Source organism: Stenotrophomonas sp. TWI1151 (genome assembly GCF_039673135.1).
Taxonomy (GTDB): Bacteria; Pseudomonadota; Gammaproteobacteria; order Xanthomonadales; family Xanthomonadaceae; genus Stenotrophomonas.
On sequence record NZ_JBDJLA010000007.1, the window covers coordinates 112,855 to 170,525 of the forward strand.

Annotated in this window: 43 protein-coding genes (1 of these 43 running past the window's edge); 21 read left to right on the plus strand and 22 right to left on the minus strand. The window is 67.1% G+C overall.

Translation table 11 applies throughout. The features are described from left to right. Position 1 precedes the first annotated feature (1 nt). The 6 genes from prmA (at position 2) to purD (ending at position 6,282) form a co-directional block, all read left to right on the plus strand. Complete coding sequence (prmA, locus tag ABE422_RS10565) at positions 2–922, plus strand: 50S ribosomal protein L11 methyltransferase (protein WP_346462972.1); 921 nt, start codon at positions 2–4, stop codon at positions 920–922. Positions 923–952: 30 nt separating this feature from the next. Next, positions 953–1,834 carry a DUF3426 domain-containing protein gene (locus tag ABE422_RS10570; protein WP_313211325.1) on the plus strand — a complete coding sequence of 294 codons (882 nt, stop codon included), beginning with the start codon at positions 953–955 and terminating at the stop codon, positions 1,832–1,834. 114 nt (positions 1,835–1,948) lie between these two features. Further along, the gene (fis, locus tag ABE422_RS10575; protein WP_123730002.1) at positions 1,949–2,224 is read left to right on the plus strand and encodes a DNA-binding transcriptional regulator Fis; all 276 of its coding nucleotides are present in this window, start codon (positions 1,949–1,951) and stop codon (positions 2,222–2,224) included. A 141-nt stretch (positions 2,225–2,365) separates the two neighbouring features. Then, a complete protein-coding gene (gene purH, locus ABE422_RS10580) occupies positions 2,366–3,949 on the plus strand; it encodes a bifunctional phosphoribosylaminoimidazolecarboxamide formyltransferase/IMP cyclohydrolase (protein WP_313211326.1) in 1,584 nt (527 codons plus the stop codon). Positions 3,950–3,966: 17 nt separating this feature from the next. After that, positions 3,967–4,902 (plus strand): hypothetical protein, encoded by a 936-nt coding sequence (locus ABE422_RS10585; RefSeq protein WP_313211327.1) that lies wholly within the window; start codon positions 3,967–3,969, stop codon positions 4,900–4,902. Between the two features lie 93 nt (positions 4,903–4,995). After that, positions 4,996–6,282: a phosphoribosylamine--glycine ligase gene (gene purD, locus ABE422_RS10590; RefSeq protein WP_313211328.1), complete on the plus strand. Its 1,287-nt coding sequence runs from the start codon at positions 4,996–4,998 to the stop codon at positions 6,280–6,282. Between the two features lie 108 nt (positions 6,283–6,390). Here purD and rpoH read toward each other — a convergent pair whose 3' ends face one another. From rpoH to rhlB, 6 genes are all read right to left on the minus strand, one after another. Beyond that, on the minus strand, positions 6,391–7,266 hold the full coding sequence (gene rpoH, locus ABE422_RS10595; protein ID WP_019183519.1) for an RNA polymerase sigma factor RpoH: 876 nt from the start codon (positions 7,264–7,266) through the stop codon (positions 6,391–6,393). A 412-nt stretch (positions 7,267–7,678) separates the two neighbouring features. Beyond that, positions 7,679–8,398 (minus strand): uracil-DNA glycosylase, encoded by a 720-nt coding sequence (gene ung, locus ABE422_RS10600; RefSeq protein ID WP_284128706.1) that lies wholly within the window; start codon positions 8,396–8,398, stop codon positions 7,679–7,681. Beyond that, positions 8,395–9,237, minus strand: a complete 843-nt coding sequence (locus ABE422_RS10605; RefSeq protein WP_313211329.1) for a response regulator — start codon at positions 9,235–9,237, stop codon at positions 8,395–8,397. The genes ung and ABE422_RS10605 overlap by 4 nt, the downstream gene beginning before the upstream one ends. A 7-nt stretch (positions 9,238–9,244) precedes the next feature. Then, the gene (gene ftsX, locus ABE422_RS10610) at positions 9,245–10,195 is read right to left on the minus strand and encodes a permease-like cell division protein FtsX (RefSeq protein WP_313211330.1); all 951 of its coding nucleotides are present in this window, start codon (positions 10,193–10,195) and stop codon (positions 9,245–9,247) included. Next, positions 10,192–10,878 (minus strand): cell division ATP-binding protein FtsE, encoded by a 687-nt coding sequence (gene ftsE, locus ABE422_RS10615; RefSeq protein ID WP_121040406.1) that lies wholly within the window; start codon positions 10,876–10,878, stop codon positions 10,192–10,194. Before ftsE ends, ftsX begins: the two co-directional genes overlap by 4 nt. 224 nt (positions 10,879–11,102) lie before the next feature. Then, complete coding sequence (gene rhlB / locus ABE422_RS10620; protein WP_346482943.1) at positions 11,103–12,812, minus strand: ATP-dependent RNA helicase RhlB; 1,710 nt, start codon at positions 12,810–12,812, stop codon at positions 11,103–11,105. 560 nt (positions 12,813–13,372) lie between these two features. Between rhlB and trxA the strand changes: the two genes are divergently transcribed. Then, the gene (trxA, locus tag ABE422_RS10625) at positions 13,373–13,702 is read left to right on the plus strand and encodes a thioredoxin TrxA (protein WP_019183509.1); all 330 of its coding nucleotides are present in this window, start codon (positions 13,373–13,375) and stop codon (positions 13,700–13,702) included. Positions 13,703–13,923: 221 nt separating this feature from the next. Continuing rightward, positions 13,924–15,720 carry a transcription termination factor Rho gene (gene rho, locus ABE422_RS10630; protein ID WP_313219452.1) on the plus strand — a complete coding sequence of 599 codons (1,797 nt, stop codon included), beginning with the start codon at positions 13,924–13,926 and terminating at the stop codon, positions 15,718–15,720. Between the two features lie 132 nt (positions 15,721–15,852). Here rho and ABE422_RS10635 read toward each other — a convergent pair whose 3' ends face one another. Next, entirely contained in the window at positions 15,853–18,384 is a 2,532-nt protein-coding gene (locus ABE422_RS10635; protein WP_346482944.1) for a glycoside hydrolase family 3 N-terminal domain-containing protein, read from the minus strand. A gap of 389 nt (positions 18,385–18,773) precedes the next feature. Here ABE422_RS10635 and ABE422_RS10640 point away from each other — a divergent pair, with 389 nt between their 5' ends. Then, positions 18,774–19,781 (plus strand): LacI family DNA-binding transcriptional regulator, encoded by a 1,008-nt coding sequence (locus ABE422_RS10640; RefSeq protein WP_346482945.1) that lies wholly within the window; start codon positions 18,774–18,776, stop codon positions 19,779–19,781. A 9-nt stretch (positions 19,782–19,790) separates the two neighbouring features. Here the strand turns inward: ABE422_RS10640 and ABE422_RS10645 are convergent, their stop codons facing one another. Further along, the gene (locus tag ABE422_RS10645) at positions 19,791–21,068 is read right to left on the minus strand and encodes a sugar MFS transporter (RefSeq protein ID WP_313211335.1); all 1,278 of its coding nucleotides are present in this window, start codon (positions 21,066–21,068) and stop codon (positions 19,791–19,793) included. A 421-nt stretch (positions 21,069–21,489) separates the two neighbouring features. On the opposite strand from ABE422_RS10645, the gene ABE422_RS10650 reads away from it, so the two are divergent. The 3 genes from ABE422_RS10650 (at position 21,490) to ABE422_RS10660 (ending at position 27,390) form a co-directional block, all read left to right on the plus strand. Further along, entirely contained in the window at positions 21,490–24,501 is a 3,012-nt protein-coding gene (locus tag ABE422_RS10650) for a TonB-dependent receptor (RefSeq protein WP_346482946.1), read from the plus strand. Positions 24,502–24,612: 111 nt separating this feature from the next. Continuing rightward, positions 24,613–25,629, plus strand: coding sequence for a cupin-like domain-containing protein (locus ABE422_RS10655; protein ID WP_313211337.1), 1,017 nt, complete (start codon positions 24,613–24,615; stop codon positions 25,627–25,629). A 174-nt stretch (positions 25,630–25,803) separates the two neighbouring features. Then, entirely contained in the window at positions 25,804–27,390 is a 1,587-nt protein-coding gene (locus tag ABE422_RS10660) for a sensor domain-containing diguanylate cyclase (protein WP_313211338.1), read from the plus strand. Positions 27,391–27,432: 42 nt separating this feature from the next. Here the strand turns inward: ABE422_RS10660 and ABE422_RS10665 are convergent, their stop codons facing one another. From ABE422_RS10665 to ABE422_RS10705, 9 genes are all read right to left on the minus strand, one after another. After that, positions 27,433–28,290: a protein tonB gene (locus ABE422_RS10665; RefSeq protein ID WP_313219447.1), complete on the minus strand. Its 858-nt coding sequence runs from the start codon at positions 28,288–28,290 to the stop codon at positions 27,433–27,435. Between the two features lie 72 nt (positions 28,291–28,362). Beyond that, positions 28,363–29,238, minus strand: a complete 876-nt coding sequence (locus ABE422_RS10670) for an energy transducer TonB (protein ID WP_313211340.1) — start codon at positions 29,236–29,238, stop codon at positions 28,363–28,365. A 57-nt stretch (positions 29,239–29,295) separates the two neighbouring features. Then, positions 29,296–31,008: a bifunctional isocitrate dehydrogenase kinase/phosphatase gene (aceK, locus tag ABE422_RS10675; protein WP_346481505.1), complete on the minus strand. Its 1,713-nt coding sequence runs from the start codon at positions 31,006–31,008 to the stop codon at positions 29,296–29,298. A 183-nt stretch (positions 31,009–31,191) separates the two neighbouring features. Beyond that, the gene (locus tag ABE422_RS10680; protein ID WP_346462988.1) at positions 31,192–33,417 is read right to left on the minus strand and encodes an NADP-dependent isocitrate dehydrogenase; all 2,226 of its coding nucleotides are present in this window, start codon (positions 33,415–33,417) and stop codon (positions 31,192–31,194) included. A gap of 266 nt (positions 33,418–33,683) precedes the next feature. Beyond that, positions 33,684–34,253, minus strand: coding sequence for a hypothetical protein (locus tag ABE422_RS10685; protein WP_346482947.1), 570 nt, complete (start codon positions 34,251–34,253; stop codon positions 33,684–33,686). Positions 34,254–34,540: 287 nt separating this feature from the next. Continuing rightward, entirely contained in the window at positions 34,541–35,044 is a 504-nt protein-coding gene (locus ABE422_RS10690) for a hypothetical protein (RefSeq protein WP_121040564.1), read from the minus strand. A gap of 40 nt (positions 35,045–35,084) precedes the next feature. Continuing rightward, positions 35,085–35,378: a LysM peptidoglycan-binding domain-containing protein gene (locus tag ABE422_RS10695; RefSeq protein WP_121040566.1), complete on the minus strand. Its 294-nt coding sequence runs from the start codon at positions 35,376–35,378 to the stop codon at positions 35,085–35,087. 185 nt (positions 35,379–35,563) lie between these two features. Next, entirely contained in the window at positions 35,564–36,382 is an 819-nt protein-coding gene (gene queF, locus ABE422_RS10700) for an NADPH-dependent 7-cyano-7-deazaguanine reductase QueF (RefSeq protein WP_346482948.1), read from the minus strand. Positions 36,383–36,465: 83 nt separating this feature from the next. After that, positions 36,466–37,794 carry a M20 family metallopeptidase gene (locus ABE422_RS10705; RefSeq protein WP_259258863.1) on the minus strand — a complete coding sequence of 443 codons (1,329 nt, stop codon included), beginning with the start codon at positions 37,792–37,794 and terminating at the stop codon, positions 36,466–36,468. Between the two features lie 227 nt (positions 37,795–38,021). Here ABE422_RS10705 and ABE422_RS10710 point away from each other — a divergent pair, with 227 nt between their 5' ends. From ABE422_RS10710 to ABE422_RS10745, 8 genes are all read left to right on the plus strand, one after another. After that, positions 38,022–39,260, plus strand: coding sequence for an efflux RND transporter periplasmic adaptor subunit (locus tag ABE422_RS10710; protein WP_346482949.1), 1,239 nt, complete (start codon positions 38,022–38,024; stop codon positions 39,258–39,260). An 88-nt stretch (positions 39,261–39,348) separates the two neighbouring features. Continuing rightward, entirely contained in the window at positions 39,349–42,588 is a 3,240-nt protein-coding gene (locus ABE422_RS10715; protein ID WP_346482950.1) for an efflux RND transporter permease subunit, read from the plus strand. A gap of 34 nt (positions 42,589–42,622) precedes the next feature. Beyond that, positions 42,623–45,748: an efflux RND transporter permease subunit gene (locus ABE422_RS10720; RefSeq protein WP_313211076.1), complete on the plus strand. Its 3,126-nt coding sequence runs from the start codon at positions 42,623–42,625 to the stop codon at positions 45,746–45,748. A gap of 241 nt (positions 45,749–45,989) precedes the next feature. Beyond that, positions 45,990–48,092, plus strand: a complete 2,103-nt coding sequence (locus ABE422_RS10725) for a TonB-dependent receptor (protein WP_346482951.1) — start codon at positions 45,990–45,992, stop codon at positions 48,090–48,092. Positions 48,093–48,250: 158 nt separating this feature from the next. Then, the gene (gene yccS / locus ABE422_RS10730) at positions 48,251–50,428 is read left to right on the plus strand and encodes a YccS family putative transporter (RefSeq protein WP_313211074.1); all 2,178 of its coding nucleotides are present in this window, start codon (positions 48,251–48,253) and stop codon (positions 50,426–50,428) included. A gap of 170 nt (positions 50,429–50,598) precedes the next feature. Then, on the plus strand, positions 50,599–52,488 hold the full coding sequence (locus ABE422_RS10735; protein ID WP_346465885.1) for an MFS transporter: 1,890 nt from the start codon (positions 50,599–50,601) through the stop codon (positions 52,486–52,488). A gap of 115 nt (positions 52,489–52,603) precedes the next feature. Continuing rightward, complete coding sequence (locus ABE422_RS10740) at positions 52,604–52,963, plus strand: CD225/dispanin family protein (RefSeq protein WP_176987977.1); 360 nt, start codon at positions 52,604–52,606, stop codon at positions 52,961–52,963. After that, positions 52,963–53,382, plus strand: a complete 420-nt coding sequence (locus ABE422_RS10745; protein ID WP_313211072.1) for a DUF2752 domain-containing protein — start codon at positions 52,963–52,965, stop codon at positions 53,380–53,382. Before ABE422_RS10740 ends, ABE422_RS10745 begins: the two co-directional genes overlap by 1 nt. Positions 53,383–53,391: 9 nt before the next feature. On the opposite strand, the gene ampE is transcribed toward ABE422_RS10745, so the two are convergent. The 5 genes from ampE to ABE422_RS10770 form a co-directional block, all read right to left on the minus strand. Then, a complete protein-coding gene (gene ampE, locus ABE422_RS10750) occupies positions 53,392–54,285 on the minus strand; it encodes a regulatory signaling modulator protein AmpE (protein ID WP_346465886.1) in 894 nt (297 codons plus the stop codon). Between the two features lie 120 nt (positions 54,286–54,405). Beyond that, a complete protein-coding gene (nudC, locus tag ABE422_RS10755; protein ID WP_152150924.1) occupies positions 54,406–55,311 on the minus strand; it encodes an NAD(+) diphosphatase in 906 nt (301 codons plus the stop codon). Between the two features lie 69 nt (positions 55,312–55,380). Next, positions 55,381–55,770, minus strand: a complete 390-nt coding sequence (erpA, locus tag ABE422_RS10760; RefSeq protein WP_019185327.1) for an iron-sulfur cluster insertion protein ErpA — start codon at positions 55,768–55,770, stop codon at positions 55,381–55,383. A gap of 54 nt (positions 55,771–55,824) precedes the next feature. Beyond that, on the minus strand, positions 55,825–56,286 hold the full coding sequence (locus ABE422_RS10765; protein WP_313211070.1) for a polymer-forming cytoskeletal protein: 462 nt from the start codon (positions 56,284–56,286) through the stop codon (positions 55,825–55,827). Positions 56,287–56,290: 4 nt separating this feature from the next. Next, a complete protein-coding gene (locus tag ABE422_RS10770) occupies positions 56,291–57,040 on the minus strand; it encodes a DUF6776 family protein (RefSeq protein ID WP_121040594.1) in 750 nt (249 codons plus the stop codon). Positions 57,041–57,221: 181 nt separating this feature from the next. Here ABE422_RS10770 and ABE422_RS10775 point away from each other — a divergent pair, with 181 nt between their 5' ends. After that, on the plus strand, positions 57,222–57,671 hold the 5' portion of the coding sequence (locus tag ABE422_RS10775) for a DUF4126 domain-containing protein (RefSeq protein WP_088433585.1). The gene runs 177 nt beyond the window's last position; 450 of the gene's 627 nt are visible here — the first part of the coding sequence; it begins with the start codon at positions 57,222–57,224; its stop codon lies off the right edge, out of view.

Below are 57,671 nucleotides of genomic sequence, written 5' to 3' on the forward strand. Positions count from 1 at the left end.
CATGCCCTTCCTGGAACTCACCCTGCACTGCACCGAAGCCACCCAGCCGCGCTATGAGAATGCGCTGGACGACGTGGGCGCGCTGGCGGTGACCCTGCTCGATGCCGATGCCGACACCAGCAACGAGCGCGCGATCCTGGAACCGGGCGTGGGCGAGACCCCGCTGTGGAACGATCTGGTGCTGACCGCGCTGTTCCCGGGCGATACCAATGCGCTGGCCCTGCTGGCCGCGCTGGATGCCTTCGATCCCGGCCTGGACTGGGCCAATGCCAGCTTCCGCGCCGTGGCCGACGAAGACTGGGAACGCGCCTGGATCGACCAGTTCCAGCCGATGGCCTTCGGTGACCGCACCTGGATCGTGCCGTGGAACCATGAACTTCCAGAAGCCGCGCAGGCCGAGGATGCCGCCGTGGTCCGCCTGGATCCGGGCCTGGCGTTCGGCTCGGGCACCCACCCGACCACGGCCCTGTGCCTGCGTTGGCTGGACGGCCTGGCCGCCGAGGGTGCGCTGCCCGGCAACACCGTGCTCGATTTCGGCTGCGGCTCGGGCATCCTCGCCCTGGCGGCGCTGAAGCTGGGGGCCGCGCGCGCGGTCGGCGTGGACAACGACCCGCAGGCGGTGCTCGCCACCGGTGACAACGCCGAGCGCAATGGGCTGCAGGACCGTGTGCAGGTCTACCTGCCGGACGACGAGCCGCAGGCGACGTATCCGGTCGTGGTGGCGAACATCCTCGCCTCGGCGCTTGATGCACTGGCCGATGTGCTGGCCGCGCGTGTCGCGCCGGGCGGCCGCATCGCGCTGTCGGGCATCCTGCATGGGCAGGAAGGCGAACTGCTGGAGCGCTATGCCCCGGCCTTCGAACAGCTGGCGGTGGCGCAGGACGGTGACTGGATGCGCATCACCGGCGTCCGCCGTGCTTGAATAGCCCGTCTCCTGCCCGGTCCCGTGCCCATGTCCGAGCCTCCGATGCCGCCGCGCCGCCCGATCGCCACGTTCCTGCGTCCGTCGCCGGAGGCGCCGGCCGATCCGGCTGACCGCCCGGCCGCGCCGTCTGACGCAGCACCTGCGCCGTCGGCCACGCCTGTGGACGATCGCATCGCACCGCTGGCGGTCGAACAGGTGATCGATGCACAGCCGGTGCACGCGCCGGAACCCTCCGTCTCGGAATGGGAACGCTCACCCGCGTCCGAGCGGCACCGTGTCGCCGACGATGCGCTGGCGGCCGCGCCACTCGTTGAGACGGCAGCCCCATCGGATGACGTGCGCACCTTCAACGAGGACGCGCGCAGCACGGCCACGGCGGCCCTGCCGCCAGCCGATGCCATCACCACACCGAGCTTCCTCCGCCTGCCCGGTGCGCGCCTGCGAACGCCGCGCTGGCAGTGGGGCATGGTCGCCGGGCTGGCCGCCGTGCTGCTGGTGCAGATCGCCGTGGCCGACCGCGCCCGGCTTGCCGCCGATGCCGGCACCCGCCCGTGGATTGCCGGGCTGTGCGGCGTGCTGCGCTGTTCATTGCCAGCCTGGCGCGAGCCGGCGGCCTTCAGCATGCTCAGCCGCGATGTGCGTCCGGTGCCGGGCCAGGCCGGCGCGCTGCAGGTTCAGGCCAGCATCCGCAACGACGCGCGCTGGGCCCAGGCCTGGCCGTCGCTGCGGCTGTCGCTGTCTGATGCCGATGGCCGCGTGATCGGCACCAATGTGTTCGCGCCGGCGGACTATCTGGACCGCGCCACGGACCCGGCCGCGACGCTGGAACCGGGGCAAAGCGCGCAGATTGCCTTCCGCGTGCGCGAGCCTGCGGCGTCTACCGTCGCATTCACCTTTGAGTTCCTCTGAGGCGTCGCCGGGGCCGCCGCAGCGTGGCAGGCGGCCGACGCACGCGCTAGACTGACCCCATCACCCTTCCGCCGTGGGCTGTTGTCCGCCCCGGCTCTTGCACCGGGAAACTCCTTGAACGCTGTCCTTTCTCGTCCTGACAACAGTCGTGGCGCGCCAAAGCCACCCCTGCGCGAACACGTGGCCCAGTCGGTCAGGCGCTACCTGCGGGACCTGGATGGCTGCGATGCGGACGATGTCTACGAGATCGTGCTGCGCGAGATGGAAATCCCGCTGTTCGTGGAAGTGCTCAACCACTGCGAAGGCAACCAGAGCCGCGCCGCGGCGATGCTGGGCATCCACCGCGCCACCCTGCGCAAGAAGCTGAAGGAATACGGCATCACCACCTGATGCCGGTGGGCAGGCGCTTAGTGCCTGGCGGAAAGCAGGCCGGATCGAGCAGCGCTCGGTGCCGGCCTTCGTCGTTTCTGGGGCCATGCCAGCGCCACTGGCCTACAATATGCCCCCGCTCCGCTTCGATCTCCTGCCCCCATGAGTTCCGATCTGCTGCCCGTGCGCCGGGCCCTGCTGTCTGTTTCCGACAAAACCGGTCTGATCGACCTGGCCCGCGCCCTGGCGGCGCGCAACGTGGAGCTGCTTTCCACCGGCGGTACCGCCAAGGCGATCCGCGAGGCCGGCCTGGCAGTGAAGGACGTCGCCGACGTCACCGGGTTCCCGGAAATGATGGACGGCCGGGTCAAGACCCTGCACCCGATGGTGCACGGCGGCCTGCTCGGCCGCGCCGGGCTGGATGACGCGGTGATGGCCGAACACGGCATCGGCGCGATCGACCTGCTGGTGCTGAACCTGTATCCGTTCGAGTCGGTCACCGCCAAGGCGGACTGCGCGCTTGAAGATGCCGTGGAGAACATCGACATCGGTGGCCCGGCGATGCTGCGTTCGGCGGCCAAGAACTTCGCCCGCGTGGCCGTGGCGACCGACCCGTCGCAGTACGCCGAGCTGCTGGCCGAACTGGACGCCAACGACGGCAAGCTCTCGGCCGCCAAGCGCTTCGCCTTCTCGGTGGCCGCGTTCAACCGCGTGGCCCAGTATGACGCGGCGATCAGCAACTACCTTTCTGCGGTGACCACCACCGACACCGCCGTGCCGGTGCGTGCGGAGTTCCCGGCGCAGATGAATTCGAACTTCGTGAAGGTGATGGATCTGCGCTACGGCGAGAACCCGCACCAGAGCGGCGCGTTCTATCGCGACCTGTACCCGGTGCCGGGCACGCTGGCCACGTTCCAGCAGCTGCAGGGCAAGGAACTGAGCTACAACAACTTGGCCGATGCCGATGCGGCGTGGGAATGCGTGCGTCAGTTCGACGTACCGGCCTGCGTGATCGTCAAGCACGCCAACCCGTGCGGCGTGGCCGTGGGTGCCGGCAACGGCGATGCCTACGAGCTGGCCTACGCGACCGACCCGACCAGCGCCTTCGGCGGCATCATCGCCTTCAACCAGCCGCTGGACCTGGCCACCACGCAGGTGATCCTGGACCGTCAGTTCGTTGAAGTGCTGATCGCCCCGGACTACGCGCCGGCGGCACTGGAGTACGCGACCAAGAAGGCCAACGTGCGCGTGCTGCGCATTCCGCACGGACAGGGCCGCAACAACTACGACACCAAGCGGATCGGCTCGGGCCTGCTGATGCAGAGCGCCGACAACCGCGGCATGAGCCGCGACGAACTGACCGTGGTGAGCAAGCTGGCGCCGACCGACAAGCAGTTCGCCGATCTGCTGTTCGCCTGGAAGGTCGCCAAGTTCGTCAAATCCAACGCCATCGTGTACGCCAAGGACAACCGCACCATCGGTGTCGGCGCCGGCCAGATGAGCCGCGTCTACTCGGCGCGCATCGCGGGCATCAAGGCCGCCGATGCGAACCTGGTGGTGGAAGGCTCGGTGATGGCCTCCGATGCGTTCTTCCCGTTCCGCGATGGCATCGATGCCGCCGCTGCGGCCGGCATCAAGGCGGTGATCCAGCCGGGTGGCTCGATGCGCGACAACGAAGTGATCGCCGCGGCCGACGAACATGGTCTGGCGATGGTCTTCACCGGCGTGCGTCACTTCCGCCACTGATGGGGGGATCGACACGGATGTCGTCCTCGCTCCGCAATCGCCTCGCAGCGGTGGTCATGGCCACTGCTGCGGGGGTGCTGGGCTGCACGCCTGCCAGTGAACCGGGGGCGTCTTCCGAACCGGCCAAACCACACCGCGTGCTCGACACCACGGCGCAGCCGGAAGACACCGTCCGGGTCCGGGGCGATCACACCCAGCGCCTGCTGGCCTTCCTTCGCACGCGCTATGGCGACAAGGCCGTCCTGGATGCGCCGTGGAAGGATGCGTGGGAGGACACCGAGGTCGAGGCACTACGCCCGGTCACCCGCAGCGTGTGCGCGCGTGACACGGTCACGGCCGACGGTCATGAGCAGACCCTGCTGGCGGTGTGCCAGACCCTGGACGACGCAGCCACGGTCGAGCCGGGCCGGGTCGATCTGTATGTGCTGCGCGTGGGCACGGACGACGAAGAGGCCAACCGCGGCGGCATGTTCGCCCCACTGCCTGCCAAGGATCCGCTGCTGGTGATGGCCCAGCGCCTGCAGGGCCCATACGGGCGCCACGGCGCACCCGGTACGGTCCAGATCGCGCAGCTTGGCCCGCAGCGCCATGCCTTCCAGATCACCCACGAAGAACACCGGCGCGGCCATCGGCGCGTCTGGCGCAGTTACATCGCCGAACACAATCATCGTCTGCGCGATGTCGCCCGGTACCGCGATCACCTCGACAATCTTGCCCTGCACCGCTGTGACGGCCATCCGGCCGACTGCGGCGAGGGCGTGTTCTCGGTCGACTTCAGCACGACGGTGGGCGACAGCAACGCCGTGGATGGCTACTGGCCGCTGACGGTGCGTGCCAGCGGCCACGACTGCACGGGCCCGGCGACCGCGTTCTACCACCTCATCTTCGATGCCCGGCAGCGCGCGTATCCGGTGCCGGACGACCTCCAGCGCGACGGCTGCGCCGACAGCTGAGGCCGTGGGTTGCCACGGCCACCGACCGCCCGAATGCACCCGCCGCCCGCACCGCGTAAAATCACGTTCCTGCCCTCTTACGCGAGAACTGCATTGAAGATCCTGGTCATCGGCGCTGGCGGCCGCGAACACGCCCTGGCCTGGAAGCTGGCCCAGTCCGCGAAGGTCCGTGAGGTCATCGTCGCCCCCGGCAATGCAGGCACCGCCACCGAGCCCAAGTGCCGCAACGTGGACGTCAAGGTCACCGATCTGGACGGTCTGTTGGCGCTGGTCGGCACCGAAGGCATCAGCCTGACCGTGGTCGGCCCGGAAGTGCCGCTGGTGGCTGGTGTGGTCGATCGCTTCCGCGCCGCCGGGCACCGCATCTTCGGGCCCACCGCCGCCGCCGCGCAGTTGGAAGGCAGCAAGGCGTACGCGAAGGATTTCCTGGCCCGCCACGGGATCCCGACCGCGTTCTATGCCGTGCATACCGACATCGAACCGGCGCTGGCCTACCTGCGTGAGAAGGGCGCACCGATCGTGGTCAAGGCCGATGGTCTGGCCGCCGGCAAGGGCGTGATCGTGGCGATGACCCTGGCCGAGGCCGAGGACGCGGTGCGCGACATGCTCTCCGGCAATGCCTTCGGCGATGCTGGCGCACGCGTGGTGATCGAAGAATTCCTGGACGGCGAAGAAGCCAGCTTCATCTCGATGGTGGACGGTAAGACCGCGCTGCCGATGGCGACCTCGCAGGACCACAAGCGCGTGGGCGACGGTGACACCGGCCCGAACACCGGCGGCATGGGCGCGTACTCGCCGGCCCCGGTGGTGACCGATGAAGTGCATGCGCGCGTGATGCGCGAGGTGGTCAACCCGACCGTGCAGGGCATGATCGCCGACGGCATTCCGTTCACCGGCTTCCTCTATGCCGGTCTGATGATCGATGCCAGCGGCGCGCCGAAGGTGATCGAGTTCAACGTGCGCTTTGGCGACCCGGAAACCCAGCCGGTGATGCTGCGCCTGCAGTCGGACCTGGTGGATCTGGTCGAAGCGGCGATCGACGAGCGCCTGGACACCGTGGAGGCGCAGTGGGATCCGCGCCCGTCGCTGGGTGTGGTGATGGCGGCCTCGCCCTATCCGGAGACCCCGATCACCGGTGACGTGATCCACGGCCTGGACGCTGTGGCGGCGACGGCCAAGGTATTCCATGCAGGCACCACGCTGGACGCGCAGGGCCAGGTGCTCAGCGCCGGCGGCCGTGTGCTGTGCGTGGCTGCACTGGGCGGCACGGTGGGCGAGGCACAGCGCAACGCCTACGCCGGCGTCGGTGCCATCCATTGGGCCCATGAGTTCCACCGCGGCGATATCGGCTGGCGGGCGATTGCGCGCGAGCAGGGCTGACCTGGCACGGTCGGGGCCACGACCGATCGAAGCACTGCCCTGAACGCCAGAAAGCAAAAAGGCCCGGCATCAGCCGGGCCTTTTTGCGTAACCACGCCAGTCACTGCATCACGCAGTAAACAGCGCCTTCATCTTCTTCAGCGCGTTCGCCTCGACCTGGCGGATGCGTTCGGCCGACACGCCGTACTCATCGGCCAGCTCCTGCAGCGTCACCTTGCTGTCCGCGTCCAACCAGCGACGACGGATGATGTCGCGCGAACGCGCATCCAGTTCGGCCATGCCTTCGCGCAGCAGCTGCAGCTGATTGTCTTCGCTGTCCATCCGCTCGTACGCCATCGAAGGATCTTCTTCGTTGGCGCGCAGGTAGGCAGCCGGCGACGGCGGCGCATGATCGTCATCGTCATCGCTGGAGAGATCGAAACCGATATCGCGACCCGACAGGCGCGACTCCATCTCGAGCACTTCACGCTCGGACACGTTCAGGTCCTTGGCCACCGCGCTGACTTCGGCCGCGTTCATCCAGCCCAGGCGGGTCTTGGACTTGCGCAGGTTGAAGAACAGCTTGCGCTGCGCCTTGGTCGTGGCGACCTTGACGATGCGCCAGTTCTTGAGGATGAACTCGTGCATTTCCGCACGGATCCAGTGCACCGCGAACGACACCAGGCGAACGCCCATGTCCGGGTCGAAGCGCTTCACCGCCTTCATCAGGCCGATGTTGCCTTCCTGGATCAGGTCGCCCAGCGCCAGGCCATAGCCGTTGTAGCCACGGGCGACGTGCACCACGAAGCGCAGGTGGGAATGGACCAGCTCGCGCGCGGCGTCCAGATCCAGCTCGTCGCGGAAGCGGCGGGCCAGATCCTGCTCGTCATCGACCGACAGCACCGGGATCTGGTGCACGGCACCGATGTAGGCGTCCAGCGAACCGAGCGCACTGGGAATCGGGAGATTGTTTGCCACAAGGGCAGTAGAGGTGTTCTGGCTCATAGCACTCATCTTAGCAGTCCCGGAATTGGACTGCTAAAGGGGAAAGAAGTTCCAGCGTTCTGTTCATGGGACGCTGGCACCGAAGACACCTCTAACGTACCGCGAAATGATGACAGTGGCGAGAGGCTGGAAACAAACCATCAAACTCCATGAAATCAACAGGATAGACGGATGAATTGGGCGCTGGCGCGTGTTTTCTGGCTGAACAGGCTGCCGGATGCGCCCATTCAGCCCGCAAAGGTTGTCGGCAGTTCAGCCAGGCATGGCCTGGCTCTACCCCTGCGCCACCGCTACGCGTGGCAGGCCCAAACCCACCGACGCCTGGTAATAGCCCGCCATGTTCAACCCGCAAGCGGCAGGTGGCGCACTCCATCATCGCGATGCTGGCCGTCCAGATGACGACCGCCAGTGATTACGCCGCCGGCTCCAGCGCGGCACGCGGCGGCAGCGACCAGTCGATGCGCGCGTTGCCGCGGCGCTGCAGGTAGTCATTGGCCATCGAAAAATGACGGCAGCCCAGGAAGCCGCGATGCGCCGACAACGGCGAAGGATGCGGCGCCTTGAGCACGCGGTGCCGGCCGGTATCGATGACCTTGCCCTTCTGCTGGGCGTAACTGCCCCACAACAGGAACACCAGGCCCTCGCGCTCGCGGTTGAGCGTGTCCACCACATGGTCGGTGAAGCCCTCCCAGCCACGCCGCTGGTGAGAGCCGGCGTTGCCCGCCTCCACCGTCAACACCGCATTGAGCAGCAGCACCCCACGGTGCGCCCACGGCAGCAGGCAGCCGTGGTCCGGGCGCGGGATGCCCAGATCGGCCTCGATCTCTTTGTAGATGTTCAGCAGCGATGGCGGCACCGGTACGCCCGGCATGACCGAGAAACTCAGGCCGTGGGCCTGGCCATGCCCGTGATACGGATCCTGGCCGAGGATGACCACCTTGACCTGGTCGAAGGGCGTGGCGTCGAACGCGGCGAAGATCTGCGGGCCAGGGGGAAACACCTGGGCACCGGCCGCCTTGCGCTGGCGCAGGAACGCGGAGAGTTCGCGCATGTCCGGGCGCAGCAGGTAATCACCGATACGCGTCTTCCAGCTCGGTTCGAGCTGGATGCTGGGCACTACATCGTCATTCATCGCACTACAGGCTTTTCGTTGAGGCGGGACAGGCGCAGCTGGAACAGCACCTTGGTGATGAGCAGGCGCTCTTCGATCGGCTTCTGGACCAGATCGTTGGCACCGGCCTGGAGCAGGCCGGACTGGTTGTGCGGGTTGCCGTCGCCGGTCATGACCAGCACCGGCAGGCGGCGCTTGCCGTAGCCGAAGTCCACGCGCACGCGCTGCACCACATCACGGCCACTGAGCTCGCCCTTGAGCGTGACATCGGTGAGCACCAGATCGATGCGGTGGCTGCTGCGGCCGAGCGACTCGGCGGTGAGCAGCGCGAAGGCATCTTCGGCAGTGAGCACGTGCAGCACGTTCAGGCCCTGCCGTTCGAGCATGCGCTTGGTCGCCTCGGCGACGACGCGGCTGTCTTCGACATACAGGATCGTGGCGCCCGGAATGGTCTCTGGCTGCACATAGCCACGGATGAAGGTGGCCAGGGCTTCGTGACCGAGCGCCTTGTCGAAATAATCGGTGACGTACTCGGTGAAGCGGCGCTGTTCCAGATGCTGCTGCGCGTCGCCGGAGACCACGATGACCGGCACGTAGGCCTGCCCCGCCGCGTCGCGCACGATGCGCGCCAGGTCCAGCCCGTCGCCATCGCTCAGGGTGAGCGAGGTGGTGACCAGACTGACCGGCCCGGCATCCAGCGCCGCACGCGCCTCGGCGATGCTCGCGCAGCCCACCACCTCCACGGCCGGCAGTTCGCGCTGCAGCACATCGGCAATCAACTTGCGGACCAGCCTGGAGCCGTCGACGACCATCACGCGCGGGGCGTCGTCGGCGAGGTGCTTGAGGGCTTGCGGACGCATGCGGGCCTCAGGTTTCGGTCGGACGGGTCTGGCGCAGGAAATGCCCCGTCACCAGCCAGGCGCCCAGCCAGCCCAGCACCACGGTGCCGAGCAGCACGAACGAGGAATGCAGCAGGTCCAGACCATGCAGCACGAAGGGGCTGCCATAACTCTGCGAGAGCGCCGCCAGCGGCGGACGCAGCGCCAGCCCGGCCGCACCGATCAGCGCGAGGGCGACCGCGCCGGCGCCCAGGCCGTACCACGCGCCCAGATACAGGAACGGGCGGCGGATGAAGCCATCGCTGGCGCCGAGCAGCTGCAGCACGCCGATCTCATCGCGGCGCGCCTGGATGTCCAGGCGTACGGTATTACCGACCACCAGTGCGGCACCGAGGCCGAGCAGCACCGACAGCACCTGCACCAGGCGCGTACCAAAGCCCAGCCAGCCATCCAGGCGTTTGCGCCACAACGCATCGTGCTGGACCAGATCGGCCTGCGGCAGGCCTTCCAGCGACTGCGCCAGGCGCGCGTCGTCGGCGCCCTCGCCCGGGGTCACGATCAGCAGGGTCGGCAGCGGATTGTCATGCAGTGCATCGATGGCCTCACCGAGCCCGGCGCTCTCGCGCAGCTCGGCCAGGCCCTGCTCCGGGGTCTGCACGGTGACGTTGGCCACGTCGGCGCGACCGCGCAGGGTCTCGGCCACCTGGCGGGCCGCATCGGCACCGGCGTCGGTCTTCAGAAAGAGGTTGATGTCGCGCGACTGCTGCACGCTGCCGGCGAAGTGCTTGAGGTTGTCCAGCGCGATCGACAGGCCCAGCGGCAGGGCCAGCGCGAGCGCCATGACCATCACCGTGAGCAGCGTCGCCCACGGCTTGCGCCACGCACGGCCGAGGCTGAAGACCACGCTGTGGCCGTGATGGTGCAGCCACACGCCCAAGCGCGAGGGCGCGGCGGTTTCCTTGGTCACCGGAGTATTCATTCGGCCAGGTCCTGCGGCGAGATGTCATCGACCAGGCGGCCGTGATCCAGGATCAGCACGCGCTTGCGCATGCGTCGCAGCAGGGCCAGATCGTGGCTGACCACGAGCACGCTGGTGCCGCGATCGGGCAACTCGGCAAACAACGCCATGATTTCCGCCGCCAACGTGGGATCGAGATTGCCGGTGGGCTCATCGGCGACCAGCAGCGTGGGCTCGCCGACAATCGCACGGGCGATACCGACGCGCTGCTGTTCACCGGCCGACAGCTGCGAGGGCAGGGCTTTTTCGCGGTGGCCCAGGCCCATGCGTTCGAGTACCGAGCGCACGCGCTTGCCGATCTCGTTGCGGCGGGTGCCGCGCAGGATCAACGGCAGGGCAACGTTCTCGGCGATGCTGCGGTCCATCAGCAGCCGATGGTCCTGGTACACCGCACCGACCTCGCGCCGATGCCGCGGAATACTTCCGCCGCGCACCTTCAGCAGGTTGCGCTCATTGAAGATCACCGCGCCGCGGCTGGGCCGCTCGTCGAGATGGATCAACTTGAGCAGGGTGCTCTTGCCCGCACCGGAATGGCCGGTGACGAACAGCATTTCCCCGGGGGCGACATCGAAGCTGACGTCCACCAGTGCCTGGTGGCCGCCCGCATATTGTTTGCTGACATTGTCAAAACGCAGGACGCTCATCCCCTGATTATGCAGGACGAGGGTGGCGGCGTGGAGGTCGGGCGTCAGACGGTAGGTGCCGACCGTTGGTCGGGGGAAGCGCCATCGCATTCGCGCTGTCGCCCCACGGTTCGCTGCGCAAACCGTGGGCCCCTCTCATCAGCACCCGATCCCCCGTCGCTTCGCGACCGCCCCCTTGCCAAGGGGGCTATACCCCCCAGGCATCGCGGGTCGCGCGTCCGGTCTTACGAACCGGACAGCATCCGGCGGATCTTGCGGCCCAGGCGGGTCAGGAACGAGGCGCCCGGATCGGCGGCAGGCGTGCCGCGCATCGGCTTGGCGGTCACCTGCACCGGGGTCACCGGGCCGGTCGCTGCGGCGCCCTCGGCACCTTCGACCGGACGGCCGTGGCGACGACGACGACGCTTGCGCGGCGCACGCTCACCTTCCACGGCCGGGCTGCCTTCGGCAGACGGCGCGGCGGTCGGGGCCAGCTGCGGGGTGGCAGCGGCATCGGCGGCCACGGCCGGCGGCTCGCCTTCCACGCGCGACTTTCGCTCACGGCGGGGTTTGCCATCGGCACTGCGCTCGCCCGGTGCGCGGCGTTCGCCACGGCCACCGGCCGGCTTGCCGCCACGGCTGCTGCCACCGCCACGACGCTGCTCTTCGGCGGCACGCGCTTCGCGTGCTTCGCGGAAGATCTGGCCGACGCTTTCGTTCTCGTCACCCTCGGCATCACCCTCGCCTTCCGGCGACGGTGCACGCGGCGCGCGCGGGATCGGGGTCAGGATTTCGCTGGTGACCGGCTCGACCGTGATCTTCTGTTCGATGTACGCCTCGATGTCCGGCAGGCCCATCGCGTAGCGCTCGCAGGCGAAGCTGATCGCATCGCCTTCTTCGCCCAGGCGCGCGGTACGGCCGATGCGGTGCACGTAGTCTTCGGCGTCGAACGGCAGGTCGTAGTTGTAGACGTACTTGATGCCGTCGATGTGCAGGCCGCGGGCGGCGACATCGGTGGCCACCAGGATTTCCAGCTGGCCCTTCTGGAAGCGGTTGAGCAGGCTCTCGCGCTTCTTCTGCGGCACGTCGCCGGACAGCACGCCGACGCGGTAGCCGGCCTTTTCCAGCGAACGGGCCACGCGCTCGACGAACACCTTGGTGTTGACGAAGACCATGGTGCGGGCGCCTTCGCTGCGCGAGAGCAGGCCCAGCAGCAGCGGGATCTTTTCTTCGTCGGCCGGGAAGTAGATGCGCTGGCGCACGCGGGCGGCGGTGATCGACTCGCTCTCCACCACCAGCTTCTGCGGCTCGTTCATGTGCTCGTAGGCCAGCTCCAGCACGCGGTGGCTGAGCGTGGCGCTGAACAGCAGCGTCTGGCGCGTGCTGCGCTCGGGCATGCGGCGCAGAAGGAAGCGGATGTCCTTGATGAAGCCCAGGTCGAACATGCGGTCGGCTTCGTCGAGCACGCAGATTTCGCAGGCGTGCAGCGAGACCACCTTGTGCTGCTTGACGTAGTCGATCAGGCGGCCGGGGGTGGCGATGATCACGTCCACGCCCTGCTGCAGGATTTCGCGCTGCTTGTCGTAATCCACACCGCCGTAGACCAGTGCGAAGCGCAGGCCGAGGTCGGAGCCGAACTTCACGGCATCCTTGTGGATCTGGATGGCCAGCTCGCGGGTCGGGGCCAGGATCAGCGCGCGCGGGTCTTCCGGCTTGCGATCGGCCAGTGCCGGGCGGGTCAGCAGGCGGTTCACCACCGCGACCAGGAAGGCCAGGGTCTTGCCGGTGCCGGTCTGGGCCTGGCCGGCGACGTCGCCGCCGGGCAGCGCGACCGGCAGGGTCAGCGCCTGGATGGGCGTGCAACGGGTGAATCCGGCTCCTTCAAGGCCGGCCTGCAGGGCCGGATGCAGCTCGAAGGAGGAGAAGGTCAAATCGGTCAGCGGTTTGTCGCTCATGAGTCCGTCTTGGTAAGGCCAGCCGGCAGAGGTGCGGGTGGCTTGCATCATCTTGGGGGGGCACCGTCGCAAACGGCCCCTGCGCCGGGATTGGCGGGGCCGGACTCGGGTCCAGGGCGCCGCGCAATGCCCCAGTTTAGCGCAATGTCGGCGGCAAACCGGGATCCCCCGTCGCTCGACCCCATGAGAATGCCCGCCCAGCGCGCCATTACAGCGCGTTGGCAGGGCTGGCGTGCGGTGTGCACCTCGTATTCACCCGCCCTGCCGCCGGTTGAACGGCGCGGCGGGCGGGGCTGGAACCGGCCTCCCGGCCCCCGCATATCAACCGGGATCGTCGCGATAACGCAGGTGGGCGATCACGGGACGCTTCTTTCCAACCAGCGTCTGTCCGGTCACGGCGATAGCGGTACACTGCGCCCCGTGAGCGTCCAGGCATCCGCCGAACGCACCGCTGGCCGCCCGCGGCCACGAGGCACCAGACGAGGGTGACGCCCGGTCGGCGTTGCCCAAATTCAACTTCCTCCGGCCCTGCCGGGTGCATTACCAGACGAGAAACCAAGATGAGCGACAAGGTTGTACATGTCGGCGACGCCGACTTTGATAGCGCAGTGCTGAATTCCAAGGAACCGGTGCTGGTCGATTTCTGGGCCGAATGGTGTGGTCCCTGCAAGATGATCGCCCCGGCGCTGGATGAACTGGCCGACGCCTACAACGGTCGCGCCAAGATCGCCAAGGTCAACGTGGATCAGAACCGCGCCCTGGCTGCCAAGTACCACGTGCGCTCGATCCCGATGCTGCTGGTGTTCAAGGACGGCGAAGTCCAGGCCCAGCAGATCGGTGCCGTCGGCAAGGCCCAGCTGGCCGGCATGCTCGACAAGGCCCTGGCCTGATCGCAGCAGGCAGCCGGCCCGTCCGGCTGCCACGCGGGCCCGTCGCCCGCATGAATGACCCTGCCCCACCCGGCTTGCGCGCCGCCGCGAGCCGGTGTTAGTGTCGGCATATCCGGCCGCATTCGCGCGCCGCATCTTCTGGACGCAGTTTCCTTCCAGATCCTTTCCCAACGTTCGCCGCCCTGCCGGGCGCTCGCACCTTCTAGCGAGGAATCCAGCACTTGTCCGATATCACTACTTCCGAACCCGGGAGCGCCGACGCGCCCGCCGAGAAGCGCGTGCGCAAGCCGCGCGTCGCCAAGGCCGCCGCCAACACCGCTGCCGACGCAGGTTCTCCCCCCTCACAACCCGCTCTGCCTCTGGCTGCCGCGTCTGACGCGCCGGCGCCGGCTGCTGCTCCTTCGGCAGCCCCGCAGGCATCGGCACCGGCAGCCCCTGCCGGTGGCGACGCATCGCCCTCGCAGGGCGGTGGTCAGCAGGACACCGGCGACGGTGGCCAGCGCAACCAGAACGGCCGCAACCAGAACCCGCAGGGCGGGCAGAACCCGTACCAGCAGGGTCAGGGTCAGGGTCAGGGCCAGAACCAGGGCCAAGGCCAGGGTCAGGGCCAAGGCAACCGCCGCGACCGTTTCCGCAATCGCCGTGACCGCAACCGCGGTGGCGATCGCTACAACGACGACGGCATGCCGCAGGACAACGGCGAACAGCAGCCGTTCGTGCGCAGCCAGCAGGCCAACGTGCCCGAAGGCTTCCCGGTCTATTCGCTGAGTGACCTCAAGCGCATGCCGGCACAGAAGCTGCTGGAAATCGCCGAACAGCTGCAGATCTCCGAGGGCGTGGCCCGTGCCCGCAAGCAGGACGTGATCTTCGCCCTGCTCAAGGTGCTGACCCGTCATGGCGACGGCGTTGCCGCCGACGGCGTGCTGGAAATCCTGCCGGACGGCTTCGGCTTCCTGCGCGCGGCCGAAGCCAGCTACCTGGCCGGCCCGGACGATACCTACATTTCGCCCAGCCAGATCCGCCGCTTCAACCTGCGCACCGGCGACCACCTGTCCGGCCGCATCCGCTTCCCGAAGGACGGCGAGCGCTACTTCGCGCTGTCGATCGTGGACACCATCAACGGTGAGCCGCTGGAAGCGTCCAAGAACAAGGTGCTGTTCGAGAACCTGACCCCGCTGTTCCCGCGCAAGCGCTTCACCCTGGAACGCGGCAACGGTTCGTCCGAAGACATCACCGGCCGCATCCTCGATCTGATGGCACCGCAGGGCAAGGGTCAGCGTTCGCTGATCGTCTCCCAGCCCAAGGCCGGCAAGACGATGATGATGCAGCAGGTGGCCACGGCGATCACCACCAATCATCCGGACGTGCACCTGATCGTGCTGCTGATCGATGAGCGCCCGGAAGAAGTGACGGAAATGCAGCGCACCGTGCGCGGCGAAGTCATCAGCTCCACCTTCGACGAACCGGCTGCGCGCCACGTGCAGGTCGCCGAAATGGTGATCGAGCGGGCCAAGCGCCTGGTCGAGCACAAGAAGGACGTGGTGATCCTGCTCGACTCGATCACCCGCCTGGCGCGTGCCTACAACAACGTGGTGCCCAGCTCCGGCAAGGTGCTCACCGGTGGTGTGGACGCCAACGCCCTGCACCGTCCGAAGCGCTTCTTCGGCGCGGCGCGTAACGTGGAGGAAGGCGGCAGCCTGACCATCATCGCTACCGCGCTGGTCGATACCGGCAGCAAGATGGACGAGGTGATCTACGAAGAGTTCAAGGGCACCGGCAACAGCGAAGTGCACCTGAGCCGTCGCATCTCCGAAAAGCGCGTGTTCCCGGCGATCGACATCAACCGCTCGGGTACCCGCCGCGAAGATCTGCTGATCGAACCGGAACTGCTGCAGAAGATCTGGATCCTGCGCAAGCTGCTGCATCCGATGGATGAAATGGCCGCAATGGAGTTCCTGCTCGACAAGATGAAGAACACCAAGTCCAACGACGAGTTCTTCGGTTCGATGAAGCGCTGATCGGCGCAGCATCCGGACAGAAAGAGGCCCCGCACTGCGGGGCCTTTTTCGTTGAGAGGGTGCCCGGGTAGTGCCGGCCGCTGGCCGGCTCCACACATCCTCCGCCGAACGCCGGCCGGGCAGAGCCCGGCTCTACGGGCAGCGCACCACGCCCGGCGCCTTGTCTGCATTCACCGACACGCGCACCTGGGTAAACGCCGCCGCAAACGGCGTGTCGGCGCTCACCACGAACGGCGCTTCCACCGCGCCCAGGTCCACGCCGCGTTTGACAAAGCACGCCAGCGGCACGGTCACGGTCTGCTTCTGGCCCGGCGCCAGCGTGGTCAGCAGCGGCGCGATATCCACGCCGCCGTCGCAGCCGGTGCCGCACTGCATGCTCACCGTCACCGGCGATGTCGGGCGCTGCACCAGCTGCAGGTCGAACTGCAGCGCGCCGTGGTTGCGCGCCAGCGCGCCCAGGTTGCGCCGCGAGGTGCTGCGCGCGATCAACTGCGCGGGTGCCAGCCACGTGACTTCCTTCGCGTCCTGCTGGGTGTTGACCTGCACGGTGCGCACCTGCACTACCGGCGCGGCGGCCGGCCAGCGCAGCGTGGCGTTGAGGTCGTTGCCCAGCGGCTGGGTCGCGCCGCCGGCCGCCACGTGCAGCGCGAACGGTGGCGTGTCAGCCCGGTTGAAGATCGGCAGGGTGGTCACCTCGCCGCAGTTGTCCGGATTGGCTTCGGGAAGGCGCGTCAGCGTGCCGGGCGAGCTGTAGGCCAGGCCGTGACCCAGCGCGAACAGCGGCGGACGCTTCGGGTCCGGCCGGTCGATCGGCGCCGGGCAGGGAACGCCCGGCCACGGGAAGCTCAGGCGCCCGCGGAAATCATGCACGGGCTTGCCATCCTTGCCGGCCACCAGCACATCGGTGATGCCCTTGCCCTCGGTGCCCGGCAGCCACGCCGCCACGAAGGCCTGCGATTGGTTGAGCAGGTCGTTGGTGTACATCGGACGCCCGGAGAAGTACACGGTCACCACCGGCTTGCCACTGGCCTGGGCCGCGCGCAGCACCGCCAGATCCTGCGGATAGGCGCGGCTGTGGCTGACCGAATCAGAGGCCAGGATGTCGCCGTTGGTCTCGGCGTACGGCGTCTCGCCAATCACCGCCACCACCACATCGAACCGGGTGGGATCCAGCGCGGTGGCATCAGCGCTGTAGGCAACGTTCTGTGTGCCCAGCTCGGCACGCAACGCCCCCAGCACCGAATCAGCGTGGGGGAAATCGGCATTGCGGTTCTCGGTGCCCTGCCAGGTCAGCGACCAGCCGCCGGACTGATCGGACAGGTTGTCGGCACTCTTGCCGACCACCATGACGCGTGCATCGCGGCGCAGCGGCAGAACCTTCGCATCGTTCTTGAGCAGCACCAGCGACTCGCGCACCGCCTGGCGCGCCAGCTCACGGTGCTGCACGGCAGCGACATCACCGGCGTAGCGGCTGTCCGACGGCTTGTGATCGAACAGGCCTGCACGCAGCTTCACGCGCAGGATGCGGGTGACCGCATCATCGATGCGCGCCATCGGGATCTCCCCGCGCTCCACCTGGGCCATGGTGTTGGCGATGAAGGCCTTCCAGTCGTCGGGCACCATCACCATGTCGATGCCGGCGTTGATCGCCTGCGCGCAGCTGTCGTTGCGGCAGCCCGGCACCTGGGCGATGCCGTTCCAGTCGGACACGACGAAACCGTCGAAGCCCATCTTCTCTTTCAGCGCACCGGTCAGCAGGGCTTTGTTGCCGTGCATCTTGCCGTAGTCGACCCCGCCACTGCGGTCGTTCCAGCTGTTGAACGACGCCATCACCGTCTGCACGCCTTCGCCGAGCGCGCCGTAGTAGCCCTGCCCGTGCACGTTGATCATCGTGGCCTTGTCGACCAGCGCCTCACCCTGGTCGCGGCCGTTGTCGGTCGCGCCATCGCCGATGTAGTGCTTGGCCGTGGCGACCACGTTGCCGTCATCGCCGAAACGTCCCTGCGCGCCCTTGACGTAGGCCTGTGCGAAGGCGCGGATCACATGTGGATCGGAGGAATAGCTTTCGTAGGTACGGCCCCAGCGCGGATCGTGCGCCACCGCCAGGGTCGGCGCGAACACCCAGTCGATGCCGGTCGCGCGCACCGCGTGTGCGGTGGCCTGGCCGATCCGCTCGATCAGGGCGGCATCGCCCGCCGCGCCCAGGCCGATGTTGTGCGGGAACAGCGTGGCGCCGTAGACGTTGTTGTGACCGTGCACCGCATCGGTGCCCCAGATCACCGGGATCGGCGTGCGTGCATCGGTGGCCAGCGAGGCCGCGCGATAGGCATCGGCCAGTTGCAGCCACTGCGCCACCGTGGCGTGCTTGTCCATGCCCGGCCAGGAGCCGCCACCATTGAGAACCGAGCCGATGTAGTACTGGCGGACCTCATCGGGCGTGATCATCTTGATCTCGGGCTGGGTCATCTGGCCCACCTTCTGCGCCAGCGTCATCTCCGCCACGATTTCCCGCACCCGCGCCTCAAGCGCGGCATCCGGCGCGATCGCGCTGGCCACGTGGGGCCAGTCCTGCAGGCGTTCACCGGTGGCCGGTGCGGCACCGGCCGTCGAGGCCAGCGCGGCCAGCAGGCAGGTGGCGAGAATCGTCTTGTTGGAGCTGGTCACTGGACATCTTCCTCTGATGAAATACGCGCGAACGGGACGGGCGCGACCGCAGCCGGGCACCGCTCGCGCTGCGATGTCGATGGCCGGCGGGGTAGCGATACTGCGTCGGTCAGCGCCCCTGTCTGACAGCGCTGTCATATAAGCCCATGGCAACGCTGTCAACCGCGGTCGGGCAGGGTTGCGGCCGAAGTCCCGCTGCAGCAGGGATCGCCGGCGCAGCGTGTGTCCGCCCCTCCCGTGAACTGCTGCATCGCGGCATGGAAAAACACGAACCCGCCACGCACGTCGCCGGCATGGCAACATCCGCCTGCATCGGCAACATCGATGTGACACACCCGCACTACCATCGGCAGCTGCCCGCCCGCCCCTCCAAGAGGAACCCCCGCACCATGCGTAGTCGTATCGAGGATGTCGCCGCCGTTGCGGGTGTATCGATCAAGACGGTGTCCCGCGTGCTCAACAACGAGCCCAACGTGCGCGTGGAAACCCGCGACCGCGTACTGGCCGCGGTGGCCCGCCTCGGCTACAAACCCAATCTCTCGGCGCGCAGCCTGGCCGGTCAGCGCTCGTATGCGCTGGCGCTGGTCTACAACAACCCCTCGCGCAATTACCTGATGGAAATCCAGAACGGGATGCTGGAGGCGTGCCACGCCAACCACTACAACCTGATCCTGGGCCCGGTCGGCACCGCGCGCCGCACCTTGCCCGATCTGGCCGCGCTGTTCGAGAATTCGCGCCCCGACGGGGTGGTGCTGATCCCGCCACTGACCGACGACGCAGTGGTGCTGGCCTATCTGGAAGAACACGAAATTCCGTATGCCTCCATTGCGCCGCGGCACCCCGAAGGCTGCATCGGGGTGCGCATGGACGAGACCACGGCGGTGGTCGAACTGATCGGCCACCTGGTCGCGCAGGGCCACCGCCGCATCGGCCACATCAAGGGCCCGCGCGCGCATGGCGCCTGCCAGTGGCGCCACGCCGGCTATCGCCAGGCGCTGCGCCAGTACGGGATCGAGTACGACCCGGCGCTGGTGGTCAACGGCCAGTTCTCGTTCGAATCCGGCATCGACGCGGCCAACGCCCTGTTGGATCTGGCAGCGCCACCCACGGCGATCTTCGCCGCCAACGACGACATGGCCGCCGCAGTGTTCCGCGTCGCCGGCCAACGCGGCCTGCGCATCCCCCGGGACCTGTCGGTCTGCGGCTTCGATGACACCCCGATCGCCGGGCATATCTACCCGGCGCTGACCACGGTGCGGCAGCCGACCGCCGCCATGGGGCGGCTGGCCACCGAGCAGTTGATCGATCACATCCGCTCGCCGGACGCCGGCACCATGATCACCGTCGATCACGCGGTGCTGGTGCGCGAATCCACGCACCCACCGCGTCGCCGCTGATCGCCTGCCTCAGCCGCTGTGGCGCGAACCGCGCCACGCGTAGAACGCAATGAACAGGTAGCACAGCATCGGCAGCAGGAAGGACACCTGCAGCCCATGATGGTCGGCCAGCCAACCCATCGCCAGCGGGATCACCGCCCCACCGACGATCGCCATCACCAGCAGGCTCGATGCCTGGCCGGTCAGCGTACCGAGGCGGGCAATCGCCAAGGCGAAGATGGTCGGGAACATGATCGAATTGAACAGGCCGATGCTGACCACACTCCACTTGGCCAGGTTGCCGCTGCCCAGCATCGTCACCGCCAGCAGGGCCATGACGATCAACGCGAAGACCCCCAGCATGCGGCGCGGATCCAGACGGGTCAGCAATGCCGCACCGAGCAGACGCCCGACCAGCGCGCCGCCCCAGTACAAGGACACGTAGCGCGTGGCTTCCTGCTCGGTCAGCCCCTCACCGATACCCGGCATCGAAAGGAAGTTGACCAGCACGCTGCCGATCGAGACTTCCGCACCCACATAGAAGAAGATCGCCAGCACGCCATAGCGCAGGTGGCGGTGGCGCAGCGCATCGCGCAGGCGGCCCCTGCCGGTGGCAGCCTCGCCTTCCACGCCGGGAATGGTCGGCAGGCGGAACATCCAGATCGCCACCGCCAGCACGAACAGCGCCACTGCCAGGCCGAAGTACGGCACCTGCACCGATTGCGCTTCAGCAGCGCGATACGCGAGCGCTTCAGCGTGCGGCAGCAGCGCCAGCTCATCGGCCGTGCGCGGCGCGGCCGAGAGGATCAGCAGGCCACCGAACAGCGGCGCGATGGTGGTGCCCAGCGCATTCATCGATTGCGCCAACGTCAGCCGGCTGGAACTGGTCTGTTCCGGCCCGAGCAGCGCAACGTAGGGATTGGCGGCCACCTGCAGCACGGTGATGCCGGTGGCCAGCACGAACAGCGCGCCGAGGAACAGGCCGTACACATGCGCCTGCGCGGCCGGCCAGAACAGCAACGCGCCCACACCGGCAATAGCCAGCCCGGCCACGATGCCGCGCTTGTAACCCACCGCCGCGACCAGGCGCCCGGCGGGGAGCGACATCAGGAAGTACGCACCGAAGAAGGTGAACTGGACCAGCATCGCCTGCACCCAGGTCAGGGCGAACGCCGCCTTGAGGTGCGGGATCAGGATGTCGTTGAGGCAGGTGAGGAAGCCCCACATGAAAAAGATGGCGGTGACCACGGCCAGTGCAACGCCATTGCTTTGCACATGTTGTCCGCGGACGGCAGCAGGAGTGTCCATTGCATGTCCTTCCAGATTGGGAGTGCCGGCCAGTCGGCGGCCAGACATGGAACCTGCTTGGACCGCGATTGTCCAGCGCTGTCAGCAATCGGATCCGAGGGTCGGCCGATGCTGCAGTGCACGCGCCCGAATGCCTTCGCGCAGTTTCGTTCTGCACTGCACAACAGATCAGCATCGCCATTCCGGCGGCCCACGTCCCCGCAGAATCGAGCTACAACGCCCGTGCTGCAGTGTTTCCGCCGCGCGCGCAGCCGTCCCGACTGCAACGCACGACACAGCTCGGCGTCGGCCGCAAGCGCATCGCCACGTGCGTTTGTTGACAACGCTGTCAACCATGGCTCCAATCCGGGCCGTGCGCACTGGACCCCGCGCCGACACAACGCAGAACCGCCACGATCGAATTCCCTGGGGAGGGATCATCATGAAGACGTACAAGGCCGTACCCCGCAAGGCGATGCTCACCTCCGCACTTCTCGCTGTCCTGGCCGGCCCGGCCTGGGCGCAGGATCCTGCGGCCCGAGAGAACACCACGACGGCCCCCGATGGCGTCGATCCCACCACGCTGGATGCGGTGCAGGTCACCGGCATCCGTGGCAGCCTCACCTCGTCGATGAACCTCAAGCGCGACAGCCAGGGGGTGGTCGACGGCATCATTGCCGAGGACATCGGCAAGTTCCCGGATACCAACCTGGCCGAATCGCTGCAGCGCATCAGCGGCGTGTCGATCGACCGCACCTCCAGCGGCGAGGGCTCCAAAGTCACCGTGCGCGGCATCGGCCCGGACTACAACCTGGTGCTCCTGAACGGCCGGCAGATGCCGGCGTCCAACCTCGGCAACGGCGGTGCTGGCCTGAACGGTTCGCGATCGTTCGACTTTGCGAATATCGCCTCCGAATCGATTTCGGCCGTCGAGGTCTACAAGACCACCCGCGCCGACAATCCGACGGGCGGCATCGGCGCCACCATCAACATAAAGACGCTGCGTCCATTGGAGGCGGCGCCGGTCGTCAGCCTGGGCCTGAAGGCGGTGCACGACACCTCCAACGACAACGTGCCGCGCACGCTGCAAGGGTCCAACATCACCGGTGAGCTATCGGGCATCTTCAGCCAGACCTACACCGACGGACGCTTCGGTGTTGCACTCAGTGCCAGCCATCAGGAACGCGACTCGGGCTTCAACCAGGCGACCGTGGCCGAAGGCTGGGCGACCCTTCGTGGCAGCGACACCACCGACTGGCGGGCGTTGCCACAACCAGGCACGGGCTATGCCGACCGGATCACCAACCGCCCGGGCGCCGATGATATCTATGGCCGCCCGCAGAACTCGGCCTACAACGTCAATGCGGTGCAGCGGCAGCGCACCAACGGGCAGGCCACGTTCCAGTGGAAGCCGCTGGACAACGTGACCACCACGCTGGACTACACCTATGTGGAAAACAAGGTCCAGCAGCAGCGCAGCGAACTGTCGGTGTGGTTCAACTATGGCCCTGGCGACAGCACCTGGACCAACGGCCCGGTTGCCGCGCCTATCGTCTACAGCGAAGACGTGGTCAACGGCGACGTGGCCATGGGCGGCATGAAGCTGGCGACCAAGAACAACATGGAAGCGGTGGGCTTCAACGTCGAGTGGGAGGTCAACGACGCGCTGGACCTGTCCTTCGACTACAACCGCGCCAGTGCCGAATCGCAGCCCGATGGCCCCTACGGCTCGGCGGGCGTGCTGGGCGTCGCCGCTTACGTGCGTGGCAAGACCACGGTGGATTACAGCGGCGACCTCCCCATCATCAACATCGCACTGCCTCCTGGCGGCATCCAGGCGTCGGATGCCCTGGTGACCGGCTCGGTCTTCCAGAACAGCTACAACAAGTCTGAAGTGGAGCAGCTGCAGGCCAAGGGCGTGTTCCGCTTTGCCGACTACTCCGCGCTGGATTTCGGCGTGGGCCACACCAAGGTGGACAATCGCTCGGCCGCGGCCATCATGCAGCGAGACAGCTGGGGTGGCGTCGGTACGCCTGCGGACTACGATGACAGCATCTGGTACGCCGATGACATGGGCAAGTACTTCAAGGCGTTCTCCGGCCACAACGATCCGCGCCTGACGGGCCAGTTCCTGGTCTTCGATTTCGACCGCCTGCGCGATCGTGCCGCCCAGGTGGCCAATGGCGTGGAGCCTGCCTGCCCCACCTGCTATGTCGCCCCGACGGAATACTCCGAGGACATCCGTACCACGGAAACGTCCAAGAGCGCTTACCTGCAATACCGCACTACCTTTGACTGGAACATGCCGCTGCATATCGCCGCGGGTGTGCGCTACGAACAAACCGAGGTGGAATCGCAGGCGCTGGTGCGCGTACCCACCTCCATCAGCTGGAATTCGCTCAACGAATTCAACATCACCTACGCCGAGGAAGGCGCATTCGTGGGCGGCAAGGGCAAGTACGACTACATCCTGCCCAATGTCGACCTGAAGCTGGACCTGAGCGAATCGTTGGCGCTGCGCGGCAGCTACAGCCGCAGCCTCGGCCGTCCGGGCTGGACGCAGATCGAAAGCGGGCAGCGTCTGGACAACATCGTGCGCACCCAGGGCGGCACCGGCTCGCGTGGCAACCCGGCACTGGAGCCGTTGCTCTCGGACAACGTCGATCTCTCGCTGGAGTGGTACTACGGAGAGGCCAGCTACGCCTCGGTCGGCTTCTTCCGCAAGAACATCAAGAACTTCATCAGCAATACGATCGCGCGTGAGGATGCAGGCAGTCTGCACACCCCGGTGGGCGGCGCCTACTGGAACGAGGCACTGGCATCGGGCTGCGTGGCTACCGATACGGTGTGCCTCCGCAACTACATCTTCACCAACCATGCCGGCGACCCGGGCGTGACCTCCACCGGTGTCAACTCCGCCGGTCAGCTGACCGGCAGCATCGTCGGCCAGCCGGGTGATCCGATCGCCGGGTTTGATGTCACCCTGCCGGCCAACCAGCGTTCGGACCACCTCCAGGGTTGGGAAGTGGCCGTGCAGCACCTGTTCGGCCAGTCCGGCTTTGGCGTGGCGGCGAACTACACCAAGGTGAAATCCGGCCTGACCTTCGACAACCTCAGCCTGGGCGACCAGTATCCGATGATCGGCCTCAGCGATTCTGCCAACGCGGTGCTGTTCTACGACAAGAACGCCTGGCAGGTCCGTGCGGCCTACAACTGGCGCGACAAGTTCCTCAACGGCATCGGCGGCCAGGGGCCCAACCCGAACTACACCGAAGCCTACGGCCAGCTCGATCTCAACATCAGCTACGCGGTCAGCGACCAGCTGACGCTGAGTGTGGAGGCGATCAACCTGACCGACGAGACCATGCGCACCTACGCGCGCCATTCCAACATGCTGCGCTACGCCACCCAGACCGGGCCGCGTTACATGTTCGGCGTTCGCTACAAGTTCTGAGTCGGCTGTACCGACCCGCAGCACCGGAAGGCCGCGCTCACCCCGCGGCCTTTCGCTTCCGCCACCCCCGCGCTACCGTGGGCGCCACCCGCCTCTGCCATCAGGACGCCGATGTCTGCCATGCCCGGCCCGATCGAGGAACTGCATGATCTGGATCCGGCGCAGCTGCACGCGCAGTTGCCCGGCTGGACGACACCGAAAGTGATCCGCGGGCTGGTGGCACAGTGGCCGCTGGTCAGCGCGGCGACGCAGTCCGCACAGGCGGCGGTCGCCCATCTCAAACAGTTCGACCACGGCACGATGCCGGTCACCGCCACCACGGCGCCGCCGGAGGCCAAGGGGCGTGTGTTCTACAACGCCGACATGAGCGGCTTCAATTTCCGCCGCGAGCAGATTCCGTTGAAGGTCGTGCTCGACACCCTGCTCAAGTACGCCACCGCGCCGACGCCACCCTCGATCTACGTCGCCTCGACCACGCTGGACAGTTTCCTGCCCGGCTTCCGCCGGGCCAATGCACTTGCGCTCGGCGTGGACGATCCGCTGGCCAGTATCTGGATCGGCAACCGCTCGCGTATCGCCGCGCACCAGGACGTGCCGGACAACCTGGCCTGCGTGGCCGCCGGCCGCCGCCGGGTCACCCTGTTCCCGCCGGCGCAGGTGGGCAATCTGTATATCGGGCCACTGGACTTCACGCCGGCCGGGCAGGCCGTCAGCCTGGTCGACTTCGCCGCACCGGACCTGGCACGCTTCCCGCGCTTCAGCGAGGCGCTGGCCCACGCACAGGTGGCCGAACTCGGCCCCGGCGATGCGGTGTTCATCCCCTCGTTGTGGTGGCACCACATGGAGGGGCTGGAGGCGTTCAATGTACTGGTCAATTACTGGTGGCGGCCGGTGCCGGCGTGGCGGGATGCGCCGATGAACGCACTGATGCTATCGCTGCTGGCCATACGCGATCTGCCACCGGCACAGCGTGCGCATTGGCAGGCGATGTTCCAGCACTATGTCTTCGAGGCCGATGACCACACCGCCGCGCATATTCCCGAAACGGTGCGCGGCGTGCTCGGGCCACTCGACCAGGCCGGCGCCGATCATCTGCGCGGCGTGCTGCGCAAGCGCCTGGAGCGCTGAACGGGCCACCACGGCGGCGCCGACTTCACCCACGTGGGGGTGTAATCCGCAATAATCGCCGCCCAACGAGTTGTTGACCGCCCGGGGGCGGGGTCGTGCGCTCCTGACTGTTTCGCTGCTGCCGTTCCATCCGCATGTTCCGGTTGGTGCTGCACCCTGCCGCCCGTGAACCGCATGCGTCCGTTGTCCACCCGTCTGAACCTGGGCAAGTTGATCCTTGCCCTGGCCCTGCTCAGCGCGCTCATCGCGCTGGCCAATACCCTGCATGCCAGCTACCGCGTGCAGCGCGAGCAGCTGATCGGCAATACGCTGGAAGCCAACCGTGTGTATGCCAGCAAGCTGGCGGAGTCGACCCAGAACTTCGTTCTGTCAGCGCAGCAGCAGGTGGCCTACAGCGCCACCCTGCTCGGCCAGCGTGTGCATGATCGCAGCGAACTGGAAGCAGAAGCCGCACGCCTGCAGCTGCAGACCAACAGCTTCAACTCGGTGCTGATCGTGGATGCCGGCGGTACCGTGCTGGCGACCTCCCCACAGAGCCTGGCCCTGCAGGGCGTGCTGCTCAAGAGCGCCGGCAACCGCGATGCCCTGGAGCGCCGGGTCCCCTTCATCAGCGACCCCTACCAGGCCGCGACCGGGCGCCTGGTGGTGGCGATTTCGCATCCGATCTTCTCCGCGCAGGGGAGGTACCAGGGCTATGTCAGCGGCACGATCTACCTGCGCCAGCGCAGCATCCTGCAATCGCTGCTGGGCAAGCACTATTACCGCGATGGGTCCTACCTGTACGTCGTCGACCGCAACGGTCGCATCCTGTACCACATCGAACAGGACCGGGTCGGCCAGTTCGCGCTGGAGAACCCGGCCGTGCAGGCGGTGACCCGAGGCCACTCCGGCGCGCAGCAGGTACGCAACAGTCACGGCGTGCAGATGCTGGCCGGGTACGCGCCGGTGCCGAGCGTTGGCTGGGGCGTGGTGGCCCAGCGGCCGACCACCGCCACGCTGGCCTCACTGTCCAAGCTGATGTCGGCGGTGATCTGGAATGCGATTCCGCTGGGCATCCTGTCGCTGCTGATCACCTGGTGGTTCGCGCGGCGCATCTCGCTGCCGCTATGGCAGCTGGCGCGCAACGTGCAGAACCGCGACACCGGCATCGCGATCCGCCACGTCACCGGTATCCGGGCGTGGTACTACGAGGTCGCCCAGCTCAAAGCCGCCCTGCTGTACAGCTTCAACCTGCTGCAGGACCGCATCGGCAAGCTCAACCGCGCCAGCATGACCGATCCCCTTACCGGCCTGCAGAACCGGCGCGGCCTGCAGCAGGGGCTGGAAGACTGGCAGGCACGCGGCCAGCCATTCGGGATCATCGCGCTGGACATCGACCGCTTCAAAAGCATCAACGACCGCTTCGGTCATGCGGTCGGCGACGCCGTGATCCTGCGCATCGCGCAATTGATGCGCGATGGCTCACGCGACACCGATCTGCTCTGCCGCAACGGCGGTGAGGAGTTCCTGATCCTGTTGCCGGGCATCGATGCCCTCCATGCCGCGCAGGTGGCCGAGCGCCTGCGCATCCAGGTGGCCGCCGAAGTGTTCGAGCAGGTCGGCACGGTCACCGTGTCGCTGGGCGTGGCCCACTACCCGACCTATCACGATGATCCGCAGCAGGCGCTGCGGCTGGCCGACAAGGCCCTGTACATGGCCAAGGAACAGGGCCGCAACCGCACCGTGGTGTACCCGCAGCCTGAAGGCACGGGCACCAGTTGACACCGGGGTCGCGGGCGCAATGCGCCGCGGCCCGTGTCAGGCTCAGCTGCCCAGCGGGGTGCGCAGGCGCGGCGCGTTGGGGTCGCCGGCCAACGTAGCCGAGCCGTCGGTCAGCAGATCCGGCGAGAAGCCGGCGCTCTCCGGGCGTGTGGACCACGGGATGGCGTTGCGTGGTCCTGGAATGTAAGCGCGCCACTGCGCCAGGTCGTCAGGCATGGCGGTGTTGATCGCGAAACTGACCGGCACGCGGTAGGTGCGGAACGGCGCCTCTAGGCTGGCGTCCTCCGCGCTCAGCGGAAAGCGCCACTTGCGCGCGGCGTCCAGCGATGCCCTGCTCAGGCGACTGCGGATGAGATCCATCTGGGCTGCCGTCCCCGTGCTTCTCAGATTCACCTGCTCGGCAACCTGGTCGACCACACGCCCTTCCCGGTCAACCTTCAGGGCGAGGTACACGGTGCCCTGCCCACCCACGCGGAACACGTCGGCGGGGTAGCGCGGGGGTGGCGTACGCACCCTGGATTTGATTTCCCGTCCCGAGGCATCCTTCCGGGCGCCATCGAAATGTGCACTGATCAGCCGCACGTTGAAGGTATCGTTCGCACCCGGCTGGGCGACGACACGTACGGTCATCCGCGCATCCATCGGTACCGGGGCGCCGTCACGCACATTCGGCTCGAATTCCCAGTTCTTCACGGTGTCACGCACCAGCGTGGCCACTGCCTCCGGAAGCAGGTCCTGCTTGTCGATCTCCAGCGCAGTGATGCGGCCGTCGTCGCCAATGGCGAGGGTGCCCTCGACCCGCATCCCCATTTCCACCGGCACATCGGCCGACGGCTTGGCCGCGTGCGCTGGCGCTGCTGCCAGCACCAGTGCCACGGCGATTGCCTTGATGATGTCCATCGCGTTGTTTCTCCTTGTGCCATTCATCGTCATCGGTACCGACAGCCTACCCACTGGGGCCGGCATGCAGGGTCAGCCACCCAGCGGCGTCAACAGGGTCGGCCCCTTGCCGGCGGCATCGGCCATGAACACCCCGCCGGACGGCAGCATATCGGCCTTGCCATCGGCAGCCATGTCCATGTCCCTGCGCCACGGCGCCTGCTGGCGCGGGCCGGGAATATAGGCATCCCAGCGACCGTAGCGCTCGGCGTCGTCTCCGAAGGAGAAGCGTACCGGCACCCGGATGGTCCAGCTGGCTTCATTCCTGTACTCGCCGGTGGTCGGAATCCTGAACGTCCATTTGCGCGCAGCACCCATCGCTACCCGCGACAGCTTGTCACGCATCTTCCGCATGTTCGCCTCATTGGCGATCACACGCAGGTTGACCTGCTCGGTCGCCACGTCCAGGGCGTTGCCATCGCGCCCGACCTGGATCAGCAGGATCACGTCACCGCGTCCCCCTGCATTGAACACGTCCTCCGGATACGCCGGCCGCGACATCTTCCTGCCGGTCACGCTGCTGGTATCGGTTGGGTCGTACGTGTCGAAACTCGCCGCCAGCAGGGTGACCTGGCCCGTGCCATCCGGGTTGTTCTTTGCCCCCAGGCGGATGCTGGCCGGCGCACGCGCCTTGACGGCGCGGCCCTGGCGCCGCACCGGCTCGAAGCGCCAGGTGTGCACCGCACGTTCGACGAACCGGACGATTCCCTCGTCCACCTGGTCCGGCTTGTCGAGACGGAACGCTTCGACCTGGCCTTCGGTACCGATATCGATCTCGCCGGTAAGCACCATGCTGGCTTCGGCCTGCTCGCGCACCTCGCGCTTGGTCTGTGCGTCCGCATCGGGGACCACGACCATGCCCACGCCGCTGAAGGCCAGTGCCAGGGCAAGAATAGGGGAACAACGCATCGCACTATCTCCTTGTGGATACCTGACAGCGTAGCGCAGCGGCGTTCCTGTGGACAATCAAGCCAGCCGCAGCGCGCCGGCATACGGCGGCGTGTCCGGAAAATCACCGCTGGCAAAACCTGCCTGCAGCTGTTGCCACCACACGGGATCCAGCAGATGGCCGAAATGCTCGCGCACGGCCGCCAGCTCGGGCGCCGGCAGCCCCATGAACATCCAGAACCGCTCCGGAAACACGTCACGCGGGCCGATGTCGAACCAGGGTTCACCAGCCAGCGCTTCCTCCTCATTGCGCGGCGTCGGCCATGCACGGAAGTTGCACTCGGTGACCAGGCACAGCTCGTCGTAGTCGTAGAACACCGCGCGCCCGTGGCGGGACACACCAAAGTTCTTCGGCAACATATCGCCAGGAAAAATGTTGTTGCGCGCCATGTCGGTGATCGCCTGCGCGTAATCAAGCGCGGCGACGCGACGTGCCTCGGCGGTCTGCTCACGCAGGTACAGGTTGAGCGGACGGAAACGCCGCTGCACGTAGCACAGCGCGATCACCAGTTCGTCGCCGTCCTCGCGCACACTGCTGGCGCACTGGGTCAGCAGCTCCTCGCGCAGGGCCGAAGAGAAGCGTGACCGCGGGAAGCGCAGGTGCCGATAGGGCTGCGCGTCGAGCAGCCGGCCGACACGGTCCAGGTTGAATACCAGCGCATACTTCTCTTCGACCTGGTGCCGGCTCATGGTCTTGGGCCAGGCGAAACGGTCCCGGATCAGCTTGAACACCAGCGGATAGCTGGGCAGGGTGAACACCGCCATGACCATGCCGGGCGTGCCGTCAGCATGCACCAGCTGCTCGCCCGGCTGTTCCTGGAAGTGACGGAAAAAGGTGCGATAGCGTTCGGTCTTGCCCTGCTTGGCACGCCCGAGCACGGTGTAGATCTCATCGACCGGCTTGCCCGGCAGCAGGCTGCGCAGGAACACCACCGCATCGCCTACCGTGGCCAGATCGGCCTGGAAATAGCTGCGCGAGACGCCGAACAGATGCGCGACATCACGGCGCCGGGTCAACACCGCATCCACGCGCAGGCCGCGCTCGTCATGGACCAGCGCGATCACGCAGGGCGAGAAGCGATGCTCACCGAATACGCGCCCCACCAGATAGGCCCGACGCTCGCGATAGAACACGGTGTCGAGCAGTTCAATGCTGCGCACCGGGTAGTCGCCCCAGTGCGCCAGATCGTCCTGCAGGCGCACCGCGATCGCCGCGGCGCAGCGCAGCTGGTGCGCGTACGGCACATCGAAGCGGTAGTCCCCCAGTACGCGCATGAAGGCATCGGCCGGGCGCGTGGGCGACAAGGTGTAGCTGTGTCGCGCGACCGGATGGGTAATGGCGTCGGAGGGCTCCACATCCATCGCCATGAACTCGATCGCCCCGTCTACGCCACGGGTGGCGAACAGCCGGCGCGCCAGCGTGTTGTAGAAGGTCTTGTACAGCTCGGCATCGATCAAGCCGACCAGCAGCGCGGCGTAGGCGACACGTACCTGCAGCCACAGCGCGCGCTCGCCGATCCGCTCACCGGCTGCACGGCGCAATGCATCCACGGTTTCGGCGATGCACCGGTCGTACAGCCCGATGCGCTCCACGGCGTCCTGCCGCGCACTGGCCCAGTCCCGCTGTTCGAAGCGCTGCCGCGCACGCCGGCTGATCGCCGCGAAGCGCGCGTGGTACTCCTCGAACCCATCGCGGATCAGGTGCGCGAGCGCATCCGGCGTTGCGCTCATGCGGCGCCCCCGGCGGGGCATGGAAAGATCTGGCAGGAACAGCGACCGCGCATGCATCCACTTCCACAGGACCTGCTGCCACCATACGGCAGCGACTGGGCGCTTGCCCAGCGGGCGCCCACAAAAAAACCCGCGCCGAAGCGCGGGTTCTTCATCGATCACCGCAGCCGCGGGACCGCTTCGTTACAGCGCAGACAGCGCGCTGTTGAAGGTGGTGCTCGGACGCATCGCGGCGCTGGCCTTGGCCACGTCCGGACGGTAGTAGCCGCCGATGTCGACCGGCTTGCCCTGCACCGCCGCCAGCTCGCCAACGATGGTCTGCTCGTTCTCGGCCAGGGCCTTGGCCAGTGGAGCAAAGCGGGCCTTCAGCGCGGCATCGTCATCCTGCGCGGCCAGGGCCTGGGCCCAGTACAGCGCGATGTAGAAGTGGCTGCCGCGGTTGTCGATGCCACCGAGCTTGCGTGACGGCGACTTGTCGTTGTCCAGGAACTGGCCGTTGGCCTGGTCCAGCGTCTTGGCCAGCACGGTCGCACCGGCGTTGTCGTAACGGTTGCCCAGGTGCTCCAGCGAGGCCGCCAGCGCGAGGAACTCGCCCAGCGAATCCCAGCGCAGGTAGTCCTCTTCCACGAACTGCTGCACATGCTTGGGCGCCGAACCACCGGCACCGGTCTCGAACAGGCCGCCACCGGCCATCAGCGGCACGATGGAGAGCATCTTGGCGCTGGTGCCCAGCTCCATGATCGGGAACAGGTCGGTCAGGTAGTCGCGCAGCACGTTGCCGGTCACCGAGATGGTGTCCTCGCCCTTGCGGATGCGGTCCAGCGAGAAGGCGGTCGCTTCCACCGGGGCCAGGATGCGGATGTCCAGGCCGTTGGTGTCGTGGTCCTTCAGGTAGGTCTCGACCTTGGCGATCACCTGCGCATCGTGCGCGCGGGCGGCATCGAGCCAGAACACCGCCGGGGTGCCGCTCAGGCGGGCGCGGTTCACGGCCAGCTTCACCCAATCCTGGATCGGGGCGTCCTTGGTCTGGCACATGCGCCAGATGTCGCCGGTCTGCACGGCGTGCTCGAACACCACGGCGCCTGCCTCATCGGAGACGCGCACGGTGCCGTCGGCCGGGATCTGGAAGGTCTTGTCGTGCGAGCCGTATTCCTCGGCCTTCTGTGCCATCAGGCCGACGTTCGGCACCGAGCCCATGGTGGCCGGGTCGAACGCACCGTGGGTGCGGCAGTCGTCGATCACGGCCTGGTACACACCGGCATAGCAACGGTCGGGGATGACGGCCTTGGTGTCCTGCAGCTTGCCATCGGCATTCCACATGCCGCCGGAGTCGCGGATCATCGCCGGCATCGAGGCATCGACGATCACGTCGCTCGGCACGTGCAGGTTGGTGATGCCCTTGTCCGAATTGACCATCGCCAGGCCCGGACGCTTGCCATATTCGGCAGCCAGGTCGGCCTTGATCGCTTCCTGGGTCGCTTCGGGCAGCTGCGGCAGGCGCGCGAACAGATCGCCGATACCGTTATTCGGATCGAACCCGGCCTGCTTGAGCACCTCGGCATGCTTGGCCAGCACGTCTTTGTAGAACTCTTCGACGACCACGCCGAACATGATCGGGTCGGAGACCTTCATCATGGTGGCCTTGAGGTGCAGCGAGAACAGCACGCCCTTGGCCTTCGCATCGGCGATCTGCGCCTGCACGAACGAGGCCAGCGCATTGCGGCTCATCACGGCGGCGTCGACGATCTCACCGGCCTTGACTGCGGTCTTTTCCTTGAGCACGACGCTGCTGCCGTCGGCCTTGAACAGTTCGATCTTCAGGCTGCCGGCAGTGGCCAGCGTCGCCGACTTTTCGCTGCCGTAGAAGTCACCGCCATCCATGTGCGCGACATGCGACTTGCAGTCCTTGGACCACTTGCCCATGCGATGCGGGTGCTTGCGGGCGTAGTTCTTGACCGACAGCGGCGCGCGGCGATCGGAGTTGCCTTCGCGCAGCACCGGGTTCACCGCGCTGCCCTTGACCTTGTCGTAGCGCGCCTTGATGTCGCGCGAGACGTCGTCGGTCGGCACGTCCGGGTAGTTCGGCAGTGCGAAGCCCTGGTCCTGCAGTTCCTTGATCGCGGCCTTCAGCTGCGGCACCGAGGCGCTGATGTTGGGCAGCTTGATGATGTTCGCGTCCGGGGTGGTCGCCAGCTGGCCCAGTTCGGCCAGGTGGTCGGCTTCTTTCTGGTCGTCTTTCAGGTAATCCGGGAACAGGGCCAGGATGCGGCCGGACAACGAAATATCGCGGGTTTCCACGGCAATGCCGGCGGTGGCGGTGTAGGCCTCGACGATCGGCAGCAGCGACTGCGTGGCCAGGAACGGGGCTTCATCGGTGAGCGTGTAGAGAATCTTGGGCGTGTTCGACATGGGGGATCAGGGCTCTCTTGCAGATCTCGTGAATGATGGCCGACGGCACAATGCCGGGCCGCGTGCAACCGTGTCGCGTGCAGGGCCTCGCACAGCCTGGCCCGCACTTTCCCCGGGGACCGCGCCAACCAACGGCGCGCACGGCGGGAAACCCCTGCATTGTCGCGTTTTCAGCCCCCCGGAGCAAAGCCACCCCATACGCAAACGTACTGGAACGCTGTGGTGCATCGGCGCCAGGCCGCCGCAGTTTCCGGATGCAGAACCGCTCATTCGGAAACTGCGGCGGCCTCCGGGAGACCGTCCACCCATTCCGCGAGGGGCTTTCCCCACACGCTTTGGCGAGGACACGTGAGTGTCTGGCTGCTGTGGTTGCGCTTGAAACTGCATACCCGGAAGCTGCCAACTGCCGCTGCCAGATCCTTTCGCTGTGAGGCGCCGGTCGCCGTGCCGATCAGATGCAGCGGCATGACACCCGATCGGTCGGGCTTGACGAAGATGTCGTATCGGGTCGAATCGCCCTCGGCTGTTCTGTAGCCGGAAAGCTGATAGCCAGGAAGGGTTAGTTTCAGATCGATAGAGGATCCCGGACTGGGCGCTTGCGGTGCGTCGCCTTCATAGACCAACAGCACGCTCCGTTGATCCTTCAGAACTTCATGAATCCCGAAATCCGCAGGTGATTCGTAGCTGATCGACATCCCAGTGGGGACACGCAGGCAGGCGCCATGGAGGAAGTGATCGCAACTGTAGGCCCACAGCGTTGCTTCCTGTCCATATGCGTATCCGGGTAAAAGCGCAACAACAGGCGCAAAGAAACGCCACATCCTCTTCTTGTCCATTGCCTCTCCCTTGGAATTCCGGCGCCGCGCGATACCCCCATTCTGCGACGATACGACTCGTGCAATCCACGCACAGTACGGATCGGGCGATCTCACCAGAGCGGGAAACCATGCCCTTCCTTGAGGCGCCTGCGGCCCAGCGCTAGACCCATACAGGCTGCCGCGCCTGGAATGGCATGAAGCGCACTTCTGCCCGCCACGCCGATGAAATAAAGCCATAAAAAAGACGCAGCCTCGCGGCTGCGTCCATCGTGAGCCTGTTGCCGGGAGAGAGTCGGCGTCTGGGCTTACTTGACCTCAAACTCCTGCGGCGATCCTGCCGCCTTACCATCTACCATGACTTCCGCGCGGTACTTGCCCGCCGGCCAGCCATTGGCATTCTTGAAGGAAATATTGGTGGTCTCGGCACCGGTGGTATTCACCACCTGGTTCTGCTCACCGGCCACCTGGCCGTTCTGGAAGGTCAGCTTGGCCGCCACGTTGGCGTTGTTCGCGCTGCCATCGGTGCGGATCGACACGATGATGTCGTCCTTCGGCGCGAACAGCGCGACCGAGGTGACGGTCTTGTCGGCTGCGGCGGTCTTGCCAACGGTAACGGCCGAAACGTTCACCCCTGCTGCCGCGGTCATCGGCTGCGGCGCGGCTTCGGTCATCGGCGCCGGCGCGGCCGGCGTCATCGCGGCGGGCTGGGCGTTGTTGTCAGCGGTGTCTTCTTTCTTCTTACAGCCAGCCAAGGCCACGGTGGCCAGAAGCGCGGCGAGGACGGCAGTACTGATGGACGACTTCTTCATGTGAGGTTGCTCCCTTGTAGGTGATGGGCAGTACAGCGGATCAGGCTTTGGGCGGCAGTTTCAGGGTCTGGCCCGGTTGGATCTTGTCCGGGTCGTCCAGTACATCGCGGTTGGCCTCGAAGATGCGCTTCCACGCATTGGCATCGCCCAGTTCCTGCTTGGCGATCTTGGAGAGCGAATCGCCCTTCTGCACCGTGTAGGTGCCCCCGACCTTTTCCGCGGTGGTATCCACCGAGGAGGTCACGCCCGAGAAATCGACCTGATCGACTTTCTGCGCGGTGGTATCAACGCTGGCGCTGACACCGGAAAAGTCGACTTTCTTATCGGTACTCATCCATACACTCCCGTCTTGATTGACGACATGGGAGGCACGGTGTCACAGCCCTTGTTAATGGGGCATGGCGTGGGTGTGAAGACGTGCGGAACGGCTACCGGCGGCCACGTTGCCCGGGGGTAGAGCCACCCCATGGGTGGCTGCGCGTGGTGCCGGGTTCCGGGGCAGCGACCCGTGGGGTCGCTCTACTGCCGCAGGTCGCGGACGGTGCGGGCCGGCAGCTCGATGCCCGGGCTGGCCCGCCACGGGTTGATGTCCAGGCCGCCGCGGCGGGTGTAGCGCGCTTCCACTTCCAGCCACTGCGGTGCGCAGCGCTGGGTGATTTCGCTGAAGATCCGCTCCACGCACTGCTCGTGGAATTCGGCGTGTTCGCGGTAGCTGATCAGGTATTTCAGCAGGCCGTCGCGGTCGATCTTCGGGCCGTGGTAACGCACGCTGACGCTGGCCCAGTCCGGCTGGCCGGTGACCGGGCAGTTGGACTTGAGCAGGGCCGAACTCAACGTTTCGGTGACCACCTCATCGGCGTCGGCGAACAGGAATTCCGGGGCCGGCGGGCCGTAGCGTTCGATGGCGACATCGCGCTCGTCCAAGGACTCGCCCTCGGCCTCTTCCACCAGCGGCGGCACCCCGAGCACCACCGTCACCACCGCCCCGGCACACGCCGACAGATCGCGGGTGATGCACAGGCGCGCGGCCGCGTCATCATCGAAACGCGTGCTGTTGAGCGAGTTGAGATACAGCTTGAACGACTTGGATTCGATCAGGTTCGGCGAGGTGCACGGCACGCTGACCGTGGCCACGGCCACACGCGGCTTGCCGCGACCGTCCAGCCAGCTCAGCTCATAGGCCTGCCAGCGGTCATGGCCGACGAACGGCAGCGCCGCTTCGTCCAGGCCGATTTCCTCGCGGGCGCCGCGGCGCGGGATGGGGAAGAGCAGGCCGGGATCGTACTGCGACGGGTAAGCCACCTCGCGACCGAGGCTGGAGTCCTGGGGGGTATTCATGCCGCCATTTTACGCCGGTAGGCGCGCGGCGTCCGGCGGCGAAAACGAAAGGTCCCGGCCAACGGCCGGGACCTACCGTCGTTTCACCCCGCCGCAGGCACAGCCGGCGTCCCATTGAGATAATCCAGACTGACCTGCAGCAACGCGCGCAGGCCCACATCCAGCGCCTTCTCATCGAGCAGGAACTTCGGCGAGTGGTTGGCCGGCGCGGTCGCCGGATCGATCCCCTCGCTGGTGGAGCCCACGAAGAAGAACATGCCCGGCACCTGCTGGGCGTACAGCGAGAAGTCCTCGGCCCCCATCTGCAGCGGCGGCTCGTACACATTGCCCTCGCCGACCACGGCCTGCAGGCTCGGCAGCATCCGCGCGGTCAGTGCCGGATCGTTGACCGTGGCCGGGTTGCCCTCGGACTCGTAGATCTCGGTTTCCGCCTTGGCCCCGTGTGCGGCGGCGGTGTGCTCGGCCACGTTGCGCAGGTCGGCGAAGATCTGCTGGCGCATGCCCTCGTCGAAGGTGCGGATGGTGCCGACCATCTCCACTTCATCGGGAATGATGTTGTAGCGGATGCCGCCCTTGATCGCGCCGAAGGTCACCACCGCCGGCTGCTTGGAGAGGTTGGCACGGCGGCTGACGATGGTCTGCGCGGTGCCGACCAGGTCGGCGGTGGCCACGATCGGGTCCACCCCGTTCCACGGCGCCGAGCCATGGGTCTGGCGGCCGATCACCTTGATCCCGAACCGATCCGACGCTGCCATCAGCGGGCCGCCACGCACCGCGATCTGGCCGGCCGGCACGCTGGAGAACACATGCAGGCCGAACACGGCCTCGGGCTTGAAGTCCTTGAACAGCCCTTCCTTGAGCATCAGCGCCGCCCCGCCCTCTTCCGGCGGCGGCGCGCCTTCCTCGGCGGGCTGGAAGATCAGCATGACTTCGCCGGGCAGGTTCGCGCGCATCTTCACCAGCGCATCGGCCACGCCCAGCAGGGTGGCGGTGTGGGCGTCGTGACCGCAGGCGTGCATCACCCCGACGGTCTCGCCGCGGTAGGTGCTGGTGGCCTTGGAGGCGAACGGCAGGCCGGTCTGTTCGGTCACCGGCAGTGCGTCCATGTCCGCGCGCAGGGCGATCCGCGGGCCGGGCTTGCCGCCCTTGATGATGGCCACCACGCCGTGGTGGGCGATGCCGGTCTGCGGCTTCAGTCCCATCGCGCGCAGGCGCTCGGCCACCTTGGCCGAGGTGCGTTCTTCGCGGTTGGACAGCTCCGGGTGCTGGTGGAAGTCACGGCGCCAGTCGATCACCTGGGCCTTGAGGCGGGTCGCAGCGGCGGCCACTTCCGGGCGTTCGGCGGGGGCGGCGGCGGCCAGACCGGGGGCGGCCAGCAGCAGGGCGGACATCAACAGCGACAGACGGGGCATTGAAGGTCTCCACGGGTCAGAACGGCGGTCGAACCTGAATGTAGGGCATCGGCGCCGGTCGCGCTGTAACTTTCTGCCCCGGCAAACGTTCATGGATGGAACCTCACCCGTCACATCCGGTCTGATCGCCCGTCCCATCCGTCATGCATGAAAGGCCACGGGCGACGAGTATGCTTTGCGCCTAGCCAACCGGGCCCCGCCCTTCGCCAGCCCTCGGGAGTTATTGAATGTCGCGTTTCTGGAAGATCGTGCTGCTGGTGGTCGCAGTGCTGGTGATTGCCGTTGTGGGTATGCGCCTGATGGGCGGCAAGAAGGGGGATGCAGGCGGCCCGGCAGCCGAAGGGCGCCAGGGCGGTGATCCGGCCAATGCCGGCCCGGTGCCGGTCACGGTGATCGATGCGGTCCGCCAGGACGTGCCGGTCTACGCCAGCGCGCTGGGCACGGTGGCGGCGATGAACACCGTCACCGTGAGCCCGCAGGTCGGCGGCCAGCTGATCAGCCTGAACTTCAAGGAAGGCCAGGAAGTGAAGAAGGGTGACCTGCTCGCGCAGATCGATCCGCGCACCCTGCAGGCCAGCTACGACGAGGCCGCGGCGGCCAAGCGCCAGAACCAGGCCCAGCTCGCCACCGCCCGCTCCAACTACCAGCGCTCCAATTCGGCCGAATATCGCCAGTACGTGGCCAAGACCGACCTGGATACCCAGCGCAACCAGGTGGCCCAGTTCGAAAGTGCCGTGGCCGCCAACGAGGCCAGCATGCGCGCCGCCCAGGTGCAGCTGCAGTACACCCGCGTGACCGCCCCGATCTCCGGCATCGCCGGTATCCGCGCGGTCGACGCCGGCAACATCGTCAGCGCCGGCACGGCGTTGGTGACGCTGACCCAGATTCATCCGATCCATGTCGTGTTCAACCTGCCCGAGCGCCAGCTGCCGGCCGTGCGCCAGGCCCAGGCCGCCGGCCCGGTAGACATCGCCGCACTGGACCGCAACGACGCGCACGTCCTTACCGACGGCGGAAAGCTGGATGTGGTGGACAACCAGATCAGCAGCGACAGCGGCACCTTCCGCGCGCGCGCCCTGTTCGACAACGAAGACAACTCGCTGTGGCCGGGCCAGTTCGTCAATGTCCGCATGCAGCTGCGCACCATCGCCGGCGGCGTGGTGATCCCGACCCAGGCCGTGATGCGCGGGCCGGACGGCGAATACGTCTACATCGTCAAGCCGGACAGCACCGTGGCCATGCAGACGGTGAAGAGCGGCGTGGAAGTCGGCGACAGCCAGGTGCAGATCACCGAGGGCCTGAAAGGCGGCGAGCGTGTCGTGAGCGAAGGCCAGTTCCGGCTCAAGCCGGGTGCGAAGGTGACCGCGCTCAAGCCGGGCGAAACCCCGGCCGCACCGACCGAAGCCGAACTCAAGGCCGCCCAGCAGCAGGGTGGCGGTGGACGCCGCGGTGGCGGTCCGCGCTGATCGCGCCCGCCCTACGTTCCTGACGCCGGCCCACGCGCCGGCGTTCGCCTGATCCAACGCAGCACGACGCACCAGCAAGGACCCGCCCGTGGGCTTTTCGACGATTTTCATCCGCCGCCCGATCGCCACCTCGCTGCTGATGGCGGGCCTGCTGCTGCTCGGCATCCTCGGCTACCGCCAGCTGCCGGTGTCGGCGCTGCCCGAGATCGATGCGCCCAGCCTGGTGGTGACCACCCAGTATCCCGGTGCCAATGCGGTCACTATGGCCTCGCTGGTGACCACGCCGCTGGAGCGCCAGTTCGGGCAGATTTCCGGGCTGGAGATCATGACCTCCGATTCGTCGGCAGGGCTGTCCACGATCATCCTGCAGTTCTCGATGGACCGCGACATCGACATCGCCGCACAGGATGTGCAGGCCGCGATCCGCCAGGCCACCCTGCCCTCCTCGCTGCCCTACCAGCCGGTCTACAACCGGGTGAACCCGGCCGACGCGGCGATCGTCACCCTCAAGCTCACCTCCGACACGCGCCCGCTGCGCGACGTCAACAATTACGCCGACTCCATCCTCGCCCAGCGCCTGTCGCAGGTGCAGGGCGTGGGCCTGGTCTCCATCGCCGGCAACGTGCGCCCGGCCGTGCGCATCCAGGTCAACCCGGCGCAGCTGTCCAACATGGGCTTGACCCTGGAAGAGCTGCGCAGTTCGCTCACCCAGGCCAACGTCAACGCGCCCAAGGGCTCGCTCAACGGCAAGACCCAGTCCTACTCGATCGGCACCAACGACCAGCTGACCAGTGCCGCCGAGTATCGCGACACCATCATCAGCTACAAGAACGGCCGCCCGGTGCGCCTGTCCGATGTGGCCAACGTGATCGACGGCGTGGAGAACGACCAGCTGGCCGCGTGGGCCGATGGCAAGCCGGCGGTGCTGCTGGAAGTGCGGCGCCAGCCGGGCGCGAACATCGTGCAGACCGTCGAGCGCATCCGCGCGTTGCTGCCGCAGCTGCAGAACGTGTTGCCGGCCGATGTACACCTGGACATCTTCAACGATCGCACCGAGACCATCCGCGCCTCGGTGCATGAAGTGCAGTTCACCCTGATCCTGACCATCGGCCTGGTGGTCGCGGTGATCTTCGTGTTCCTGCGCCGCCTGTGGGCGACCATCATTCCCTCGGTGGCGGTGCCGCTGTCACTGGCCGGCACCTTCGGCGTGATGGCGTTTGCCGGCATGTCGCTGGACAACCTCTCGCTGATGGCGCTGGTGGTGGCCACCGGCTTCGTGGTCGACGATGCGATCGTGATGATCGAGAACATCGTGCGTTACATCGAACAGGGCAAGAGCGGGCCGGAAGCGGCCGAGATCGGCGCGCAGCAGATCGGCTTCACCGTGCTCTCGCTGACGATTTCGCTGGTGGCGGTGTTCCTGCCGCTGCTGCTGATGCCCGGCGTCACCGGCCGCCTGTTCCACGAATTCGCCTGGGTGCTGAGCATCGCGGTGACGCTGTCGATGCTGATCTCGCTGACGCTCACCCCGATGATGTGCGCCTACCTGCTCAAGCCCGATGCGCTGCCCGAGGGCGAAGACGCGCACGAGCGCGCCGCCGCAGCGGGCAAGGCCACCGTGTGGTCGCGCACCGTGGGCTTGTATGAGCGCAGCCTGGACTGGGTGCTGGATCACCAGCCGCTGACCCTGGCCGTCGCCGCCGGCGCACTGGTGCTGACCGTGGTGCTGTACATTGTGATCCCCAAGGGCCTGCTGCCCGAGCAGGACACCGGCCTGATCACCGGTGTGGTGCAGGCCGACCAGAACATCGCCTTCCCGCAGATGGAGCAGCGCACCAAGGCCGTGGCCGAAGCGCTGCGCAGCGATCCGGCAGTGACCGGTGTCTCGGCCTTCATCGGCGCCGGGACCATGAACCCGACGCTCAACCAGGGCCAGCTGTCGATCGTGCTCAAGGAGCGCGGCGACCGCGATGGGCTCGACAAGATCCTGCCGCGCCTGCAGAAGGCCGTGGCCGGCATTCCCGGGGTGGCGCTGTACCTCAAGCCGGTGCAGGACGTCACCCTGGATACCCGCGTGGCCGCGACCGAGTACCAGTACTCGCTGTCGGACGTGGACAGCGCGCAGGTCGCGCTGCAGGCCACGCGCCTGACCGAGGCGCTGCGCCAGCGCCCGGAGCTGGCCGACGTGGACAACAACCTGTCCAACCAGGGCCGCGCGCTCGAGCTGACCATCGACCGCGACAAGGCCAGCGTGCTCGGCGTGCCGATGCAGACCATCGACGACACCCTGTACGACGCCTTTGGCCAGCGCCAGATCTCGACCATCTTCACCGAGCTCAACCAGTACCGCGTAGTGCTGGAAGTGGCCCCGGAGTTCCGCACCAGCACCGCGCTGATGAACCAGCTGGCGGTAGCCTCCAATGGCGCGGGCGCGCTGACCGGCAGCAATGCCACCAACTTCGGCCAGGTCACCTCGTCCAACTCGTCCACCGCCACCGGTATCGGCGCGCAGAACACCGGCATTCCGGTCGGCGCCGGCAACATCATTCCGCTGGCGGCGCTGGCCGAGGGCAAGGTCACCAGCACCCCGCTGGTGGTCAGCCACCAGCAGCAGCTGCCGGCGGTCACGGTGTCGTTCAACATCGCGCCGGGCTATTCCTTGTCCGATGCGGTCAAGGCGATTGAAGAGACCAAGGCCGGCCTGGACATGCCCTCGCAGGTGCATGCGCAGTTCATCGGCAAGGCCGCCGAGTTCACCGGCAGCCAGACCGATGTGGTGTGGCTGCTGCTGGCCTCGCTGGTGCTGATCTACATCGTGCTGGGCGTGCTGTATGAGAGTTACATCCATCCCTTCACCATCATCTCCACCCTGCCCCCGGCCGGCGTCGGCGCCCTGCTGGCGCTGATGGTGTGCGGGCTGCCGTTGTCGGTGGACGGCATCGTCGGCATCGTGCTGCTCATCGGCATCGTGAAGAAAAACGGCATCATGATGGTCGACTTCGCGATCGAAGCCCGGCGCACCGGCGCCAACGCGCACGAGGCGATCCGTCGCGCGTGCCTGCTGCGCTTCCGCCCGATCATGATGACCACCGCTGCCGCGATGCTGGGTGCATTGCCGCTGGCGCTGGGCACCGGCATCGGCTCGGAACTGCGCCGCCCGCTGGGTATCGCCATCGTCGGCGGCCTGCTGCTGTCGCAGCTGGTGACGCTGTACACCACGCCGGTGATCTACCTGTACATGGAGCGCTTCTCCGACCGCCTGCGCCAGCGCCGCGAACAGCGTGCGCTGCGTCATGGCCATGGCCCGGTGCAGGAGCCGCAGGCGTGATGATGAGCACCGCAGGCCGTTGCGGAGGCGTTCGATGAACATCTCCGGTCCGTTCATCCGCCGCCCGATCGGCACTGCCCTGCTGGCCATCGGCCTGTTCGTGGTCGGCGTGATCTGCTACCTGCAGCTGGGCGTGTCGGCACTGCCGAACATCCAGATCCCGGTGATCTTCGTGCACGCCAACCAGGCCGGCGCGGATGCCACGACCATGGCCTCCACGGTGACCGCGCCGCTGGAACGCCACCTCGGCCAGCTGCCGGGCATCGACCGCATGCGTTCGTCCAGCTCCGAGGGAAGTTCGCTGGTCTTCATGATCTTCCAGAGCGACCGCGACATCGATTCGGCCGCACTGGACGTACAGACCGCGATCAACTCGGCCCAGGCCGACCTGCCCGCCGGGCTGGGCACGCCGATGTTCCAGAAGGCGAACCCGAACGATGACCCGGTCATCGCGATCGCGCTGACCTCGGAAACGCAGTCGGCCGACGACCTCTACAACGTCGCCGACTCGCTGCTGGCCCAGCGCCTGCGCCAGATCACCGGCGTGTCCTCGGTGGATATTGCCGGTGCTTCGACGCCGGCCGTGCGCGTGGACGTCAACCTGCGCCTGATGAACGCCCTCGGTCTGACCGCCGATGACCTGCGCAATGCCGTGCGCGCCGCCAACGTGACCTCGCCGACCGGCTTCCTCACCGATGGCAACACCACCACCGCGATCATCGCCAACGACTCGGTGGCGCGCGCAGCCGACTTCGCCCAGCTCGTCATCAAGACCGCCGACAACGGCCGCGTGATCCGCCTGCAGGACATCGCCAACGTCTACGACGGGCAGCAGGATGCCTACCAGGCCGCGTGGTTCAACCACAAACCGGCGGTGGTGATGTACGTGTTCACCCGCGCCGGCGCCAACATCGTGGAAACCGTGGACCGGGTAAAGGCGCAGATTCCCACCCTGCGCGACTACCTGGAACCGGGCACCACGCTCACCCCCTATTTCGACCGCACCCCGACCATCCGCTCCTCGCTGCATGAAGTGCAGATCACCCTGCTGATCGCGCTGGCGATGGTGGTGCTGACCATGGCGCTGTTCCTGCGCCGGCTCGCCCCGACCCTGATCGCGGCGGTGACCGTGCCGCTGTCGCTGGCCGGTGCGGCGCTGGTGATGTACGTGCTGGGCTTCACCTTGAACAACCTGAGCCTGCTGGCGCTGGTGATCGCGATCGGCTTCGTGGTCGACGATGCGATCGTGGTGATCGAGAACATCATGCGCCACCTCGACGAGGGCATGACGCGCATGCAGGCGGCCCTCACCGGTGCGCGCGAGATCGGCTTCACCATCGTCTCGATCACCGCCTCGCTGGTGGCGGTGTTCATCCCGCTGCTGTTCGCCAAGGGCATGATGGGCGCGTTCTTCCGCGAGTTCACCGTCACCCTGGTGGCGGCGATCGTGGTGTCGATGATCATCTCGCTGACCCTCACCCCGGCGCTGTGCAGCCGCTTCCTGAGCGCGCATGCCGACGCCGGTGCACCCAGCCGCTTCGGCCGCCTGCTCGACGCCGGCCACGACCGCATGCTGCGGATCTACGTGACGCTGCTCGACTTCTCGCTGCGTCATGCACTGCTGCTGTCGCTGACCCCGCTGCTGCTGATCGGCGCGACGGTGTTCCTGTTCGGTGCGGTGAAGAAGGGCGCGTTCCCGCCCCAGGACACCGGCCTGATCTGGGGCCGCGCGAACTCCAGCGCCACGGTCTCCTTCGACGACATGGTCAACCGCCAGCGGCGCATCACCGACATGCTGATGGCCGACCCGGCGGTGAAGACCGTGGGCGTGCGCCTGGGCAGTGGCCGGCAGGGCTCCAGCGCGCAGTTCAACGTTGAACTGAAATCACGCAAGGACGGCCGCCGCGAAACCACCGCGCAGGCCCTGGCGCGCCTGAGCGCCAAGGCCGACCGCTATCCCGACCTGCAGCTGCGCCTGCGCGCGATCCAGGATCTGCCCAGCAATGACGGCGGGGGGGCCAGCCAGGGCGCGCAGTACCGCGTCTCGCTGCAGGGCAACGACCTGGCCCAGCTGCAGGAGTGGCTGCCCAAACTGCAGGCCGCGCTGAAGAAGAACCCGAAGCTGGCCGACGTCGGCACCGATGTGGACAGCGCCGGCCTGCGCCAGAACATCGTGATCGACCGCGCCAAGGCCGCGCGCCTGGGGGTGTCGGTCGGTGCCATCGACGGCGCGCTGTACGGCGCCTTCGGCCAGCGCCAGATCTCCACGATCTACTCGGACATCAACCAGTACAGCGTGGTGGTCAACGCCCTGCCCGAGCAGACCGCGACACCGGGTGCGCTGGACCAGATCTACGTGCGGGCCGGCAATGGCGAGATGGTGCCGATCACGGCGGTCGCCGAGCAAGTGCCAGGGTTGGCGCCCTCGCAGATCACCCACGAAAACCAGTACACGACGATGGACCTGAGCTACAACCTCGCCCCCGGCACCAGCATGGGCGAGGCCAAGGCCATCATCGACAGCACGGTCAATGGCATGCGCATGCCCGGCGACATCCGCCTGGCCGAGGACGCCGGGTTCGGGTTCGATTCGGACCCGATGGCGATGCTGATCCTGGTGATGGCGGCGATCATCACCGTCTACCTGGTGCTGGGCATGCTGTATGAAAGCCTGATCCACCCGGTCACCATCCTGTCCACGCTGCCGGCGGCGGGCGTGGGCGCGCTGCTGGCGCTGTATGGCACCAACACCGAGCTGTCGGTGATCTCGATGATCGCGCTGGTGCTGCTGATCGGCATCGTCAAGAAGAACGCGATCATGATGATCGACTTCGCGGTGGTAGCGCAGCGCGAGCATGGCAAGACACCGCTGGAAGCCGCACGCGAAGCCAGCATCGTGCGTTTCCGTCCGATCATGATGACCAGCATGGTGGCGATCCTGGCCGCGGTGCCCCTGGCGATCGGGCTGGGCGAAGGTTCCGAACTGCGCCGCCCGCTGGGCATCGCGATGATCGGCGGCCTGCTGTTCTCGCAGAGCCTGACCCTGCTCAGCACCCCGGCGCTGTACGTGATCTTCTCGTGCCTGCGCGAGCGCTGGGCGGCCCGGCGGGCCCGCCGTCGTGAAAAGCGTGCGTTGAAGCGCGCCGCGGCCGCACGGTGACGGCGGCACGGCTGCACTGAACGTGGTTCATGCAGCCAGGTGCCGACCGTGGGTCGGCACGCCGCCGGATTGACGCTTCCGGCCCAAAAGAGAACAATTCGCATCAGCCACGGTCCTGCACTGCCCCCCGCGATGCCCCGCTGCCGCTGACGCGGCACGCCTGACGACTCAGCCACCCCCTCTTTTCCGCCTTCTTCTGATCGCGGACGGTGTGCTGCCGCCCGCGGAGGACCCCCACAACATGCGCCAGTCTGTGTCTTCGCTCCCGGCCGTGGTGCCGGGCCGCCGTGCCCTGCGCCCGGCCCTGCTCGCCCTTTCCCTGGCCGCGGCCTGCACCGCCCACGCCCAGTCCGCCCCGGATGGCGGCGTCCGGGCGCGCTCGGCCACCGACCTGGATGCGATCAAGGTCATCGCCGAACGCACCCATACCGACACCGGCGCGCTGGGCGACCGTGCCGTGCGCGATACCCCCTTCGCGATCTCGGTGGTGGGCCGCGAGGACATCGAGAAGCGCCAGGTCGTCTCGCTTGGCGAGGCCTTCCTCACCGATCCGTCCGTGGTCACCCAGGTCAGCGCCTACGCCAGCGGCTGGAGCTCGCCGATCCGCAACCGCGGTATCGACCTCAGCTACGACAGCTACCGCGTCAACGGCCTGCAGGTTTCTTCGTGGGGCACCGAGTGGCCGCTGGAAGTGATGGAGCAGGTGGAACTGCTGAAGGGTCCCGGTGGCTTCATGTATGGCTTCGGCCAGCCCGGCGGCATCGTCAACTACGTGACCAGGAAGCCGACCGAGGTCACCACGCTGTCGGCGCAGCTCGGCTGGCGCGAGGCGGGCATCGTCAGCGGCCAGGTCGATGTGGGCGGGCGCTTCGGCAACGAAGACATGTTCGGCTACCGCTTCAATGCGTACCAGGAGAAGGGCGAGACCTTCAACGGCGGCGAGGTGAACCGCAAGGTCGGCGCGCTGTCGCTGGATGCACGCCTGAGCGATCGCCTCACCTGGACCTTCGACGGCGTGTTCCAGTCACGCGATCTCAGCAACGAATCCCCGCAGTACTACTTCATCGGCCTGACCGAGCTGCCGCGCCCGCTGGCCGGCGACATCGACAACAGCATCGACGGCAGCTACTACGACACCCGCTCCAGCCTGCTCTCCACCGCGTTGAACTGGCAGATCAACAGCGACTGGAAAGCCAGCTTGAGCTATGGCGTGACCACCTCCTGGAACGACGTCAACAAGATCTTCGCCTACATCGATGACGTCAACGGCGACTACGACATCAACACCTACGAGCTCGGTGGCAAGAGCGAGTGGAAGCTGGCCCAGGCCATCGTGCAGGGTCGCTTCCAGACCGGCCCGCTGTCGCACCAGGTCGTTGCCGGCGTCTCCCACCAGACCGGCCTGGGCTGGGACCGTCCGTACGAATGGAACACCCTCGGCCGCGGCAACATCTATCAGCGTCCGACGCTGCGCCATGATGCGGTCGGCTCGCGCGTGCTCAGCCGCGGCAGCGAGACCGTGCAGCAGGCGGTATTCGTGAGCGACACCGTCAGCTTCGCCGATGGCTGGTCGCTGCTGGCCGGCGCGCGCTACAACGACTTCGAAAACAAGGGCGCGTACCACACCTATCCGGTCACCCCGACCTACGCCCTGATGTACAAGCCGGCCGATGCCGTGACGCTGTATGCCAGCTACGTCGAATCGCTGGAAGCCGGCAGCCGCGTGGGCAGCGATTACATCAATGCCGGCGACGTGCTCGACCCCACCATCAGCACGCAGTACGAGATCGGCGCCAAGATCGAGTACCCGCGCTGGAGCGCCAATGCTGCCGCCTTCCGATTGGAGCGTGGCGCGAACATCGACCTGATTACGTCCGCCGGCAAGCTGCTGGTGCAGGACGGCATCACCCTTTACGAAGGCGTGGAAGTCAGTGGCGATGTGCGCCTGACCGATGCCTTCACCCTCGGTGGCGGCGTGACCTGGCTGGACCCGACCTACGACAAACTCTCCCCGGGCAGCGCCAGCCAGGAAGGCAACCGCACCGCCGGCGCCGCCCGCTGGCAGGGCGTGCTGCACGCCGACTACAGCATCCCGCAGATCGAGGGCCTGAGCGTGTACGCACTGGCCCGCTACTACGGTGACGTCTACTACGACGCCGACAACACGCTCAAGCTGCCCGACTACACCCTGGTCAACGCGGGCGTCGGCTACCGCATGCAGGCTGCCGGCCACCCCGTCACCTGGCGCGCCGGCGTGGAGAACCTGGCCAACAAGAAGTACTGGTCCAACGCGGGCGTCGGCCTGCCGCGCACCTTCGCGGTAAGCGTGCGGTTCGATATGTAAGCCGGATGCATGCGGGTCGTGCCGGCCGCTGGCCGGCTCCTCGGCATTGTCGGGAGCCGGCCAGCGGCCGGCACTACCAGCGCCATTCCAACCCACGTAAAGGTGCCCCCTTCACCCCGCTCCGGCAATAATGGCCGCCTGCCTTCCGCCGAGTCGCCATGCCTTCGTTCGAAACCCGCGTCAGCCGCCTGTGGGCGCATGAGAAGGCCAGCTATGGCCTGCGGGTGTTCATCGCGTTGTCCGCGGCGATGGGGCTGTGCTGGTATCTCGACCAGCTGCCTGCGCTGCCGGGCGTATTCCTGGGCATCATCGCCAGCGCGATCGCCGAGACCGACGACAACTGGTGGGGCCGGATCAAATCGGTCGCCCTGTCACTGCTGTGCTTCGTGGCTGCCGCCGCCGCGGTCGTGGTGCTGTTCCCGCATCCGTGGTGGTTCATCACCGCGCTGGCCGCAGCGACGTTCGGGCTGACCCTGCTCGGCGCGCTCGGCGAGCGCTATGCCTCCATCGCGCAGGCCACGGTGACGCTGGCCATCTACACCATGATCGGGCTGGAGCAGCACGGCGCGGCCGATCTGTCCCAGGCGATCAACGCGGTCAGCCATCTGCTGGCCGGTGCGGTCTGGTACGCGCTGCTCTCGATCCTGTGGACCGCCCTGTTCGCCAACCGGCCCGTGCGCGAGCGGGTCGCGCGCCTGTACCTGGAACTGGGCCGCTACCTGCAGCTCAAGGCCGATCTGTTCGAACCGGTGCGCGATGCCGACGTGCAGAAGCGCCAGCTGGCCCTGGCCGAGCAGAACCGGCGCGTGGTCGAAGCGCTGAACATCGCCAAGACCGCGATCCTGGCCCGGTTTGGCCGCTCCGGTCGCCCCGGCGTGCAGTCCGGCCTGTACCTGCGCCTGTACTACATGGCGCAGGACTTCCATGAGCGTGCCAGCTCCTCGCACTACCCCTACGGCGCACTCACCGAGGCGTTCTTCCACAGCGACGTGCTGTACCGCTGCCAGCGCCTGCTCGCGCTGCAGGGTGAGGCCTGCGCCAACCTCGGCCAGGCGATCCGCCTGCGCCAGCCGTTCCAGTACGGCGAGCGCACCAAGCAGGCCACGGCCGACCTGACCGATTCGATCACCTGGCTGCGTGCCCAGCACAACCCGCAGTGGCAGCGCCTGCTGGCCTCGCTGGAACTGCTCGGCCACAACCTGCAGAGCATCGAGCGGCGCCTGTCCGAGGCCGAGAAGTCCGAGTCCACCCTGGACAACGTCGATACCCGCCTGCGCGATACCAACCCGCATACCCTGCGCGAGATGGGTGTGCGCATCCGCCAGCAGCTCACCCCCGGCTCGGTGCTGTTCCGGCACGGCCTGCGCATGGCGCTGGCGCTGATCGTCGGGTTCGCCGCGATCCGGCTGTTCAACGCACAGAACGGCTCGTGGGTGCTGCTCACCATCGTGTTCGTGTGCCGCCCGCACTTCGGCGCGACCCGCCAGCGGCTGGCACAACGGATCGCCGGCACGCTGATCGGCCTGGTGCTGACCTGGGCGCTGATGCAGCTGTTCCAGGACCTGCGCATCGAACTGCTGATCGCGCTGCTTTCGGCGCTGCTGTTCTTCTTCACCCGCAGCGATCGCTACCTGGTGGCCTCGGCGGCGATCACGGTGATGGCACTGACCTGCTTCAACCTGATCGGCGATGGCTTCCTGCTGATCTGGCCGCGCCTGGTGGATACCCTGCTGGGCTGCGCGATCGCCGCGGCGGCCGCCTTCCTGATCCTGCCCGACTGGCAGGGCCGGCGCCTGAACCTGGTGATGGCCCGTGTGCTCGACAACTGCGCCAAGTACCTGCACGCCGTACTGGGCCAGTACGGCAGCGGGATGCAGGACGATCTGGCCTATCGCATCGCACGCCGGGACATGCACAACGCCGATGCGGCGCTGTCCACGGCACTGTCGAACATGCTGCGCGAGCCCGGCCACGTGCGCCGCAACCTGGATGCCGGCTTCCGCTTCCTGGCGCTGTCCAACACCCTGCTCGGCCATCTCTCCGCACTGGGCGCCCACCGCACCCAGCTGGACAGCTACGGCCAGGATCCACTGGCGCTGTCCGGTGGGGAACGCGTCGAACAGGCGATGCAGCAGATCGCCACTGCGCTGCAGCGGCGCGAGCCGGTGGCTGAAGACGCCAACGAGGGCGATCGGGCCCTGGCCGAGCAGCTGGAGCAGATCCCGGACGACATGCCCCCCAAGCTGCAGCTGATCCGCACCCAGATGGGGCTGATGCTGCGCCTGCTGCCCAAGCTGCGGGGCGCCGCCAATGAGGCCGCGCGCACGCTGCGGTAGGTATCGACCGTTGGTCGATACGGATGTTGAAGGGCTCACGACCTATTGAACGTTCTCACGACCAACGGTCGTGAGCTACCCAAGACGGGGCTGCCTGCACCGTTCCGCGGCGCTGCCATGCTGCGCCAACAGGGAGAATGCTAGGCTGCGCCGGTTCGCAAGGAGTCTCCATGTCCGGCCATAGTCAGTTCGCTCTGCTCAGGCAACGCCGTTTCCTGCCGTTTTTCATCGTCCAGTCGCTGGGCGCGTTCAACGACAACGTCTACCGCCAGGCGATCATCGCGCTGCTGTTCTTCCTCGGCACGCCGATCGAAGAGCGCTCGCTGTATACCAACCTGGCGCCGGCGATCTTCATCCTGCCGTACTTCCTGTTCTCGGCACTGGCCGGCCAGATCGCGGAGAAGCTGGAGAAATCCCGGCTGATCGTGATCACCACGACCATGGAAATCGCGATCATGTCGCTGGCCGCACTCGGTTTCCTGACCGAGAGCATGCCCGTGCTGCTGGTGGCACTGTTCTGCACCGGCATGCAGTCCACGCTGTTCGGGCCGGTGAAGTACTCGGTGCTGCCCTCGATCCTCAAGCCCGAGGAACTGACCGGCGGCAACGGCCTGGTCGAGATGGGCACCTCGCTGTCGATCCTGACCGGCATGATCGCCGGCGGCCTGATCTTCGCCCTGTCCGGGAGCCATGGGCCGATCGTGGCGGCCACCGCGGTGATCGTGCTCGCCGTCGCGGGCAATCTGACCGCACGGATGATCCCCAAGGTCGATGCGGGCGCGCCGGACCTGAAGATCAACTGGAACCCGCTGCCCGAGTCGCTCGCGGTGCTGCGCATGGCCAAGAAGCAGAAAGCCGTGCGCAACGCGATCCTGGGCGTGTCCTGGTTCTGGTTCGTCGGCACCATGCTCACCTCGCAGCTGCCGACCTATGCCGAGGTCAACCTCGGTGGTGGCTCCCTGCTCTACATCTTCGCGCTGGCCCTGTTCTCACTTGGCACCGGCACCGGTTCGCTGCTGTGCGAGAAGCTGTCCGGGCGCACCGTGGAAATCGGGCTGGTGCCGCTGGGGGCGTTCGGCATGACCGCCTTCATGCTCGACCTGTACTTCGCCCGCGTCGGCGAAGCTGCCGTGGCCGGGCTGTCGATCTGGCAGTTCGTGCAGGCGCCGGGCAGCGCGCGCATCATCATCGATCTGATCGGCATCGGCCTGTTCACCGGCTTCTTCGTGGTGCCGTTGTTCGCGCTGATCCAGAGCCGCACGGCCAAGTCGGAAATGTCACGCGTGTTCGCTGCGCTCAACATCCAGAACTCCGGCTTCATCGTGCTCGCTGCGGGTCTTGGCCTGCTGACCCAGCGCGTGCTGGACTGGACCATCCCGCAGCTGTTCCTGGCGCTGGCGATCGCCAACGCCGTGGTGTCGATCTACATCTTCACGATCGTGCCTGAATTCCTGATGCGCTTCCTCAGCTGGGTGATGGTGCGTGCGCTGTACCGGCTGCGCCCGCACGGGATCGAAACCCACGTGCCGGACGAGGGCGCGGCGCTGATCGTGTGCAACCACGTCAGCTACATGGACGCGCTGATCCTGTCGGCGACGATCCCGCGGCCGGTGCGCTTCGTCATGTACTACAAGATCTTCAACATCCCGGTGATGCGCTGGATCTTCCGCACCGCCAAGGCGATCCCGATCGCCGGCGCACGCGAAGATCCCGCGCTGATGCAGGCCGCCTTCGATGAGGTGGACAAGGCGCTGGCCGAGGGCGAGCTGGTCTGCATCTTCCCCGAGGGCGCGTTGACCCGCGATGGGCAGATGGGCGCGTTCAAATCGGGCGTGGAGAAGATCCTGGAGCGTCGCCCGGTACCGGTGGTGCCGATGGCGCTGCGTGGGATGTGGTCGAGCATGTGGAGCCGCCGCGACACGCGGTTGGGCCGCATGCGCGTGCCCCGCCGCTTCCGTGCGCATGTCGAGGTGGTTGCGTCCGCGCCGATCCCTGGCGATGCCGCGACCGCCCCGATGCTGGAAACGCAGGTCAGGCAGCTTCGGGGCGATCAGGCGTGAGCCCCGCCCTGCCTGCATGTAACCGTATACATGGACGCAGGTACATCGGTTAGATTACCGCCCGGGGCACCTCGCCCGCGCTGATACACCCACCCAAGCAAATGGAGCTTCGCTGATGAATGCCACCGCCCCCCTGCCGCCCGCCCCGGGCAGCGTTCCGAATCACCTGATCTGGTCGATCGTCGTCACCATCCTGGCGTTCTTCGTGTGCTGCCTGTCGTGCCTGAGCTTCCCGGGCATCGTCACCGGTGTGGTCGCGATCGTGTTCGCCAGCAAGGTCAACGGCCTGCTCAACCAGGGCGACCTGGAAGGCGCGCGTCGTGCTTCCAAGAACGCCAAGATCTGGGCATGGGTCACCACCGGCTTCCTGATCGCCGGCGTGGTGCTGTTCGTGATCTCGCTGGCCTTCATGGGCGTGGACGGTTACATGGAGCAGATGCAGCAGTTCCAGCAGCAGATCGAAAGCAACAGCTGATGATCGCGCTGCACGGCAAGCGCTGGTTGCTGGCGTTGTTGCCACCGGCCGCACTGGCGGCCGGTGCGGGAGTCTGGGTGCTGCGGCACTACGACCCCAACAGCGCCAGCAGTCCGTTCCCGCCGTGCAGCTTTCTGGCGGTCACCGGGTATTACTGCATCGGCTGCGGGCTGACGCGTGCACTGCACGCGCTGGCCCACGGCGATGTGGCCACCGCGTTTTCGATGAATCCCCTGGCCATGCTGATGCTGGCCATCGCCCCGCTGGTGCTCGGCTGGGCATTGGGCTGGCGGCCACGCGCGCTGCAGCCGTTGATCACGCTGCTGATGAAGCCCGCTTTCTGGCTGATCCTGCTGCCCGCGTACTGGATCGCACGCAACCTGCCGTGGGTGCCGTTTACCTGGTTGGCACCGGGCTGACCCGGACGGCTAGGTGACCCAGCCGGCGATCACCAGCAGCGCCAGCACCGCCATCCACAGCAGCAGCATGCGCCACACCAGGCTCATCGCATCGCGCAGCTCCGGCAGGCGACGCCACACCGGCACCATCCCCGCATCACTGTAATCGTGCGCGTCCTCACGCAGCTCGGCGCTCACGCTTGCCCGCGCGACCGCACCGAGAAAGTGTGTCGAGGCCGACCACTGATTCCCGTGCGCTTCGCGCCAGGCCTTGAACGCGGTATCGAAGTTGCCGACCAGCGCCATCGACAGCGACATCAGCTGCGCCACCGGCCACTCCAGCCAGGACAGCACCACGCGCGCCCCGGCGACCGCTTCCACGCTGGCCAGCGAGCGCATCGGGCCAACCCCCAGCAAGGCGAGCAGGCGATACAGCAGCGCGCCGACCGGGCCCAGCAGCAGGAACCAGAACAGCACCGCGAACCAGCGCCGCAGCGCGTTGAGCACGGTGGCTTCGACCAGCGAGGGGACGTCTTCCTGCAGGCTGCCACCGGCGGACTGCAGCTGCGCGATCGCCAGGTGGCGGGCGTGGGCGTCATCGGCGTCGATCACCGCCTCGACATCGCGGTCCAGATCGCGCGGGCCCCAGCACATCGCCAGCACCAGCACGCCCAGCAGCAGCGACGGCAGGCCGTAGACGCGGTCATCGAACAGCCACTGGAGCAGGCCCAGCACTGCCACGAACGGCAGCACCGCCAGCCAGGCGCCCTTGCGGCCGCGCCAGACCCCGTCTTCGGCGGCGTGCCGGTCCAGCCACTGCAGCCAGCGCCGGTACAGGCCGAAACGCCGCAGCGCGACGGCCACGCCCGGCGCGACATGGCCCAGGGCCAAGGCAACCAGCACGGCGACCAGGGTGGTGAACATGTAAGCCTCCGGCTCGGGACGTGGAACGCGCCGCTACTATGCCTTGCGGCCCGGCAATTCCCCGGGCCGTTGGTAATGTACCGCGCCGCGTGTTCAGCCTGCGGCAACGGCAGGCGACGGTCAGGCGATCTGCTGGCGGTACCAGTGCTCGATCAGGCTGCGCGAGATCGAGATCGGCGGCGACAGGCGGATGCCTTCGCCGTCATCCTCGACATCCCGGGCCAGGGCTGCGCCCACTTCCTCGGCGGTAAACCAGCGCGCATCTTCCAGCTCGCCGTTCACGGTAGGCACGTCGTCTTCGGCCGTGGCGGCGAAGCCCAGCATCAGTGCGCCGGGGAACGGCCATGGCTGGGTGCCCAGGTAGCGGCACTCGCGCACGCGCACCCGGCTCTCCTCGAAGACCTCACGGACCACGGTCTGCTCCAGGGACTCACCCGGCTCGACGAAGCCGGCCAACACCGAATAACGGCGCGGGGCCCAGTTCGCCTGGCGGCCGAGCAGCAGCCGGCCCTGATTCTCCACGGCCACGATCACCGCCGGATCGACCCGGGGGTAGTGTTCGGTGGCGCACTGGCCACACCGGCCCACGAAGCCACCGCGGCTGAAGGTCACCGCGCCGCCGCACACCCCGCAGAAGCGGGTGCGCGACTGCCAGTAGGACATGCCCCGGGCGTAACAGAAGGCGGTGGAATCGGCGATGGACCAGGTCGCGGCGGACTGGCGCAGGTCGACCCGCTGCGGCGCCGTCACCGACAGCCCGGCGGCCTCCATCGAGAACCACGCCTGCTCGCCGCGCAGGCCGAGGAAGATCGCGGTGCCCGGGCCACCGCCCAGATCCGCGCCGGTCAGCGGCAGCGGCTGACCATCGTGGCCGGCCAGCGCCGTGCCGTCCTGGTCGAGCACCAATACACGCGCGTCCGGCCACAGGCGCAACAACGCATCGGCGTCATCGCGCAGGGTATCGGCGCGCTCCAGCGGCTCGCTGACGAAGGCGAAACCGGAAAGCTGCGAAGAGAATTTGGACATCGCAAGAGCCTGCCCACATTCGGCGGGACTGGCAAGCGGCAACCGACCGTCAGGCCGGTTGCGCGCACATCACATGCTGAAACTGCTGCCGCAGCCGCAGGTGGTCTTGGCGTTCGGATTTCGGATCACGAACTGCGCGCCGGTCAGGCTTTCGGTGTAATCCACCTCGGCGCCCATCAGGTACTGCAAGCTCAGCGGATCGACCAGCAGGGTGACGCCGGCGGTATCCACCGCCAGGTCGTCCTCGGCGCGGTTCTCGTCGAACTCGAAGCCGTACTGGAAGCCGGAACAACCGCCGCCTTCGATGTAGACGCGCAGGGCGAGGGCAGCGTTGCCCTCATCCTGGATCAGCTCCTTGACCTTGGCCGCAGCGGCCTCGGTGAAGTTCAGCGGACGGTCCAGGGACTGGTAGTTCGGCGCGGCGGCGGGAGCGCCGGGCAGGGAAACAAGCGTGCTCATGCCCCCAGCATGGGGGTGCATGAGCACGGTTTCAAGTTGTCACGCGGGCGCGATTCAGGCCATCGCCTCGGCCAGCTTCTTGCGGGCCGCGGTGTCCTTGCCCTTGCCCTGGTCCGCATCCCCGGACGGCGGCGGCAGGGCCATCTGCGCCGAGCTATGGATCAGGCGGCCGGTCAGCTGGGCGCCGGCGTGCATTTCCACCACCTGGTAATGGATGTTGCCCGTCACCCGGGCGCTGGGGGTCAGTTCGACCCGCTCGGTGGCGTGCACATCCCCGTCCAGGCGGCCGCTGATGACCACCACCTGGGCACGGATCTCGCCCTCGATGGCGCCATGCTCGGCCACCGTCAGGGTGGCGTTGCTGGCGCCGTCCTGGGCGATCACCTTGCCCAGGATGGTGCCTTCCACGTACAGGCCACCGCTGAATTCCACGTCCCCGCGGATCACCACCTGCGCGCCGATCAGCGCGTCCACGACCAGATGTCCGTCGCGGTTGGATTTGTTGCTGCCAAACATGGGCTTACTCCCCTTCTTTTGCCGATGCCGCCGGTGCTCCGGCCTGCTTCCAATCGAATACCTGGGTGGCGCCCCCCGCGCCCGATCCCAGCGTGACCCGCACACGTTGCGGGGTGAAGCCTGGTGGCAGCATCACGCTGCCGGTGAGCTGCTGGAAGTACCGGAAGGAATAGTCCTGGCCCGGCACCTTGGTGCGCTGGTGCAGCTCGTCCCAGCTGACCGAGGTCAGCTTGCCGTCCTTGACGCCTTCCACCGTGAAGCGCATCTGCCCCTGGCTGATCGCCCCGCGGTTCAGGTTCTGGGTCAGCACCACGGCGTACTGCCAGGTGCCGCCCGTCTCCGGCGAGAACTCCACCGAATGGGTGTTCAGGCCCTTGCGCTGGCTGGTCGCTCCGACCAGGCGCTCATAGAAGGCCACGTCGGCGCGCAGGCCGGCGATTTCTTCGTCGCGCTCGCCCAGCGAGGTCTGGACTTCGTTGTTGGCGGCGCGGCTGATGCGGTCGGACGCCTGCAGGGTGGCCTGGCGTTGCTGCAGTTCGATGAGCTGCTGCTGGAGGCGCTCATTGCGGGTCTCGGCGGCCTTGAGCTGGGTGCCGACGTCACCGCCGGGCGAGCCCAGCCAGGCGCCAAGCAGCACGGCGAGGATCAGCGACAGCAGCCAGGCCCCGCCCAGCACCAGCAGGCGCTTGCGGTCCTGCACGGGCGGCGCGCCCGGCCGGCGGATCTGGATGCGGGAAGGTGTGGGTTTATTCATGGCAGTCCTGGGCGACCGCGCCTGCCGGCGCTGTCGCAACGGCCCCTGTCTGGAACGACGGGCTAGTGTAAGTCAGGGGAAAGACCTTGTCCGCGCAGGGCCGGGATCGGGGCAGTGGCGTTCATGGACGTCATCCCCGATAGTGTGCGCCTGTGCACATTCTGCAGCCGGAGCGCGTGCCATGACCGAAGCCCACCTGTTCGTGATCGGCATCCTGCTGGCCTGGCTGGCCGGCATCCGCGTGTACCTGACCGTGTTCGGCGTCGGCCTGGCCGGCCTGCTCGGCTGGGTCGACCTGCCGCCCGCGCTGCAGGCCACGGAGTCCTGGTGGGTGCTGGGCACCTCGGCCGCGCTGGCCATCGCCGAATTCTTCGCCGACAAGATCCCCGGGGTCGACTCGGTCTGGGATCTGGTCCAGACCCTGGCCCGGGTCCCGGCCGGTGCGTTCCTGGCCGCCGCCACGCTCTCGCCCAGCGGTGAGCTCAGCGGCACCGCACTGGTGGCCGGTGCCGGCGTCGCGCTGGCCAGCCACGGGCTCAAATCCGGTACCCGCGCCCTGCTCAACACCTCACCCGAACCGGCCAGCAACTGGATCGCCTCCGCCGCCGAAGACACCGTGGTGGTCGGCGGG

What these genes read in the sequence shown, in the direction of transcription:
- ABE422_RS10655 (WP_313211337.1), top strand. Translation starts at nt 24,613, where the DNA reads ATGTCTGCCATGCCCGGCCCGATCGAGGAACTGCATGATCTGGATCCG.
- ABE422_RS10765 (WP_313211070.1), bottom strand. Translation starts at nt 56,286, where the DNA reads ATGTTTGGCAGCAACAAATCCAACCGCGACGGACATCTGGTCGTGGAC.
- rhlB (WP_346482943.1), bottom strand. Translation starts at nt 12,812, where the DNA reads ATGAGCGACAAACCGCTGACCGATTTGACCTTCTCCTCCTTCGAGCTG.
- ABE422_RS10740 (WP_176987977.1), top strand. Translation starts at nt 52,604, where the DNA reads ATGAATGCCACCGCCCCCCTGCCGCCCGCCCCGGGCAGCGTTCCGAAT.
- ampE (WP_346465886.1), bottom strand. Translation starts at nt 54,285, where the DNA reads ATGTTCACCACCCTGGTCGCCGTGCTGGTTGCCTTGGCCCTGGGCCAT.
- ABE422_RS10710 (WP_346482949.1), top strand. Translation starts at nt 38,022, where the DNA reads ATGTCGCGTTTCTGGAAGATCGTGCTGCTGGTGGTCGCAGTGCTGGTG.
- prmA (WP_346462972.1), top strand. Translation starts at nt 2, where the DNA reads ATGCCCTTCCTGGAACTCACCCTGCACTGCACCGAAGCCACCCAGCCG.
- ABE422_RS10720 (WP_313211076.1), top strand. Translation starts at nt 42,623, where the DNA reads ATGAACATCTCCGGTCCGTTCATCCGCCGCCCGATCGGCACTGCCCTG.
- ftsX (WP_313211330.1), bottom strand. Translation starts at nt 10,195, where the DNA reads ATGAATACTCCGGTGACCAAGGAAACCGCCGCGCCCTCGCGCTTGGGC.
- ABE422_RS10585 (WP_313211327.1), top strand. Translation starts at nt 3,967, where the DNA reads ATGTCGTCCTCGCTCCGCAATCGCCTCGCAGCGGTGGTCATGGCCACT.
- yccS (WP_313211074.1), top strand. Translation starts at nt 48,251, where the DNA reads ATGCCTTCGTTCGAAACCCGCGTCAGCCGCCTGTGGGCGCATGAGAAG.
- aceK (WP_346481505.1), bottom strand. Translation starts at nt 31,008, where the DNA reads ATGAGCGCAACGCCGGATGCGCTCGCGCACCTGATCCGCGATGGGTTC.
- ABE422_RS10690 (WP_121040564.1), bottom strand. Translation starts at nt 35,044, where the DNA reads ATGAAGAAGTCGTCCATCAGTACTGCCGTCCTCGCCGCGCTTCTGGCC.
- erpA (WP_019185327.1), bottom strand. Translation starts at nt 55,770, where the DNA reads ATGAGCACGCTTGTTTCCCTGCCCGGCGCTCCCGCCGCCGCGCCGAAC.
- ABE422_RS10705 (WP_259258863.1), bottom strand. Translation starts at nt 37,794, where the DNA reads ATGCCCCGTCTGTCGCTGTTGATGTCCGCCCTGCTGCTGGCCGCCCCC.
- purH (WP_313211326.1), top strand. Translation starts at nt 2,366, where the DNA reads ATGAGTTCCGATCTGCTGCCCGTGCGCCGGGCCCTGCTGTCTGTTTCC.
- ABE422_RS10605 (WP_313211329.1), bottom strand. Translation starts at nt 9,237, where the DNA reads ATGCGTCCGCAAGCCCTCAAGCACCTCGCCGACGACGCCCCGCGCGTG.
- rpoH (WP_019183519.1), bottom strand. Translation starts at nt 7,266, where the DNA reads ATGAGCCAGAACACCTCTACTGCCCTTGTGGCAAACAATCTCCCGATT.
- ABE422_RS10640 (WP_346482945.1), top strand. Translation starts at nt 18,774, where the DNA reads ATGCGTAGTCGTATCGAGGATGTCGCCGCCGTTGCGGGTGTATCGATC.
- queF (WP_346482948.1), bottom strand. Translation starts at nt 36,382, where the DNA reads ATGAATACCCCCCAGGACTCCAGCCTCGGTCGCGAGGTGGCTTACCCG.
- ABE422_RS10645 (WP_313211335.1), bottom strand. Translation starts at nt 21,068, where the DNA reads ATGGACACTCCTGCTGCCGTCCGCGGACAACATGTGCAAAGCAATGGC.
- ABE422_RS10660 (WP_313211338.1), top strand. Translation starts at nt 25,804, where the DNA reads ATGCGTCCGTTGTCCACCCGTCTGAACCTGGGCAAGTTGATCCTTGCC.
- ABE422_RS10570 (WP_313211325.1), top strand. Translation starts at nt 953, where the DNA reads ATGTCCGAGCCTCCGATGCCGCCGCGCCGCCCGATCGCCACGTTCCTG.
- ABE422_RS10735 (WP_346465885.1), top strand. Translation starts at nt 50,599, where the DNA reads ATGTCCGGCCATAGTCAGTTCGCTCTGCTCAGGCAACGCCGTTTCCTG.
- ABE422_RS10725 (WP_346482951.1), top strand. Translation starts at nt 45,990, where the DNA reads ATGCGCCAGTCTGTGTCTTCGCTCCCGGCCGTGGTGCCGGGCCGCCGT.
- ABE422_RS10665 (WP_313219447.1), bottom strand. Translation starts at nt 28,290, where the DNA reads ATGGACATCATCAAGGCAATCGCCGTGGCACTGGTGCTGGCAGCAGCG.
- ABE422_RS10685 (WP_346482947.1), bottom strand. Translation starts at nt 34,253, where the DNA reads ATGGACAAGAAGAGGATGTGGCGTTTCTTTGCGCCTGTTGTTGCGCTT.
- ABE422_RS10670 (WP_313211340.1), bottom strand. Translation starts at nt 29,238, where the DNA reads ATGCGTTGTTCCCCTATTCTTGCCCTGGCACTGGCCTTCAGCGGCGTG.
- ftsE (WP_121040406.1), bottom strand. Translation starts at nt 10,878, where the DNA reads ATGAGCGTCCTGCGTTTTGACAATGTCAGCAAACAATATGCGGGCGGC.
- ABE422_RS10770 (WP_121040594.1), bottom strand. Translation starts at nt 57,040, where the DNA reads ATGAATAAACCCACACCTTCCCGCATCCAGATCCGCCGGCCGGGCGCG.
- nudC (WP_152150924.1), bottom strand. Translation starts at nt 55,311, where the DNA reads ATGTCCAAATTCTCTTCGCAGCTTTCCGGTTTCGCCTTCGTCAGCGAG.
- ABE422_RS10745 (WP_313211072.1), top strand. Translation starts at nt 52,963, where the DNA reads ATGATCGCGCTGCACGGCAAGCGCTGGTTGCTGGCGTTGTTGCCACCG.
- ung (WP_284128706.1), bottom strand. Translation starts at nt 8,398, where the DNA reads ATGAATGACGATGTAGTGCCCAGCATCCAGCTCGAACCGAGCTGGAAG.
- trxA (WP_019183509.1), top strand. Translation starts at nt 13,373, where the DNA reads ATGAGCGACAAGGTTGTACATGTCGGCGACGCCGACTTTGATAGCGCA.
- ABE422_RS10695 (WP_121040566.1), bottom strand. Translation starts at nt 35,378, where the DNA reads ATGAGTACCGATAAGAAAGTCGACTTTTCCGGTGTCAGCGCCAGCGTT.
- ABE422_RS10680 (WP_346462988.1), bottom strand. Translation starts at nt 33,417, where the DNA reads ATGTCGAACACGCCCAAGATTCTCTACACGCTCACCGATGAAGCCCCG.
- ABE422_RS10650 (WP_346482946.1), top strand. Translation starts at nt 21,490, where the DNA reads ATGAAGACGTACAAGGCCGTACCCCGCAAGGCGATGCTCACCTCCGCA.